This window comes from Glycomyces sp. YM15, assembly GCF_016918015.1.
Lineage (GTDB): Bacteria > Actinomycetota > Actinomycetes > Mycobacteriales > Micromonosporaceae > Glycomyces.
The window spans coordinates 31841-73122 of record NZ_JAERMK010000015.1; the positions used below are offsets into that span (position 1 = coordinate 31841).

At 68.8% G+C, this 41282-nt stretch carries 33 protein-coding genes and 1 pseudogene; 25 read left to right on the forward strand and 9 right to left on the reverse strand.

Features of this window, described 5'->3' with window-relative positions; genetic code table 11:
- Positions 1–232: 232 nt before the first annotated feature.
- Positions 233–3955, forward strand: a complete 3723-nt coding sequence (locus JHY01_RS16790; RefSeq protein ID WP_205326811.1) for a cellulose binding domain-containing protein — start codon at positions 233–235, stop codon at positions 3953–3955.
- A gap of 45 nt (positions 3956–4000) precedes the next feature.
- Here the strand turns inward: JHY01_RS16790 and JHY01_RS16795 are convergent, their stop codons facing one another.
- The 3 genes from JHY01_RS16795 to JHY01_RS16805 all read right to left on the reverse strand — a co-directional run bounded on the left by JHY01_RS16795 (position 4001) and on the right by JHY01_RS16805 (position 6437).
- On the reverse strand, positions 4001–4924 hold the full coding sequence (locus tag JHY01_RS16795; protein ID WP_205326812.1) for a YihY/virulence factor BrkB family protein: 924 nt from the start codon (positions 4922–4924) through the stop codon (positions 4001–4003).
- A gap of 276 nt (positions 4925–5200) precedes the next feature.
- Positions 5201–5659, reverse strand: coding sequence for an Rrf2 family transcriptional regulator (locus JHY01_RS16800; RefSeq protein WP_205326813.1), 459 nt, complete (start codon positions 5657–5659; stop codon positions 5201–5203).
- 109 nt (positions 5660–5768) lie between these two features.
- A complete protein-coding gene (locus JHY01_RS16805; protein ID WP_205326814.1) occupies positions 5769–6437 on the reverse strand; it encodes a FadR/GntR family transcriptional regulator in 669 nt (222 codons plus the stop codon).
- 321 nt (positions 6438–6758) lie between these two features.
- Between JHY01_RS16805 and JHY01_RS16810 the strand changes: the two genes are divergently transcribed.
- From JHY01_RS16810 to JHY01_RS16850, 9 genes are all read left to right on the forward strand, one after another.
- Positions 6759–8045, forward strand: a complete 1287-nt coding sequence (locus JHY01_RS16810) for an MFS transporter (protein ID WP_307814479.1) — start codon at positions 6759–6761, stop codon at positions 8043–8045.
- A 108-nt stretch (positions 8046–8153) separates the two neighbouring features.
- The gene (locus JHY01_RS16815) at positions 8154–10079 is read left to right on the forward strand and encodes an acetoacetate--CoA ligase (protein WP_307814480.1); all 1926 of its coding nucleotides are present in this window, start codon (positions 8154–8156) and stop codon (positions 10077–10079) included.
- 207 nt (positions 10080–10286) lie between these two features.
- Positions 10287–10979, forward strand: coding sequence for an RNA methyltransferase (locus JHY01_RS16820; protein ID WP_307814482.1), 693 nt, complete (start codon positions 10287–10289; stop codon positions 10977–10979).
- Positions 10980–11528: 549 nt separating this feature from the next.
- Complete coding sequence (locus JHY01_RS16825) at positions 11529–11684, forward strand: hypothetical protein (protein ID WP_205326815.1); 156 nt, start codon at positions 11529–11531, stop codon at positions 11682–11684.
- A gap of 13 nt (positions 11685–11697) precedes the next feature.
- Positions 11698–12531 (forward strand): PH domain-containing protein, encoded by an 834-nt coding sequence (locus JHY01_RS16830; RefSeq protein ID WP_205326816.1) that lies wholly within the window; start codon positions 11698–11700, stop codon positions 12529–12531.
- A gap of 246 nt (positions 12532–12777) precedes the next feature.
- A complete protein-coding gene (locus JHY01_RS16835) occupies positions 12778–13323 on the forward strand; it encodes a SigE family RNA polymerase sigma factor (protein ID WP_205326817.1) in 546 nt (181 codons plus the stop codon).
- Entirely contained in the window at positions 13320–14498 is a 1179-nt protein-coding gene (locus JHY01_RS16840) for a hypothetical protein (RefSeq protein ID WP_205326818.1), read from the forward strand. The genes JHY01_RS16835 and JHY01_RS16840 overlap by 4 nt, the downstream gene beginning before the upstream one ends.
- Before the next feature lie 62 nt (positions 14499–14560).
- Positions 14561–15184, forward strand: coding sequence for a MarC family protein (locus tag JHY01_RS16845; RefSeq protein ID WP_374199543.1), 624 nt, complete (start codon positions 14561–14563; stop codon positions 15182–15184).
- 23 nt (positions 15185–15207) lie between these two features.
- Positions 15208–15765 carry a DUF2231 domain-containing protein gene (locus tag JHY01_RS16850; RefSeq protein ID WP_205326819.1) on the forward strand — a complete coding sequence of 186 codons (558 nt, stop codon included), beginning with the start codon at positions 15208–15210 and terminating at the stop codon, positions 15763–15765.
- A 109-nt stretch (positions 15766–15874) separates the two neighbouring features.
- Here JHY01_RS16850 and JHY01_RS16855 read toward each other — a convergent pair whose 3' ends face one another.
- A complete protein-coding gene (locus JHY01_RS16855; RefSeq protein ID WP_205326820.1) occupies positions 15875–16102 on the reverse strand; it encodes a hypothetical protein in 228 nt (75 codons plus the stop codon).
- Between the two features lie 219 nt (positions 16103–16321).
- Entirely contained in the window at positions 16322–18001 is a 1680-nt protein-coding gene (locus JHY01_RS16860; protein ID WP_307814484.1) for a DEAD/DEAH box helicase, read from the reverse strand.
- Positions 18002–18427: 426 nt separating this feature from the next.
- Here JHY01_RS16860 and JHY01_RS16865 point away from each other — a divergent pair, with 426 nt between their 5' ends.
- From JHY01_RS16865 to hpf, 5 genes are all read left to right on the forward strand, one after another.
- The gene (locus JHY01_RS16865) at positions 18428–19120 is read left to right on the forward strand and encodes a ferritin-like fold-containing protein (protein ID WP_205326822.1); all 693 of its coding nucleotides are present in this window, start codon (positions 18428–18430) and stop codon (positions 19118–19120) included.
- Positions 19121–19216: 96 nt separating this feature from the next.
- A complete protein-coding gene (locus JHY01_RS16870) occupies positions 19217–20497 on the forward strand; it encodes a hypothetical protein (RefSeq protein ID WP_205326823.1) in 1281 nt (426 codons plus the stop codon).
- Positions 20497–21855 carry an ABC transporter permease gene (locus JHY01_RS16875; protein WP_205326824.1) on the forward strand — a complete coding sequence of 453 codons (1359 nt, stop codon included), beginning with the start codon at positions 20497–20499 and terminating at the stop codon, positions 21853–21855. The genes JHY01_RS16870 and JHY01_RS16875 overlap by 1 nt, the downstream gene beginning before the upstream one ends.
- 16 nt (positions 21856–21871) lie before the next feature.
- The gene (locus JHY01_RS16880; RefSeq protein ID WP_205326825.1) at positions 21872–22513 is read left to right on the forward strand and encodes a ComF family protein; all 642 of its coding nucleotides are present in this window, start codon (positions 21872–21874) and stop codon (positions 22511–22513) included.
- Between the two features lie 409 nt (positions 22514–22922).
- On the forward strand, positions 22923–23579 hold the full coding sequence (hpf, locus tag JHY01_RS16885) for a ribosome hibernation-promoting factor, HPF/YfiA family (RefSeq protein ID WP_205326826.1): 657 nt from the start codon (positions 22923–22925) through the stop codon (positions 23577–23579).
- Between the two features lie 150 nt (positions 23580–23729).
- On the opposite strand, the gene JHY01_RS16890 is transcribed toward hpf, so the two are convergent.
- From JHY01_RS16890 to JHY01_RS16900, 3 genes are all read right to left on the reverse strand, one after another.
- Entirely contained in the window at positions 23730–24872 is a 1143-nt protein-coding gene (locus JHY01_RS16890; RefSeq protein ID WP_240192911.1) for an Ig-like domain-containing protein, read from the reverse strand.
- Positions 24873–24956: 84 nt separating this feature from the next.
- Positions 24957–25928 carry a GNAT family N-acetyltransferase gene (locus JHY01_RS16895; RefSeq protein WP_205326828.1) on the reverse strand — a complete coding sequence of 324 codons (972 nt, stop codon included), beginning with the start codon at positions 25926–25928 and terminating at the stop codon, positions 24957–24959.
- A gap of 99 nt (positions 25929–26027) precedes the next feature.
- Entirely contained in the window at positions 26028–27149 is a 1122-nt protein-coding gene (locus JHY01_RS16900; RefSeq protein WP_205326829.1) for a GNAT family N-acetyltransferase, read from the reverse strand.
- A gap of 114 nt (positions 27150–27263) precedes the next feature.
- Between JHY01_RS16900 and secA the strand changes: the two genes are divergently transcribed.
- Both secA and JHY01_RS28160 read left to right on the forward strand, forming a co-directional pair.
- On the forward strand, positions 27264–30161 hold the full coding sequence (secA, locus tag JHY01_RS16905; protein WP_205326830.1) for a preprotein translocase subunit SecA: 2898 nt from the start codon (positions 27264–27266) through the stop codon (positions 30159–30161).
- Between the two features lie 40 nt (positions 30162–30201).
- Positions 30202–30546 (forward strand): annotated as a pseudogene (locus JHY01_RS28160) (hypothetical protein); the annotation flags it as partial.
- A 47-nt stretch (positions 30547–30593) separates the two neighbouring features.
- Here the strand turns inward: JHY01_RS28160 and JHY01_RS16910 are convergent.
- Positions 30594–31532, reverse strand: coding sequence for a hypothetical protein (locus JHY01_RS16910; RefSeq protein WP_205326831.1), 939 nt, complete (start codon positions 31530–31532; stop codon positions 30594–30596).
- Positions 31533–31745: 213 nt separating this feature from the next.
- Between JHY01_RS16910 and pruA the strand changes: the two genes are divergently transcribed.
- The 8 genes from pruA (at position 31746) to JHY01_RS16950 (ending at position 41162) form a co-directional block, all read left to right on the forward strand.
- Complete coding sequence (gene pruA, locus JHY01_RS16915) at positions 31746–33371, forward strand: L-glutamate gamma-semialdehyde dehydrogenase (RefSeq protein ID WP_205326832.1); 1626 nt, start codon at positions 31746–31748, stop codon at positions 33369–33371.
- 57 nt (positions 33372–33428) lie between these two features.
- The gene (locus JHY01_RS16920) at positions 33429–33728 is read left to right on the forward strand and encodes a DUF397 domain-containing protein (protein WP_205326833.1); all 300 of its coding nucleotides are present in this window, start codon (positions 33429–33431) and stop codon (positions 33726–33728) included.
- Between the two features lie 368 nt (positions 33729–34096).
- Positions 34097–35644 (forward strand): S8/S53 family peptidase, encoded by a 1548-nt coding sequence (locus tag JHY01_RS16925; protein WP_205326834.1) that lies wholly within the window; start codon positions 34097–34099, stop codon positions 35642–35644.
- Positions 35645–35648: 4 nt separating this feature from the next.
- On the forward strand, positions 35649–36266 hold the full coding sequence (locus JHY01_RS16930) for an RNA polymerase sigma factor (RefSeq protein WP_205326835.1): 618 nt from the start codon (positions 35649–35651) through the stop codon (positions 36264–36266).
- A complete protein-coding gene (locus JHY01_RS16935) occupies positions 36250–36786 on the forward strand; it encodes a hypothetical protein (protein WP_205326836.1) in 537 nt (178 codons plus the stop codon). The genes JHY01_RS16930 and JHY01_RS16935 overlap by 17 nt, the downstream gene beginning before the upstream one ends.
- A gap of 202 nt (positions 36787–36988) precedes the next feature.
- Complete coding sequence (locus tag JHY01_RS16940; RefSeq protein ID WP_240192913.1) at positions 36989–39310, forward strand: CHAT domain-containing tetratricopeptide repeat protein; 2322 nt, start codon at positions 36989–36991, stop codon at positions 39308–39310.
- Positions 39311–39349: 39 nt separating this feature from the next.
- On the forward strand, positions 39350–40609 hold the full coding sequence (locus JHY01_RS16945; protein WP_205326838.1) for an MFS transporter: 1260 nt from the start codon (positions 39350–39352) through the stop codon (positions 40607–40609).
- Between the two features lie 106 nt (positions 40610–40715).
- Positions 40716–41162 carry a protein phosphatase gene (locus tag JHY01_RS16950; protein ID WP_205326839.1) on the forward strand — a complete coding sequence of 149 codons (447 nt, stop codon included), beginning with the start codon at positions 40716–40718 and terminating at the stop codon, positions 41160–41162.
- Positions 41163–41282: the final 120 nt, after the last annotated feature.

Below are 41282 nucleotides of genomic sequence, written 5' to 3' on the forward strand. Positions count from 1 at the left end.
CGGGGGCGCCCGGGCGCCGGGGGGGGGGCTCGGGGCCCCCCCGGGGGGGGGGGGCCCCCCCGGGGGGGGCCCCCGCGCCGGCCTTGCTCTAAGACATCGACATGTATTGACTTTCCGGAATCCACTCGGTACCGTCCCCTTCAAGAAATCGCTTGCCCGGCAGCCGTCCTTGAGATTGAAACGATTCAGTCCCAAATGTCCGGCGAGCCCCCTCCTCACCACGGAAGTGAACATGACTCCTCCTCCACCCCGATGGCGGCGCGCCCTCGCGGTCGTCGCCGCCGGAGCCACTGCGCTCGCGGGCGTCCTCACCGCGGGCGCACCCTCCCAAGCCCAGGACGACGGGATCACCGTCTACCTCGCCTCCGACTCCACCGTCCAGACCTACGACCCCTACTGGGAGCCGCAGGCCGGGTGGGGCCAGGTGATCGACCGCTACTTCGACGAGAACGTCACCGTCGCCAACCACGCGATCGGCGGGCGCTCCTCGCGCTCCTTCGTCGAGCAGGGCCGCCTCGACGCGATCCTGAACGAGATCCAGCCGGGCGACTACCTGTTCGTCCAGTTCGGGCACAACGACGCCACCGCCTCGGTCCCCGAGCGGTACACCCCGCCCGACGACTACAAGATGTACCTGCGCGACCACTACATCGCGGGCGCGATCGAGAAGGGCGCCATCCCGGTGCTCGTCACCCCCGTCTCGCGCCGCAGCTTCAACGCCGAGACCGGCGAGTTCAACGTGTCCTTCGGCGACTACGTGAACAAGGTCTACGAGCTCCACGAGGAGACCGGCGTCGCCATGGTCGACCTCTCCGCTTCCTCGCGCGCCTACCTCAACGAGATCGGCCCCGAAGAAGCGAAGTCGGTGTTCCTGCACGTCCCGGCCGGGGTCTACCCGAACCGGCCGGGCGGCACCGCCGACGACACGCACTTCCAGGAGTACGGCGCCATCCAGATGGCCCGCCTGGTCGCCGAGGAGACCGCCACCCTCGGCCTGCCGCTCTCCGAGCACGTGGTCGACGTCGCGCCTCCCGCGAACGTCCCCGCCGCGCCCACCGGCCTCAAGGCGGCCACCGTCGCGAACGCGAGCGTGACCCTCAACTGGGACACCACCGACGACGCCGACATCTACCGCGTCTTCGTGCGCGAGCCCGGCGGCGACTGGCGCCTCGGCTCCACCGCCACCGTGGGCGTCGGCCGCGTCTCCGGCCTCGCCGAGGACACGACCTACGAGTTCGCCGTCGCGGGTGTCAACGGCAAGGGCGAGGGCGACAAGTCGTCCACCCTCACCGCGACGACCGCCACCGCCGGGTTCAAGTACGACTTCGGCCCCGCCTCGCAGCCCGTCGCCCCCGGATACACCGAGGTCAACCGCGGCACCGCCTACACCGCCGAACGCGGCTACGGCTTCACCACCGACATGTCGACCGCGATCGACCGCGACCGCGGCGGCGACGCCGACCCGGTGGGCCGCGACTTCGTGGCCTGGTTCGGCGGCTCGTACGACTTCGCGGTCGACGTCGCCGACGGCCTGTACACCGCGCGCCTCTTCGTCGGCGATTACTTGGGCTCGGCCCGGACGAACGTGAAGTTCGAGGGCATCGACTACGGCGCGGCCAACGCCGGATCGAAGACGATCGCCACCAAGGACTTCGAGGGCATCACCGTCGAGGACGGCCAGTTCACCGTCACGATCTCGGGCCAGACCGGGCACCTCAACGGCCTGGAGCTCACCCGCATCGGCGACGTCCCCGGCGGCGGCGACCAAGGCCCCGACGAGCCGTGCACCGACTGCGCCGAGCTGATCGAGAGCCTCGACCGGGCGCCGGTCGCGGTGAGCGTCGAGGGCGGGAACTTCCTGTCCTGGCGCAGCCTCGCGCTCGACCCCGAAGGCCTGGCGTTCAACGTCTACCGCGACGGCCGGCTCATCACGCCCGAGCCGACGCAGCTCACCAACCTCACCGACCAGGGCGGCACCGCGAACTCGACCTACTGGGTCGCCACGGTCGCCGAAGGCGTCGAGACCGGTTACACCAAGGCCTTCGCGGTCTGGGGCGACCAGTACATCGACATCGACATGCAGCGCCCCGAAGGCGGCACGACCCCCGACGGCGTCGAGTACACCTACCAGCCGAACGACGCCACCGTGGCGGACCTCGACGGCGACGGCGTCCACGAGATCATCCAGAAGTGGGACCCGACCAACGCGAAGGACAACTCCAGCAACGGCTACACCGGGAACGTCTACGTCGACGCGTACACGCTCAGCGGCGAGCTGCTGTGGCGCATCGACCTGGGCGTGAACATCCGGGCCGGCGCGCACTACACCTCGCTCATCGCCTACGACCTCGACAGCGACGGCAAGGCCGAGGTGGCCCTCAAGACCGCCGACGGCACCGTGGACGGCCTGGGCACCGTGATCGGCGACCCCGACAAGGACTGGCGCAACACCAGCGGCCGGATCCTCGAAGGCCCCGAATTCCTCACCGTCTTCAACGGCCAGACCGGCGCGGCGATGGAGACCACCGACTTCGGTCCCGAGCGCGGCGACATGTGCTCGTGGGGCGACTGCTACGGCAACCGCGGCGACCGCCTGATGGCCTCCGTGGCCTACCTCGACGGCGTGCACCCGTCGCTCATCACCAGCCGCGGCATCTACGCCAAGACCGAGATCACCGCGTGGAACTGGGACGGCGACAACCTGCCGCAGGTGTGGAAGTTCCGCTCCTCGCAGTGGGGCGCGGCCTACCAGGGCCAGGGCAACCACCAGATGTCGATCGCCGATGTGGACGGCGACGAGCGCGACGAGATCGTGTTCGGCTCGATGACGATCAACGACGACGGCACCCCGCTGAACTCGTCGGGCCTGGGCCACGGCGACGCGCTGCACGTCTCGGACTTCGACCCGGGCAACCCGGGCCTGGAGATCTTCATGCCCCACGAGTGCATGAGCTGCTCGGGCAACGTGGCCGCCTCCTTCCGCGACGGGGAGACCAACGAGGTGCTGTGGTCGATGCCGGGCACCCGTGACACCGGCCGCGGCGCGTGCGGCGACGTCGACCCGAACTACCCGGGAGCGGAGTGCTGGGCCGTGAGCACCACGGGAGCATGGAACTCGCGCGAAGGCCGGCTGACCGCCGCCGACGGCACGCTCATCGGGAACACCATCCCGTCCGCGAACTCGATGGTCTGGTGGGACGGGGACCTCGGCCGCGAGATCTTCGACCACGAGTTCAACGAGCCGGACTACGTGCCGGTCTACCCGTACATCGCCGAATGGGACTACGAGACCGGTAAGCAGGAGGAGATCTTCACTCCCGAAGGGGTGCAGACGAACAACGGCACGAAGGGCAACGCGGTCCTGACCGGGGACCTGCTCGGCGACTGGCGCGAGGAGGTGATCCTCCGCAAGGAGTCCAACGACGGCGTGCGGCTGTTCACCACCACGATCGCCACGGAGCACACCCTGCCGACGCTGATGAACGACCCGCAGTACCGCCTGGCGATCGCCTGGCAGAACGAGTCGTACAACCAGCCGCCGTGGCCGAGCTTCTTCCTCGGGTACGACATGGAGGCCCCCGTCTGGGAGACCGTGACGTACGGCCCGGTCCGCGACACGGCCGCCGCGCCGTACGCGGCCGCCTCCTGCGCGATCGACTACCGCGTCGTCGCCGACTGGGGTGACGGCTTCGTCGTCCAGATCAAGGTGACCAACACCGGGGACGCCCCGATCGAGGAGTTCGACCTCGTCTGGAAGTCCGGCGGCGTCGCCACCGTAAAATACGACTGGGGCGGCACCATCGCCATCGACGGCGACGCCATGACCGCCGACCCGGCCTTCTGGAACGTCCCCTTGAAGCCGGGCAGCACCAAGCAGATCGGCTTCCAAGGCACGGGCGACCCGAACGACCCGGGCATGTTCCTCATGAACGGCCAGGTCTGCGCGACCGCATGACCGCGACCGCATGAACGACGGCCCGGGCGCGATGCGCCCGGGCCGTCACTTGTCGTTCTGAGGTTTGTGGAGGCGGCCGGTCTCGTAGGGGATCTTCGCGCGCTCGGCGAGGTCGATCGCCCTGCCGCGCAGGGAGGTGGCGGTCCAGGAGGCCGCCAGGAGCAGCATCACGTTGAAGAGGTAGAGGAAGACGAGGAGACCCACCGCGGTGGTCACCGCCTGGTAGGCGGGGCGGTCGGAGACGTGCAGGACGTAGATGCGGCCGAGGGTCTTGAGCAGCTCCATGCCGATCGAGACGGCCAAAGCCGCCCAGACGACCCGCCGCAGCGGCATGACGACCCGGGGGAGCGCTTGGAGCAGCACGAGCGCGAGCAGCGCGTTGGCGACGAGGCCCACCACGACCGAGACCCCGCGGACCACCAGGGCGAGGTTCCCGGTCGCGTCGTCGAGGTCGAGGGCCGCGAGCACCCATTCCGCGCCGGCGGTCGCGCCGATGGTGATGAGCAGCAGCGTGGAGACGCCGACGAGGATCCCGAGGTCGATGGCCCAGCGCAGGAACGGGTTGCCGGGCTGGGCGTCGAGGCTCCAGATGGTGCGGATCGCGGCCCGCACCGACTGAACCCAGGCGACCCCGGCGACGATGAGGGCGACGGCCGCGAAGATCGTCACCGACTTGCGCGAGCTCTCGAGGACCCCGATGTCGATCACGGGCAGGTTCGTCTCCAGCCAGGCCTCGACGGAGTGGTAGATGTCGGGGATGTCGAGCATGTAGCCGAAGATCGCCAATGCCAGGAGCGACATGGAGAACGCGGCGAAGAACGCGTAGTAGGAGATCGCGGCGGCGAGCTGCCCGCCGTGGACCTCGCCGTAACGCTCGCCCGCGCGCCAGGAGTGGTCCACCAGGTTGGACCGTTTCCGGGCCCCTAGGAGCACGCGGTCCCACCAGGCCCCCAAGTCGGGAAACTTCACGTGCCGATTCTGCCAAAGCTCAGGCATGACCGTAGGACCGAGCGCGCGTTTCAAGCCGATCGGTCGCTAGGAGCGCAGAAGGATCCTGGACGAGGCCTACGAGCGGAGAGCTGATCGCCGGTGATCATCGTCGCTGACACTTCAGCGCTGTTCGCGATGTTCAGCACTCGCGACCCGGACCATTCGCGTTGGAGCTGGACCTCGCCGAGTGCTTCGCGGTCGCGTCGGCACGTGACCGGGACACCGACCAGGTGTGCACCCTCGACGAGAACGACGTCAGTCGCGGATGACCCAGGCGTCGGGGTCTTCGAGGAGCTTGGTGACGGAGGTGGGGAGGTCGTCGTTCGCGACGGCGGCGAGGGAGACCGATTCGAGGATGTTGCGCTCGGAGACGCGCAGGGCGATCCACACGTTGGTCATCGCGGTGGCGGTGCCCGAGTAGGGGACCTGTTCGGGGCGTTCGCCTCGGACGCCGACGAGCGGGCCGTCGACGGCGCGGATGACGTCGGCGAGGCTGATCTTGTCGCCGGGGCGGGCGAGCTGGTGGCCGCCTTCGGAGCCGCGCTTGGAGGTGGCGATGCCGCCGCGGCGCAGTTGCAGCAGGATCGATTCGAGGAACTTGCGGGGGATGCCCTGGTCCTCGGCGATCTGCTCGGCGGAGACCCACCGCTCGCCGTATCCGGCGAGGGCCACGGCGGCCCGCAGTGCGTAGTCGACGCGGGCGGACAGGCGCATGGGGGACTCCTTCGTACTAGAGATCGGCAGTACCGACTCTATCTCCCATAGACGGCTTTCCAAGCGGCTCACGGGCGCTCTGTGAGGCGTCCGCGTCCGCTGCGGTCAGTCAATCGTCGATGAGCAGCCGCAGGTAGGCGGCGGTCTCGGCGGCGGCGAGGTCGGCGTCGCCCGCGATGATCGCCTCGATGGCCCGCGAGTGGTCGATGTGCGGTTCCTCGGCGAGGTTCGGGCCGAGCCCGGCCCGCACGGTCTCGCGCAGGGAGTCGGCGAGTTCGGCGTACAGCTCGGCGAGCAGCTTGTTGTGGCTGGCTTCGGCCACGGCCTGGTGGAGGGCGATGTCGGCCGCTATGAACGACTCGGTGTCATTCACCTCGTGCGTCGCCTCGCGTTCGGAGAGGAGGATGCGCAGGCGGGTGATGTCGGCTTCGTCGCGGCGGTGGGCGGCGAGGCGGGCGGCTTCGACTTCGAGGCCGCGGCGGACCTCCATCGCGTCGGAGGCGGGGCTGGCGGCGATGCGGCGGCGCACGGCCGCGGTCACTTCGCTGCGTCCGACGACGAAGGTGCCGGCGCCTTGGCGGATCTCGAGGAGCCCGGCGTGGGCGAGGGCCCGAACGCCTTCGCGGATGGTGTTGCGGCCGACGCCGAGGAGTTCCGCGAGCTCGCTCTCGGTGGGGATGCGCGAGCCCAGGCCCCATTCGCCGTCGCTGATCTGCTGGCGCAGCTGCTCGATCACCTGATCGACGAGGGCGGACTTGCGTGTCGACTGCAATGCCACTGACGGACCTGACCTCTCCGGAGCGTCCATGGCTAGCGGGGGCCCGCCATGGGGGGTGCGTGTTTCCCAACACTAGAAGGATTAAAGCAGACAGCCGTCGCGATACCGTTGACAGGCCGTTAATTCATCCTATGAATTGACTTCATCCTATCGTAGCTGCTCAGGCCGCACCACGTTGTGCGCCGATCAGCTGGACAGCGCTCATTCACGGCTCGCAAGCGGGCTCGGCGCCGCTTGCGAACCGTGCGTTCGGACAGCCGTGAAGGGTTACCACCCCACCGGACCCCCGACCGCCTCCCGCCCCCGGAAGGAGCCGTCCGCGTGACGACGACCGACGCCACCGCGATCGACGACCCGAGTTCGAACGTCGACGCGGAGCACCCCGCCCCAGCCCCCCGCGCCGAGCTCACCGACCCGCCGAAGTCCACAGTCGCGGTAATGGGGTGGATGCTCGTCGCCGGGGTCGTCCTCGCCGCGTTCAACTTCCGCACGGCCGTCACCAGCGTCGGCGCGATCCTCGCCGAACTGCGCGTCGGCCTCGGCATGACCGAGACCACGGCAGGGCTCCTCACCACCCTCCCGGTCCTCGCCTTCGCCGGCCTCGGCGCGCTCGCCCCGAGACTCGCCCGCCGCTTCGGCCCCCGATTCCTCCTCACCGGAGCGCTCCTGCTCATGAGCATCGGCATGGTCGCCCGCGCCTGGGCCCCGAACGCCGCGCTCTTCCTCCTCTTCAGCCTCCTGGCGCTCGCCGCCGGAGCCGTCGGCAACGTCGCGGTGCCGGTGATCGTGAAGCGCTACTTCCCGAATCGCATCGGGCCCATGACCACCGCCTACTCGACGATGATGGCGTTCGGCGCCACCGTCGGCGCCGCGCTCACGGCCCCGCTGGAACACCTGGCCGGCGACTGGCGGATCGCCATGGCGGCGTGGGTCCTCCCGGCGCTCCTGGCGGTCGTGCCGTGGCTGCTGTGGCGCCCGGCCCCGGCCTCCGCCCGATCCGAGCCGATCGGTCGCCTGCGAGGGGTGACGCGCTCGCGCATGGCCTGGATGATGCTGCTGGTCTTCGGCGCTCAGTCGGCGATCGCGTACATCCTCATAGGCTGGCTGACCACGATGCTCGTCTCGGACGGCGAATCGGCGGCGACCGCCGGGTCCATGCTGGGGCTGCTCCTGCTCGTGCAGATCCCCATCACCGCGATCGTCCCGATCCTCACCGTCCGCTGGGGCCCTCGTCCGGTCTTCCTCATCCTCATGTCCACCTATCCTCCGGCGATCGCCGGCCTCTGGATCGACGGCGGCGGCGCGCTGACCTGGCTGTGGATGGCGCTCTTCGGTATGGGCACGTCCGTGTTCCCGCTGGTGCTCACGCTGTTCGGGCTTCGCGCCCGCACCCCGGCCGGGACGAGCGCGCTGTCCTCGTTCGCCCAGTCCGGCGGCTACCTCATCGCCGGGGTCGGGCCGCTGGCCGTCGGCTGGGTCTACGGCCTCACCGGCTCCTGGTCGGTCCCGTTCGGGCTCCTCGCCGCGCTCACGCTCGTGCTGTTCTGCGCCGGGCTCTACGTGATCCGCGAGCGCTACATCGAAGACGAGCTCGCTCCCATTCAATGAATAGGGGACGAAAGCGCCGAAACGGTCGGCCCCGCAAGGCAGGCCGAGGCTTCCTCGTGACACGATAGTGCCGTGGACCACAATGACGTGGAAATTCGGGGAGGGAACGTGACCAACGAGGTGCTGTGGCTGCCGCGGCCTGACGCGGTGGAGACGACGAACATCGGGCGGTTCGGCCAGTGGCTGTCCCGCCGGGAGGAGCGCGACCTCACCGGCTATCCGGCCCTGTGGCAGTACTCCGTCGAGCATCTGCGCCCGTTCTGGGGCGCGGTCTGGGAGTACTTCGGCCTCGGCAAGACGGTGCCCGAGCACCGGGTGCTCGCCGACGAGAACATGCCGGACACCGTCTGGTTCCCCGACGAGACCTTCAACTACGCGCGCGCCGTGCTCACGGCCCCGGGCGTGGACGAGGACGACGTGCTCGTGCGCGCCTACTCCGACACCCGCGAACCGGTCGAGTGGACCCTCGGCGAGCTGCGCGAGGCCGTCGCCCGCGCCCGCGCGGGGCTCATCGCCCGCGGCGTCCAGCGCGGCGACCGCGTCGCGGCCTGGATGCCGAACATCCCCGAGACCTTCGCGCTCATGCTCGCCACCGCGAGCATCGGCGCGGTCTTCTCCAGCTGCGCTCCCGAGTTCGGCGCCAAGGCCGTGCTCGACCGCTTCGCGCAGATTGAGCCGAAGGTCCTCGTGGCCGTCGACGGCTACAAGTACGGCCCCAAGACCGTCGACCGCAGCGCCGACCTGCGTCGCGTGGTGCGCGGCCTCGAGGGCCTCGGCTCGGTCGTCACCCTCCCGTACATCGGCGCGGGCGCGGTCGAGGGGGAGACCTGGGACAGCTTCTGCGCGTACGACGAGGGCATCGCCTTCGAACCGCTCACCTTCGACCACCCGCTGTACATCCTGTACTCCTCGGGCACCACCGGCCTGCCGAAGGCGATCGTCCACTCGCACGGCGGCATGGCGATCGAGCACGCGAAGATGCACTCGCTGCACCACGACCTCGGCGTGGGCGACCGCTTCTTCTGGTACTCCACGACCGGTTGGATGATGTGGAACTACCTGATGTCGGCGCCGATCGTGGGCGCGGGCATCGTCATGTTCGACGGCGCGCCCGACCCGGCCGGGATGTGGCGCCTCGCCGAGGAGTCCGGCACCACCTACTTCGGCACGAGCGCGCCGTTCCTCATGGCCTGCCGCTCGAGGGGCGTCAAGCCCAAGGAGGAGGCCGACCTCTCGCTGATCCGCGGCATCGGCTCGACCGGCGCGCCGCTCCCGGAGGTCGGCTTCGACTACGTGTACGAACAGATCAGCGAGACCGCGCAGCTCCAGTCCCTTTCCGGCGGCACCGACCTGTGCACGGGCTTCATCGGCGGCGCGCCCACCGTCCCGGTCTGGCGCGGCGAGCTCTCGTGCCGGTGCCTCGGCGCCGACGTGCAGTCGTTCGACCCCGAAGGCCGCCCAGGGATCGGACGCGAAGGCGAGCTCGTGATCTGCTCGCCGATGCCCTCGATGCCGGTGGGGCTGTGGGGCGACCCGCTCAAGCACCGCTACCGCGACACCTATCTCACGGACTTCCCGGGAATCTGGCGCCATGGCGACTGGATCACCATCACCGACCGCGGGTCGGCGGTGATCTCGGGCCGCAGCGACGCCACCTTGAACCGCGGCGGCGTGCGCATGGGCACCGCCGAGTTCTACGCGGTGGTCGAGGCGATCGAGGGCGTGGCCGACTCTCTGGTCATACACCTGGACGACCCGGGCCAGGACCGCCTGCTGCTCTTCGTCTCCTGCACCGAGGGCACCGAGCTCGACGACGACCTGCGGCGGCGCATCACCGCCACCTTGCGCGAGCAGCTCTCGCCGCGGCACCTCCCCGACGAGGTGCGGCAGGTGCCGTCGATCCCGCGCACCCTGAGCGGCAAGAAGGTCGAGGTGCCGGTCAAGAAGATCCTCAAGGGCGTGCCGGCAGAGGAGGCCATCGCCCGGGACGCCCTCGCCAACCCGGACGCGCTCAAGGCCTTCGTGCGCGTATGACGAGACCTGAGTGACAAGGGACGTTCAATAACCCGATTTCCTTACGCGGCAAGGGAATTCAGTGAGGTGTGTGCCCGATCGCAGGCGTCCGGAAGATACTATGCAACGCGTCGCCCCGGTCGGTTTCCCCCGTAGCCGCCGGGGCGGCGCCATGTCCTGAAGACGGTTGCGGCCGCACCGGCGGGCGCCTGTGCTCCAATAAGCGGCGTGACTGACCCGACCGGCCCCGCCGAACCCGAGCCCCAGCAGGACGAATCCTCCGCGCCTCCGCAGGACGAAGCCCTGGACGCCGTCGGCGTCGGCCCCTGGGAGGGCCCGCTCCCCGAGGGCGGGCACTACGACCCCGACCTGCTGCGCCTGGGCGACCGCCGCAACGTCCTCGACCGGTACCGGTACTGGAGCCGCGAGGCGATCGTGGCCGACCTCGACGAGCGCCGCCACGACTTCCACGTGGCGATCGAGAACTGGCAGCACGATTTCAACATCGGCACCGTCGTGCGCAATGCCAACGCGTTCCTCGCCAAGACCGTCCACATCGTCGGCAAACGCCGTTGGAACCGCCGCGGCGCGATGGTCACGGACCGCTACCAGCACGTCGAGCACCACGCCACCGTCGAGGACTTCCTCGCCTGGGCCGAGGCCGAGGGCCTCGCGATCGTCGGCATCGACAACCTGCCCGGCTCGGTCCCGATCGAGACGACCGCGCTGCCGCGCAACGCGGTGCTCGTCTTCGGCCAGGAGGGCCCCGGCCTCTCCGAGCCGGTGCGCGAGGTCTGCTCGATGGTCTGCTCGATCACCCAGTTCGGATCGACCCGCTCCATCAACGCCGGCGTCGCCAGCGGGATCGCCATGCACGCCTGGGTGAGGGAACACGTGTTCGGGCAGCGCCCGACCGGGTAGCCCTGCCGGGCAGCGCCCGACCGGGTAGCCCTGCCGGGCGGCGCCCGACCGGATAGCGCGGCCGGGCGGCGCCCGACCGGCTGAAGCCGGAACGTCAGGAATCCGACCGCTCCGAGGCCACCGAATGTCGCACCCGGGTGGCACTCTGGAATGGAGCACCCGTGTGCTCGCGGCGTCGATGGCGACGCCGCCGGGGGACGCTGCGTCGCCCCACCGCTCCCCATCGGGCCCTAGGCGAACGGCCGCTGTCGGATACCTGACGCTTCCATGGGGTAACGGGGGTCGATACGCCTACATTGAGCCAATGGCGGGTTACTTGGGGTAAGCTCCCCGTGGTACAAGCGAATAGGTTGAATCCGCTGGTAGATAGGCGGAGTCGGGCAAAAGTGGAACCACCGCGTTACGCTGGTCCCGGCATCGGGCCGCACGGTTCACACCGTTGGGGCCCTGAACAAAACTGAAAGCCGAGTCATGCTCGTACGGTAGACTCGTGCCAGCCTGCGCCAGACGAACGATCGGCCAGGACCCTTGACGGGAGGGGTGAGGAAGTTGAAGAAGTTTCTGACTTGGGGCGGACTTGCGTTCCTGGTGTTCTTTGTGGCCTTCAGGCCAGGTGAAGCCAGTGACGTGGTCGGGAACCTCGCTGGCGGAATCCTCGATGCCGCAAACGGTTTCGCGGCGTTCTTCACGAACCTCGTGACCTGATAGCGACGGCACTATGACCGAATCCGGTGCAGGCGGCTCGGGGGACAACAAGGACACCGAGCCGCTGGAACCCCCCAGTCCCCGCGCCCCCTCGGACAGTCCCGCCCCGGGCGCGGAATCCCCCACGCGCGAATTCGGCTTCCCTCCGGGAACCGCCGGATCCGCGCCCGCGACCGCCGCGAGCGACATCGACGGCGTCCGCTTCGACGACGGCCTGAACAGCGGACTGAGCGGCGGCCTCCTCGGCGGCATGCGCGCCCCGTCCGTGCCCGACGTCCCCTCCCCGATCTCCGCCCGCTACCTCTTCCCGACCGAGAAGTACCGCGGCGAATGGCGTCGGCACTGGGTGCACCTCATGCCCTGGTACGTCGTCGGCACTCTCGCGACCTTCATCATGGGCCTCATCTCGGGGATGCTCACCAAGTCGGGTGTCGACAACACCGCGCTCACGGTCACCGTGCTCGTCTGGCTGCTCATCCTCGGCTTCGTGGGCTGGAAGATCCTCGACTGGTACATGGACCGCTTCATCCTGACCAACAAGCGGATCATGCTCATCCAAGGGGTCATCACCCGCTCGGTCGCCATGATGCCGCTCGGGCGCGTCACCGACATGAAGTACTCCCAGACGCCCATGGGCCGGATGCTCAACTACGGCGAGTTCATCATCGAGTCCGCCGGTCAGGACCAGGCGCTGCGGAACGTCCCGCACCTGCCGAACCCGAACGAGCTCTACCTCCAGATGTGCGAGGAGATGTACGAGCCCGAGGCCGTCGACGAACGCGAGGCCGAGCCCGAAGAGGACCTGATCCCCGAAGGGGAACCCGCGCCGAAGTCCGCAGACGCCTGAGGCGCCGGGACGCCCCTTCACCCTCCGCACACCCGCCGACACCGTCGGCGGGTGTTCTTCGTCCAGGTCATGACCCAAATCGCCGCAACCCGTGCCCGAACCCACCGGGTGGCACCTACTTCGTATACTCATCTCCTACCGACCCTCGGTTGCCAATGACACCCATCCTTTGGCAGAATTCCGCCCGGCGGCGCAACCGCCCGCCGGGGGAATGTCGTCTGTTCTTCGACCCCCCCAGGGAGACTCGTGAGCGAGGTCAAATCGTCCCAGGACGAGGAGTTCCGCGAGTACGTGGCGGCTCGCTCCGCCGCGCTGCACCGTGCGGCGTATCTCCTCACAGGGAACTGGGCGACAGCGGAGGACCTGGTGCAGACGACCTTGACGAAGACCTACCTGGCATGGAGCCGGATCAGGACTACTGATTCGGTCGACGCCTATGCCCGCCGCATCCTCTACAACACCAACGCCTCCTGGTGGCGCAAGCGGTCCAACCGCGAGAAGCCCACCGAAGTCTTCGAGGACAAGCCCGACCACTCCCGCGACTTCACCGAGCACGCCGCGGTGCGCGACGCCATGTGGCGCCACATCGCCATCCTGCCCAAGCGCCAGCGCGCGGTCCTCGTCCTCCGCTACTACGAGAACCGCACCGACCAGCAGATCGCCGAGATCCTCGGCATCTCCGTCGGCACGGTCAAGAGCCAGGCCTCGCGCGCGCTCGCGGGCATGCGCAAGCGTCTCGGCACGCCCTCCGCCGCACTGGGCCTGAGCGTGGAGCAGGGGAAGGCGGCATGAGCGACGACATAGAGGCCCTCCTGCGCAGCGGGTTGGCCGAACGGGCCGACGCCGCGCCTTCCTTCGACGACCACGGTCTGGCCGATCTGGCCATCTCCGGGGCGGGCCGCATCCGCCGCCGCAGGCGCGTCGCCGCCGCCGCGGGCGGGGCGAGCCTGCTCGTGCTCGGCGCCGCGACCTTCGCGTGGAACCCGCTGACCAGGCCCGACGAGGGCCGCGGTGATTTGGCCGCCGCCGACACGAGCACCGTCGAGGCGCAGGACGAGTTCGCGATGGAGTTCCTCATCCAGGACGAGAACGGCTCGTACAGCGTGCTCAACCAGGACGGGAACACGATCGCCTTCGAGGTCGAGGAGCCGGTCAACAACGTCTACAAGCTCGAATCCTCGTACCTGTCCGAGTCCCGGTCGGCGATGTGGACGGTCAGCTTCGACGGCGACGCCGCCGCCATCGAGAAGCCCTCGGCGGCGGAGACCTACACCAGGATCAACAGCGCCGGCGAACGCTTCGCCATGATCACGCCGAACTCCGATTACACCGAAGAGGAGTACGAGCTGGTCGACGTGTCCCTCCACGAGGAGACGAAGTCGATCGGGTTCACGACGAGCTTCGCGGTCACGCTGGAGGACTGGGACGACACCACGGCCGTGTTCACGACCGACTTGAACTCGACGACCGGTGGGGACGCCGGTGGGTTCTGGTTCAACGACAATCTCAAATTCGGCTTGGAGACGGTGAGCGCCGCCGGGTTCGAGGCCGCGGTCCTGGTCGACACGACCGACCCGAACAACGTCTGCGTCTCCGACCTCGACGCCGCCGGCACCGCCAGCGTCCAGGAGCAGTGCGGGCCCGTCGACAGCGACGAGATCCAGGCGCAGCTCGTCTCCGCCGCGGGCGAGGACGCCGCCGACCCGGTGCCGCTCGTCGACACCGTGATCGCGGACGCCCAGGCCGAGTTCGAGTTCGGTCCGTCGGAGGACCTCGACTTCGGCGAGTACCAGGACCGCTACAACAACGCCGGTGAGTTCTGGACCGACCCGGGAGGGACCTGGCAGATCGTCGGGAACCGCGGCGAGGACACCTGGCTGCTCATCGACGCGTCCGGCGACGAACCGGTGGTGTCCGAACTCGAGCCGCCCGAAGGCGCCGTGATGCCCATCCTGAGCTACACGTAACACACGCGCTCGAACCAGAGGCTGTGACCGAGCGGACTTGACATACTCGCAGCGTGGGTGGAATCGAATACTTGCTGACGGTCATGGTGACCCTCTTCGTCATCATGGACCCTCCGGGGATCGTGCCGATCTATCTGGCCCTGACCGGGACGATGGATCGGCGCGAACGCAACCGGGCCGCGCTCCAGGCGACGCTCCTGTCCCTGGGTGTGATCTCGCTGTTCGCGCTGCTCGGCCAGCAGATCATCAACTACCTCCACATCGACCTCGAGGCGCTCCAGGGCGCGGGCGGGCTGCTGCTGCTCCTCGTCAGCCTCCAGCTGCTCACCGGCCAGGCCGACGAGCCCTCGGGCACGGCCACTTCGAACATCGCGCTCGTGCCGCTGGGCACGCCGCTGCTGGCCGGGCCCGGCGCGATCGTCGCGGTCATCCTGTTCGTGCAGCAGGCACCGTCCCATGCGGACTACCTGTGGATCGCGCTGGCGATCCTCGTCATCCACATTTCGATCTACCTGGTCATGCGCTACTCGGGGTTCCTGGTGAAGGTCTTGCGGCGCGGCGGCATCGAGGTGCTGACGCGGATCGCGGGCGTGCTGCTGGCCGCGATCGCGGTGCAGCTCATAGCAGATGCCGTGATGGGCTACGTCGAACTCTTCGAAAGTTCTGCGGGAGCTTCCGGTTGGTGACGCTTTAGGGTTCAATTAAACCCATGCCTACGATTCTTGATCTGCCGATCCACCCGCTCGCGGTGCACGCCCCGATCATCCTGGTCGCACTGCTCGTATTGGGCGGCATCGCCTACCTCCTGGTTCCGCCGCTGCGTCGGCGCATCGGCTGGGCCGTCGCGGCGCTGGTGCTGGTGTCGCCGGCCGCCGTCTACGGTTCCATCTGGAGCGGCGAGATGTTCGCCGATTTCACCTTCGGTGCCGGCAATTGGTCCGAAGCCGTGCAGCAGCACCAGGACTACGGCTGGTGGCTCTTGTGGACACTGGTCGCCCTGGTCCCGATCTGGCTCCTGTTCGCCGCGCTCGACCGGGGACGGCGGGCCGCGCTGCAGCGGGACGCCGGAGCCCCGGCACCGGCCGCGGACGGGGACGACGAGACCGCCTCGACCGGTTCGAGCGACCCGGCCGCCACAGGCCGCAAGGTCGTCATGTTCATCGTCGGCGTCATCGCCCTCGCCCTGCTCGTGCTGGCGGCCTACTGGCTGTTCAGGTCCGGGCACTCCGGCGCGACGATGGTCTGGGAGTCGAGCGTGCCGCAGTAGCCGCATGGCATAGACGAGAACGGCCCCGGCCGGGCGGATGCCCGGCCGGGGCCGCACGCGTCTGCGGATGGCGCAAGGTCGATGGGCGCGATGCGGATCCCCGCGGAGCTCAGCCCTGGAGGAGTCCGACGATGAGGACGGTGAACATGAGCGCCACGCTGACGAGGGTGATCCAGTGCGTGACGAGCCGGGCGCGCTGCTCGGCAGCGTTGATCGCGGCGTGGTCCTGGGGCGGCAGCGTGCGGGGCTCGCTCGGCAGCGCCACGGCCTCGACCCGCCAGCCGGGCGGAGGCGGCACGTTGAGGGGCGGGCCGTCGTACTCGTTGCGGTCGCTCATCGGGAAAGCGTAGCGCCGGAGTGCCGCGGCGGCTCCGGGGTCGCCGTGGCGGCCGGGGCAGGGGGGTTCGCAGCGGCGGTCACGAGCGGGATCCGCCCTCCTGGGGGCGGCGCGGCGCGACCCGTGCTCAACAACGGCGCTGGGGCACGACGAGACGGCACGGGCCGGTGTCCCTCGATCGAGGGACACCGGCCCGAGCCGTGCTGCTTTGGCTGTCGCCTATTCGGCGCCGCCTTGGCGGTCGTTGTCGCCCGTGGGGCGGCGGCGACGGCGTCGCCGCCGGGCCGGGGCGTCGCCTTCGGCGTCGGCGCCGGGAGTGCTGTCGACTTCGGGCTTGGCCTGGCGCGGGGCCTTCGCCTCGGTCCCTGCGCCTTCGGTGCGGATGCGGCGGCGCTGGCGGCTGCGGGGGGCCGGAGCCTCGCCGCCGTCCGCTGAACCGCCCACGACCGAGCCGTTGTCGTCGACCGTGAGTCGTTCGCGCGAAGCCGCGGAGCGCTCGCCCGAGCCCTCGCCGCGCCCGCCTGAGCGGCCACTGCGGCGGTCGTTCCCGCCGCGACCGCGGTCGCGGTCACCGCGGCCACGGCTTCGGCCGCGACCGGACTTGCGGGTGTCGCCCTCGACGTTCTCCTCGCGCTCGGCGCTGAGGCCGTCGCGCTTGCGGAGCTCGCTCGGGAGCGACGACGGCGCCCCTTCGGGGATGTCCAGGTCGGTGTACAGGTGGTCGGACGTGTGGTACGTCTCCACCGGCTCGCCGATGTCGAGGTTGTTGGCCTTGACGATGATCTTCCAGCGCGGCAGGTCCTCCCAGGTGAGGAAGGTGACCGCGATGCCGGTGGCGCCCGCGCGGCCGGTGCGGCCGATGCGGTGCACGTACGTGTCGGCGTCTTCGGGGGCGTCGTAGTTGATCACGTGCGTGATGTCGGGGACGTCGATGCCGCGGGCGGCCACGTCGGTCGCCACGAGCACGTCGATCTTCCCGGCGCGGAAGGCCCGCAGGGCCCGCTCGCGCGCGTTCTGCCCCAGGTCGCCGTGGACCGAGCCGACCGCGAAGCCGCGGAAGTCGAGCTCGTCCGCGACCTTCTGCGCGGCGCGCTTGGTGCGGCAGAACAGGATCGTCAGGCCGCGCTCGCGGGCCTGGAGGATCCGGGCCGTGACCTCGACCTTGTTGAGGGCGTGGGTCATGTAGACCAGCTGGCGGGTGTTATTGGCCGCCTCCTGGTCCGGGCCGGTCACGTCGGCGGCGACGGTCATGGGCCGGTGCATGTGGCGGCGCGACAGCGACATGATCGTGTCAGGCATCGTCGCCGAGAACAGCATCGTCTGGCGTTCCTCGGGGAGGAGCTTGAGGATCTTCTCGACGTCCTCGGAGAACCCGAGGTCGAGCATGCGGTCGGCCTCGTCGAGCACGCAGTGCGCGATCGCGTCCAGCTTGATGTGCTTGGACTTGTACAGGTCCAGGAGCCGTCCGGGGGTGCCGACGATGATGTCGACGCCCGTCCTGAGCGCCTCGACCTGGGGCTCGTAGGCCCGGCCGCCGTAGATCGGGAGGACCCGGATGCCGCGGGTCTTGCCGGCGTCCTCGAGGTCGCGGGCGACCTGGAGGCCCAGTTCGCGGGTGGGGACCAGGATCAGCGCCTGCGGCTTGCCGCTCGCGCCCTCCTCGGCGGAGACGATCCGGTCGATGATCGGCAGGCCGAACCCGAAGGTCTTGCCGGTGCCGGTGGGGGCGCGGCCGATGATGTCCGAGCCGCGGAGGGCGATGGGGATCGCGTACTCCTGGATGGCGAAGGCCCGCTCGATCCCGAGCGCCGCAAGCGCTTCGACGGTCTCTTCTCTGACGCCCAGCTGGGCGAAGGTCGGCCCCTCGTTCTTGGGCCGGTCGTTGTTCACTTCGTTCACTCTGTTCACCTCGTGGCGGAGGACGTCACCAGATCCGGGGAACTCGGCGCCACATTCAGTCTCGTCATACAGCGGCGACGACCGCCGGATTCGGGAAGTCGCCGCTTCGCAGGAGCGGTCCGGCGCCTGGCGCCGATACCGCGTTCGAGGACCGCTCTCGCATCGCCGCGCTCGCATCGCCGAATCGGATTCGCGAGCTTCGTCGAGGGGACTGCCACCAGATGGCCGCGGTCGCTCCCGTCCATCGTACGCCCCGGACGCTCCTCCGTCTCGGAGCGACGCTGCGAGCCGGGCGTTCGCTAGCGCCCACGTGGGCGGACTCACCCGTTCGGGGCCCCGCCGACCTGCGAAGACACGTGCAACGGTCCAGTTCGCGACAGGCCCGCGAAGGCGAAGGCCGCTCCGGGCCAGTGGTAACCTGCCCCCGTGTCCGAGACAACTGATCCCGCCGCGCAGTCCGACGACCCGGTCCCCGCCGCAGCGGCCCCCAGCCGCGAGGCCGTCATCGATCTCCTTGGGCTGCTTGCCCTCGGCGAACTGCTCGCGTTCGAACGGATGGTCTACGACGCGCGGCTCGCGCCCGACCTCGGCCGCCGGGCCGCCCTCTCGGAGGCGGCCGTGGGTGAGATTCGCAACTACCGGCTCCTCGCCGACCGCCTGCAGGAGCTCGGCGCCGACCCCGGCGCGGCGATGGCCCCGTTCAAGGAGGCCTTCCGCTCCTTCGACGCCTCCACCTCGCCGCGCGACTGGCTCGAGGCGCTGGTGAAGGTCTACCTCGGCGACGCCGTCGCCGACGACTTCTTCCGCGTCGTCTCCGCCGGACTCGACCACAAGGACCGCCTCCTCATCGAGACCGTCCTCGCCGAGACCGGGGCCTCCGACCTGGCCGCCGACGAGATCCGCGCCGCCGTCGAGGCCGACCCCGCCGTCACCGGCCGCCTCTCCCTGTGGGCCCGCCGCCTCGTCGGCGAGGGCATCAACCGCGCCCAGGGCGTGGCCGCCGCCAACGAGCGCCTCACCGCGATCATCGTGGGCGACGGCGGCACCCTCGACGCCCTGCTGCGCAGGCTGACCCGCGCGCACCAGGACCGCATGAAGTCCGTCGGGTTGAACAACTGACCCGTTCCCCCGCAAGGGGCGTTACCGAATCGAGATGAATCGGCCGCAACTGGACCCTTCCTTCCACGCGTCTTGGCGGTGGAGGAGGACACAAACATGCGGCTCAAGAAAAGCCATGTCGTCAGCGGGGTGCTCGCCCTGGCGCTGCTCGGCGCCACCGGCACCGCCTGGTACTTCGCGCTACAGGCGCGCACCCCGGCGCAGCGCGCCGAGGAGACGGCCGAACCCGAGGACAGTGTGATCACCGTCCGGGTCGACCAGGACCAGCTGATCGACACACTCGAATTCGACGCGGAACTCAACCGCACCGGAGACTTCGAAGTACCCGCCCCGGCAAACCCGCCCGAAGGGATCGAGACCGCGCTGGCCTCGAAGCTCCCGCTCGAAGTCGGCGACGAGGTGAAGGCCGGCACCGTCCTCTTGGAGGTCTCCGGCCGCCCGATGATCGCGCTCGAAGGCGACGTGCCGGCCTATCGCGACCTCAAGGAGGGCGACACCGGGCCCGACGTGAAGCAGCTGCAGCTCGCGCTCCAGCAGATCTACGGCACCCCGAAGACCGGCACGTTCGACGCCCGCACCATCGCCGACGTCAAGAAGCTCTACGACCACGCCGGCTACGACCACGCCACGACCTCCGAGGAGGTCCCCGACGAGACCTCCGAGGGCGACGACGACGCGCCCCCCGCGGGCGAAGGCGACGAGGGCGAGAACACCGGCGGCGGCCAGGCCACCACTGTGGAACGAGTGATCGTGCCCGCCTCGGAAGTCGTGTTCCTGCCCGACCTGCCCATGCAGGTCAGCAAGATCAACGCCAAGCAGTCCGCGCCCGTCGGCACCGACGCGCCCGTCATGGTGCTCGCCTCCGGCGACTGGAAGCTCGAGGCCGAACTCGACGAGAAGGCCGCCTCGGAGCTCTCGAAGCTCGGCGGCGACGCCGAACTCGAATTCGGCGACGGCCCGATGGAGGGCCAGGAAGTCGGCGCGTTCGAGCTCGAGACCCGCGAGGAGGAGGGCGAACCGGACGAGTGGTCCGGTGAAGAAGGCCAACCGGTCGAAGTCACCTACGCCGTCTTCGAGTTCGACGCCGAGAAGATCGAGGGCATCGACGACCTCGCCCCCGGCGAGGAGCAGGAGGTCACGCTCATCCTCGCCCGCTCCGCCGAGGACGCGCTCATCGTCCCGCTCTCCGCGCTGTGGACCGACGCCGAGGACCGCACCATGCTCACCGTCGTCGAAGGCGACGACGAGAAGGAGCGACACGTCGAGGTCGAGGTGACCCTGCGCCACGAGGGCCGCGGCGTCGTCCAGCCCGTCGAAGGGGAGCTCGCCAAAGACGACGAGGTCGTGATCGCCTGGCGCGACCGGGAAAACGCCTGATGGCCCGTAAACGCCGCGAACCCGAGACCGACACCGAGCTCCTGGAGTACGTCTCCACGGAGGACGGCGAGACGGTCGAGGCCGAACCGCGCGGCCGCAAGGCCCGCCGAGCCGCCGAGCGGGCGGCCAAGGCGGAACGGAAGGCCGCCAAGGCCGCAGTGCCGAAACGGCAGGGCCGCTTCGGAGTCCGCAGCATGGGCATCGCCTACGAGGCGTTCCAGTCCCTCCGCGGACGCTCCATGCGCACCTGGATGACCGCGATCGGCATCGCCCTCGGCATCGCCGCCACCGTCGCCACCGTGGGCCTCTCGTCCACCTCGGCCGCGGCCATCGCCGAGCGCTTCAACGCCACCGAGGCCACCCAGGTCACCGTCTCCTTCTCCAACAACATGCGCGACGCCGGATTCGCACCCACATTGGAGTCGAGCGAGCGGGTGCGGGAGATCATCGGCGTCGAGAACGCCGGCATCTTCTGCGCCTCAGGCGAAGAACGCCAGGCCTCCCGCACCGAGTCCCAGGACTACGTGCGCGACGTGCCGGTCTTCGGCATGGAACCCGGCGCGATGGACGCGTTCGGCTTCACGTTCGTGGAAGGCGCGCCCTTCGACACCGGGCACGTCTCCCGCGACGACAAGGTCGCCGTCATCGACGAGTCCGCCGCCCGCGACCTCGGCTACGCCTCGCTCGCGGGCGGCCCGATGATCTACCTCAACGGCGACGAGTACGCCCTCGTCGGCATCTACACCGCGCCCGAAGGCGAAGCCAAGCTCACCGGCGCCGCCATCATCCCGCCCACCCCGTGCACCGCCGCCGACCCCGAGTACGGGGCCGCGGAGGTCTTCATCCGCACCGACCTCGGCGCCGCCGACAAGGTCGCCAAGACCGCCCCGACCGCCGTCTTCCCCGAAGGCGCCGAGAACCTCTCGGTCACCAAGCCCTCGGACCTGCGGAACTTCCGCAAAGGCGTGGAGAACGAGATGCAGGCCCTCCTGCTCGGCCTCGCCGGCGTCTCGCTCGTCATCGGCGCCGTCTCGGTCTCCAACACCGCGCTCGTCAGCGTCATGGAGCGCCGCAGCGAAATCGGCCTGCGACGCGCCGTCGGCGCCGCCAGGCGGGCGGTCGCCATGCAGTTCGTGTGGGAATCCACCCTCATCGGACTCATCGGCGGCCTCTTCGGCACCGTCCTCGGCGTCAACGTCACCGCGATCGTCTCGCTCTACCGCGACTGGCAGATCGTGTTCGACCCGATGCTGTTCGCCGCCGGGCCGATCATCGGCGCGGTCGTCGGCGTCGTCGCCGGCGTCTACCCCGCCTGGCGCGCCAGCCGCATCCCGCCCGCGGTGACCCTCCGGGCCTGACCCTCGTTAGTCCCCGGTGAGACTCACCGAGGACGCACGAGACCTGTTCCTGCCCGCCGCCTGCGCCTCCTGCCGGAGCGCGCCGGCGGCGGGCGGCGGTCTGTGCGCCGACTGCACCGCCGACCTGCTCGCCCTCCGCCCCCTCCTCGCCACCCCTGCCGTGCGCACCGCGCCGCCCGTCGTCGCGGGCGGACCCTACACGGGGGCGCTCGCCGAAGCGCTCAACGAATACAAGGAACGCGCCCGCCGCGAACTCGCCCCCGCGCTCGGCTCCCTCCTGGGCCGCGCGCTGGCGGTCGTGGCGGCCGAAGTCCCCAACGCCGTGCTCGTCCCCGTCCCGCCCACCCGCGCCGCCCGCCGCGCCCGCGGTTTCGACCACGTGGCCCACGCCTGTGCGGGCCTCGGGGACCTCCGCCCGGTGCTCCGGGCGCGGCCCCGGCCCGACTCGGTGGGCCTCACCCCGCAGCAGCGCGCCGCCCATGCTCGAGCGAGCCTGCACGCCGTCCCGCGCCGCCTCGCGACCCTCGCCGCGCTGCGGCGCCCCGCGATCCTGGTGGACGACATCGTCACCACCGGCGCCACGTTCGACGCCGCTGCCGCCATCCTGCGCGGCGCGGGCATCGGCGTGCCCGCGGCGATCGCGGTCGCCGCCGCATGAGTGCGGCGGAATTGGTTCATGAGGCGATACCGGCGGGTACCCCTCCCGGTGTCGCCAAGACGACAAGCCGTTAGTCACCGCTTCGGCCGGGAATGCGAAGAGTCATCTCCGGTCCGCCGAAATCGGCGCGCTCGTGCCCGTTCCCATTGGAGAATTCCGGTAGCCGAAGGGTCGACTTTCGGTGAACGAAGGGATAGTCTCGAAATCTCAGATCGGTAACGAGACGACAGAGGCCAGATGGCCCAAAGGTGAACGCCCCCAATTACTGAGGCGCGGAACCCCAGGTCGTACCACCCGTGAGAGGAGGTCGCTCCTTCCGCCGTACCGGACCATCGGCTCCGGACCCAGCACGCACAACTTCGTTCGCATCACCGCCGCCAGACGCGGGATGCACCTGGGAGGTTCAGAGGTGGACATCGTCGTCAAGGGTCGCAACGTGGAGGTTCCCGACCACTACCGCGAGCTCGTCGAGGAGAAGATCGAATCGAAGATCGCCAAGTACCTCGCCCGTTACGACGGGGAGGCGATCGATATCGACGTCGAGCTCTATCATGAGCCCAATCCGCGCCAGGCCGACCACGCCCAGCGAGTGGAGATCACCTGCCGTCCCAAGGGGACGGTCATGCGTGCCGAGGCCTGCGCGGGGGACTTCAGGTCCGCGTTCGAGCTCGCCGTCACCAAGCTCGGCCACCAGCTCCGCAAGAACACCGATCGCAAGCGCATCCACCGTGGAGGGACGAAGGCCCCGATGTCGGTGGCGCAGGCGACCTCCAACGGCAACAACGGCACCCTGCTCGCCGAGCCCGAAACGAAGGACGCGGCCTCGGCCCACTTCATCTCCGAGGACGTCGACCATTTCGACGGCCTCGTCGAGGACCACCTGCCCGGCCGGATCGTCCGCGAGAAGATCCACCCGGGCGAGCCGATGACCGTCGACGACGCCCTACAGAACATGGAGCTCGTCGGGCACGACTTCTACCTGTTCCACGACAAGGAGAGCGGCCGCCCGACGGTCGTCTACCGCCGCAGGGCCTTCGACTACGGCCTGCTGCGGCTCGACCTCTAGCCGGAACCGCGCCAGCGCCAGTGCAGAGGGGGACTTCACCTCTTCGGTCCGGATGTTGTTGAGGGGTGGCATCCGGACCGGACGAGGCCCCGGGCTCGCGCCCGGGGCCTCGTCCATGTTCATTTCGCTTGTCGGCGGTGCAGGCCGGACCTAGAGGGCCGAGCCTTCCTTCCAGTCGTCGTAGGACATCACCCAGTAGCCCCAGCCGTTGTCCCAGGGCATCTCGCGCGGGGAGCCGGTCACTTCGACGGGGTCGCCGCGCTGCGCCATGTGGTAGAACCACTCGGCGTCGGCGAGGCTGGCGTTCAGGCACCCGTGCGAGAGGTTCGCCGAGCCCAGGCTGCCGTTCCACGGCGCGCCGTGCACGAACTCGCCGGTCGCGTTGATGCGGGTGGCCCACTTGACGTCCGTCGAGTAATAGCCCTCGTCGCCTTCTTCACGTCCGGGGGAGACCATCGTCTTGTCGGCGAACTTCTCCATCACGAGGTGCGTGCCGGTGGCGGTGTAGTACTCCCATTCCTCGCCGGAGCCGCCGCTGATCGGGATCTCCCTGGCGACCTCGCCGTCGACCTCGACGGTCATGGTGTGGGACTCGAGGTCCGCGTACGAGATCTGCGACTCGCCGACGACCATCTGGGCGGTGTAGTCCTCGCCGCCCCACGTGTCGTCGCCGAGGAACTCGCCCTCGAAGTTCGCGGTGAACGTGATGGTCTGGTGGCCTTCCCAGTAGTCCTTCGTGCGGTAGATCACCGTGTCGTCGTCGATCCAGCGCCAGGCGCCCTCGTGGCCCTTCTCGGACTCGACGGTCAGGAGCTGCTCCACGGCGGCCCGGTCGGGGGCGTCCTCGGTGAAGGTCACGATGATCGGCGCGCCGACGCCGACCTCCTCGCCCTCGGCCACCGGGGTGACGTCGGCGACCTCGAAGCCCGAGCTCTCACGGGCCTCGGTCTTGAACTGCTGCTCGAACTCCGTGACGGTGCCGTCCGAGCTGACGGCCTTCGCGCTCACGGTGTGGGTGGACCCGGCATTGAGGATGCCTTCGGAGGTCCAGGTGGTGAGGTCTGCAGAGAACGAGCCGTCGATGGTCTCGGAACGGTCGGACGTGACATTGACCTCTTCGAGGATGCCGTCCACCACGGACAGGGTGAACGGCGCGGTCGGGTCCTGGTCCTCGACGGCGTCCATGGACACGACCGGGACGATCGGCGCCGGCGTGAACGTCCCCGTCTGGGGCGCAGCGCAGGCGCCTGCCAGGAGCACCAGGGACAGCACCGCCAAGGCGCGCGCGGGCATGAGCTTCAAAGGGGGTTCCTCCACAAAGCGAAGTGACTAGATCACTATAGCTTCGACGCTCGACGCCACCTGTTGGGTTGCACGTCAATCACTACTAAGTGAGGCCCACAACAGCGTGTCCCGCCGCCGCCCCGAGAGCGTCGGCAGACCGCCCCTCTCGACGCCTTCGAGCCGGAACCCCGCGCGCCGCAGGACCGCCTGCGACGCGGTGTTGTGGAGGTCGGTCCCCGCCCATACCCGGTCGAGCCCGACCTCCTTGAACGCCCACCGCCGCACCAGCCGCACCGCGCGCGTCGCGTACCCGCGCCCGCGCGTCTCGGGGCGCAGGTCGTAGCCGATCATGCCGGTGCCGACCACGCGCGCCACGTCGTAGAGCCCGATCGTGCCCTGGTAGCCCGCGCCGTCGTCGATGACCATGAGGGCGCTGCGTCCGCACAGCCATTCGACCGCCGCCCGCCACTCGCAGACCTCCCGGGCCTCCGCCGCGCTCGGCGGGAGCGGCAGGACCGCGCCGGAGTAGACCTCCGGGCTCGACCGGTGCCGCAGATGCGCTTCGAAGTCGTCCGGTGACAGAGGTCGCAGTGTGATCAGGTCGTCCCCGAGCGCCCCTCCCGGCAGGTCCGGCAGCACCCGCGGCGTCGGACCCGGCCCGTCACCCGGCAGCAGACCGAGCATCAGGGCCGCGGTGCCGTCCCAGGACGCGCCTCGGGCCACGCCGCCGTCGGGTCGGAACCCGGCCCGCATGGCCGCCCGGATCGCGGCCTGGTCGCGCACCGGCGGCCGCACTTCGAGGCGCGACGCGCCGGCGGCGAACACGCCCGGGACGACCGCCCGCAGCATCGCCGCCGCCAGGTGCTTGCCGCGCCGCTCGGGTGCGACCCAGAACCGCACGCCGACGGTGCCGCCGACGTCGTCGAAGCCGAGCGCGCCCCAGACCGCCTCGCCCTCGGAGCCGACCGCGAGGGCGTCGGGCGCGAACCCGCAGTCGACCTTCACGTCCTCGGGCGCGGAGCGCAGCGAGAACGCCGCGCACTCGACGGGCTCGAAGACATACACGCCCTCAGCCAAGCAGGGGCGGGACCGTCCCGTCAACCATTCGGCGAACGGAATTCACCCATTGTGCGGGTCTTCGGGCTCAACCGAGGTCGTCGGCGCTCAGCTCAATGCTTCGGGGAAGAGGCTCGCGGTCCACGAGTCGACCCGCCCGTCGCCGCCGCGCCGCGTCCGCCTGCGCGTGCCCTCGATCGTGAACCCGGCCTTCTCCGCGACGCGTTTCGAGGCCTCGTTCCCGACCACCGCGCGCCACTCGATCCGCTCCAGGCCCAGGTCCTCGAAGCCGAGCCGGCACAGCCGCCGGACCGCCGCGGTCATCCAGCCCTGTCCGCGCGCCCACGGCGAGCAGAAGTAGCCGATCTCGGCCTCGCCCGGCGCCTTGAGGACCAGATCGACCGAACCGCAGTACCGGTCGTCGGCGTCCGCGAGCGCGAACAGGACGCGCTCGCCCCGGTCCCACGCGCCCCGTGTGAACGCGAACCAGCGGTCGGCCATCGCCCTGGAGTAGTCACCGGGCAGGTCCACCCACCGCTGCACTTCCGCGTCCGCGCAGGTCGCGGCGAGGTCGTCCAGGTCCGTCTCGCGCAGCGGCCGCAGTCGCAGCCCGACCGCGCCGGTCTCCAGCTCGCCGCGTTCGGCCATGAAGTACCCGGCCTGGCGCTTCAGGACCGCGTAGTCCGCGGGCGGGTCGTCCGGCCCGCGCACCTCCCCGGGCAGCACGCCGCCGACCCAGCAGTCCTTCGAGACGCCCCGCTGGTGCACCCCGTTGCGGGCGATGCCCTCGACGGTGAACCCGGTGCGGATCGCCGCGAGGCGGGAGGCATGGTTCCCCACGATCGCGTCCCAGGCGATGCGCTTGGCGCCGAGGTTCTCGAACCCGAACTCGACGGCGGCGCGGATCGCGCGCTGCGCCACGCCGCGCCCCCGCGCCCAGGGGGCGGTCACGTACGTGATCGTCAACTCGTACGGGAACGACTTGGTGAGCGCCATCGAGCCGACCAGGTTCCCGACCTCGTCGACCACGGCCCAGCGAGGGTTCCCGCTCTGCCAGTGCCGCTCCTGCAGCCACACGAAGCGCTCGCGGGCGGTGCCCGCCCACGGCAGCGGCATGACGAGGAACCGCTCGATGAGCGGGTCGGCGTAGATCTTCGCGAGATCGGCCATGTGCCGCTGCTCCCACGTGACGAGTCGCAGGCCGTCGGCGGTGAGGGTGACGGGTTCCATAGCGTCCGATTGTGCCGCACCGGCTGCCATCGGGGCCAGCCGCTGACGACGCGTACTATTGACCGGGAAATCCACCCGATTTGGCCGAGACGTTGCTGTGGGAGCTGATCTTCCGTGTCGTTGTTCGAGAAGGTACTGCGAGCCGGCGAGGGCCGTGCGCTCAAGCGACTCAACGCGATCGCCGACGCGGTCGACTCCTTGGAGGACGAGTACGAGGCGATGACCGACGCGGAGCTCCGCGCGCTCACCGACGAGTACAAAGAGCGTCTGAACGACGGCGAGACCACTGACGACCTCATGCCCGAGGCGTTCGCCACCGTGCGCGAGGCCGCCAAGCGCGTCCGCGGGATGCGGCACTACCACGTGCAGCTCATGGGCGGCGCGGCCCTGCACCAGGGCAACATCGCCGAGATGAAGACCGGTGAGGGCAAGACCCTCGTGTCGACGCTCCCGGTCTACCTCAACGGCCTCACCGGCAAAGGCGTGCACCAGGTCACCGTCAACGACTACCTGGTGCGACGCGACGCGGAGTGGATGGGCGAGATCCACCGCTTCCTCGGCCTCACGGTCGGTGTGGTCCTCCCGGGCGAGGGCGCTGCGATGCACCGCGAGGCCTACAACTGCGACATCACGTACTCGACGAACAACGAGCTGGCGTTCGACTACCTGCGCGACAACATGACCAGCTCGGCCGACGGCCTCGTGCAGCGCGGCCACCACTTCGCGCTCGTCGACGAGGTCGACTCGATCCTCGTCGACGAGGCCCGCACCCCGATCATCATCTCCGGCCCCGCCGAGCACACGCCGCGCTGGTACAAGGAGTTCGCGGAGATCGTGCGCACGATGAAGCGCGACGAGCACTACGAGGTCGACGAGGGCAAGCGCACCATCGCGATCACCGAGCGCGGTGTCGCCCGCGTGGAGGACCGCCTCGGCATCGAGAACCTCTACGACTCGGTGAACACCCCGCTCGTCGGCTACCTCAACAACGCCATCAAGGCGCACGAGCTGTTCGAGCGCAACCGCGAGTACATCGTCTCCGAGGACAAGGAAGTCCTCATCGTCGACGAGTTCACCGGCCGCGTGCTGCCGGGGCGCCGCTTCAACGAGGGCATCCACCAGGCCATCGAGGCCAAGGAGAAGGTGGACATCAAGCAGGAGAACCAGACGTTCGCCACCACCACCCTGCAGAACTACTTCCGCATGTACGACAAGATCGGCGGCATCACCGGTACGGCGCAGACCGAGGCCGCCGAGTTCAACAACGTCTACGGCATGGGCGTCATCCCGATCCCCACCAACAAGCCGATGATCCGCAAGGACCAGTCCGACGTCATCTACAAGACCGAGGAAGCCAAGTTCCAGGCGGTCGTCGACGACATCGCCGAGCGCCACGAGACCGGTCAGCCGATCCTCGTCGGCACCACCTCGGTCGAGAAGTCCGAGATGCTCGGCCAGTTCCTGAAGAAGCGCGGCATCCCGCACAACGTGCTCAACGCGAAGAACCACGCGAAGGAAGCCGACATCATCGCCCAGGCGGGCCAGCGCGGCGCCGTCACCGTGGCCACCAACATGGCCGGTCGCGGTACCGACATCATGCTCGGCGGCAACCCCGAGTACCTCGCGGCCGCCGACCTGCGCGCGCGCGGGATCGACGAGGCCGACGAGGAGACCTACGCGGCCGCTTGGGAAGAGGCCCTCGCGAAGTTCGAGGAGACCACCAAGGCCGAGGCCGAGGAAGTGAAGGACGCCGGCGGCCTGTACGTGCTGGGCACCGAGCGCCACGAGTCGCGGCGCATCGACAACCAGCTGCGCGGCCGCGCCGGACGCCAGGGCGACCCGGGCGAGTCGCGGTTCTACCTCTCGCTCTCCGACGACCTGATGAAGCGCTTCAACGCGGATGCGGTGCGCGCCATGATGAACCGGCTGCGCGTCCCGGACGACGTGCCGATCATCTCCAAGATGGTGTCGCGCCAGATCGAGTCGGCGCAGTCGCAGATCGAGGGCCACAACGCCGAGATCCGCAAGAACGTCCTCAAGTACGACGAGGTCATGAACAACCAGCGCACCGTCATCTACGACGAGCGGCGCAAGGTGCTGGGCGGCGAGGACGTCTCCGAGCAGATCGGGCACTTCATCGACGACACGCTCGAGGCCTACGTCGCGGGCGCGACGAGCGAGGGCTACGCCGAGGACTGGGACCTGGATGAACTGTGGAGAGCGTTCAAGCAGCTCTACCCGATCCAGATCTCGCACAAGGACCTCGTGAACAAGGCCGGGGGCCTCTCGGAGCTCGACGCCGAGACGTTGCTGTCCGCCGTGAAGGAGGACGCGCACGCCTACTACGCCTCGCGCGAGGAGGAGTTCGGCGAGGAGATCCTCCGCAAGCTCGAGCGCCGCGTGCTGCTGCAGACGATCGACCGGAAGTGGCGCGAGCACCTGTACGAGGTGGACTACCTCAAGCAGGGCATCAGCCTGCGGGCGTACGCGCAGCGCGACCCGGTGATCGAGTACCAGCGCGAGGCCTTCGACATGTTCCAGACGATGCTCGACGGCATCAAGGAGGAGTCGGTCCGGTTCCTCATGAACGCCGAGCTCAAGCAGAAGACCGAGGGCGCGGCCGAACCCGAGGCGCAGATCCGCGGCCTCGAGCCGCTGAAGAAGCCCGAGATGCTGGTGCAGTCGGCGCCGTCGATGGACACCGCGAGCGGTGTCGAGCAGCAGACCACGACCGAGGACGGCGCGGTGTTCAAGCGCCCGCCGAAGCCGGTCCCCGGTCAGAAGCGCGCCGTGAAGCGCACTCCGGGCGCGGGTACGAAGGGCGCGGCGAAGGTCGCCCCGAAGTCCGCCCGTTCGGCCGGTCCGCGCAAGGCCTCGACCGCGCCTCCGGCGAAGCAGGCGAACCCGCAGCAGCGCCAGTCCGAGAAGGTGGGGCCGAACGAGCCGTGCCCGTGCGGTTCGGGCAAGAAGTACAAGCGCTGCCACGGGGCGCCCGGCGGGGCCGCAAACTAGGGGCATGACCCGTCGTATCTATGTGCCCGCGAACGCGGAGATGCTGGCTCACCTCGCCGCCCGCGGTGAGGTGACGCCGAGCACGGTCCACACGGTGACGGCCTGGCTCAGGCGCGAGGCGCCGCAGGCCGATGTGGAGGACTTGGAGTACACGGCGTTCGCGGACGCCGCGCTGGCCTCGGTCGCGTTGCTGCCGGGCCAGCCGCCGCGGCGGGTGGTGATCTCCGCTGACGTCCCCGACGAGCTCGTCGCGGATCAGCCGGGGAGTACGGCCGCCGCGTTCGACGGCAGTGTGAAGCTGAAGAAGGTGGCGGCGATCCACATGGACGACGCCGCCGCGGCCGAGGAGATCGCGGCCGAGCTCGCCTCGGATGAGCCCGACCTGGAGTCGATCGAGTCGAACGTGCTCGACTGGTATGCCCCGTCGGAGCTTCAGGACCTGTTGGCGGCCTTGGGCTTAGCGGTCTTCGGCAGCAGCAGCCCGAAGGCGAGCACGGCGCAGAACGCGCCGGCGAACATGGCCGTCATCGAGCCGTTGTACTGCCACTGGAAGCTGAGCGCGAGGAACGCGTTGTCGAGCGGCGAGACCTCGTCGAGTCCGACGCCGAGGAGCACTTCGACGCCGATCTGGGCGATCACGGTGGACACCAGCCAGATCGCGCCGGGGATCGCCCCGGCGAGCAGGTGCCCGAGGAGCTTCACGCCTGCTTTCTTCTTGCGCAGGTAGAGGAACGCGCAGACGCCGCAGGCGAGTCCGGCGATGAACGGCAGGGTGCGGCCGAGCGCGCCGTACTGGTCGAGCGGGTCGGAGAAGAGGCTCACCGATGTGGCCGATTCGAACAGGCCGCGGGCGAACATGAGGCCCAGGAGCAGCAGGGTCGCGCTGAGTCCGGCGACGACGGTGACGCTGCGCCTCGGCAGCGCGAACAGGCCGCCGACGACCGCAGAGCCGAGCAGCACGAGTGCCAGGACCAGGGCGATCGAAGCGTCGACGGCGAAGCTCGTGTAGGCGACGGCCCCGGCGGCGAGTCCGATCACGGTGAATCCGAGCGCGGTCATGGCCCGCTGCGGGCCCCTCAAGAGCCGGGGCGTGACGACGCCGGCGACGGCGCCCGCGAACGCGGCGACGATGATGGGGCTGAACAGGCTGTTCGCCAGGAGCATCACGCCGGTGTCGTCGAGGCCGTCGGCCATGCCGGTGAGTCGGTAGAGCGAGAAGACGACCCCGGCGAGTGAGAGCACCGCGGAGGCGCTGAGCACCCACAGCGCGACCAGGCCCGGCTGGGGAGAAGCGTGCTCGGTTCCGGTCGTGGCGCTTTCGGCCGCCGCTGACTCCTTGATCGGGTCCTGAGCTTCCTGCGTTTCCGTCACCAGCCCAGAGTACGGACCGGGCACTCGGGGCATTCCTGCGGAGGCCCGAGTGTGGGCTGGGCGGATCAATCCCGGGGCGCACCGCTCCTTGTTCACATCGCAGCAGGTCACGGGCCTTGAACTGTGCGAGGATGGCGACAGGGCAGCCGATCTTGTAGCCTACTGATCAAAGACATAAATCTGCAGTAGCCATTGATTCGACGGGAGGGCGCGATGGACGCCTTGTTTACGGTTCCCACTCCGGAGAACGAACCGGTCAATTCGTACGCGCCGGGCACTCCGGAGCGCGAAAGCCTCCAGAAGACGCTCGCCGAACTCTCGAGCACCCAGCTCGACCTTGACCTCAACGTCTCCGGCGAATGGCGCCGCGGCGCCGGCGCCGAGATCAAGGTCGTGCAGCCCCACCGCCGCGCCCACGTCCTCGGCGTCACCCATGAGGCCACCGCCGCCGAATGGGCCGACGCGGTCGCCGCCGCCAAAGCCGCACGGCACGACTGGATCCGCACCGACTTCGCCGACCGCGCCGCGATCTTCCTGCGCGCCGCCGAACTCATCGCGGGGCCCTACCGCGACATCCTCAACGGCGCGACCATGCTGGGCCAGTCCAAGACCGCCACGCAGGCCGAGATCGACGCCGCGTGCGAACTCATCGACTTCCTGCGCTTCAACGTCAGCTTCGCCGAAGGCATCTACCGGCACCAGCCGAACTCCTCCAAGGGTCTGTGGAACCGCACCGACCACCGGCCGCTCGACGGGTTCGTCCTCGCGATCACCCCGTTCAACTTCACCGCCATCGCAGGGAACCTCCCCACGGCCCCGGCGATCATGGGCAACACCGTCGTGTGGAAGCCCTCGCCCACCCAGCAGTTCGCGGCGCACTTCGTGATGCGGGTGCTCCTCGAGGCGGGCCTGCCGCCGGGCGTCATCAACATGGTCACCGGCTACGGCGAGCACAGCGAAGTCGCCCTGCTCGACCCCGACCTCGGCGGCATCCACTTCACCGGCTCCACCAAGACCTTCCAGCACCTGTGGAAGACCGTGGGGCAGCACATCGCCGGGTACCGCTCGTATCCGCGGATCGTCGGCGAGACCGGCGGCAAGGACTTCATCGTCGCCCACCCGAGCGCCGAGCCCCAGTCGCTCGCCGTGGCGATGGTGCGCGGCGCGTACGAGTACCAGGGCCAGAAGTGCTCGGCGCTCTCGCGGACGTACGTCCCGGCCTCGCTGTGGAAGAGCGGCCTGCGGGACATCGTGGTCGGCATGACCGAGGACCTCACCTACGGCGACGTCACCGACTTCGCGAACTTCGGCGGCGCCGTCATCGACGACCGCTCCTTCGCCAAGCACACCGCGCTCTTCGAACGCCTGCAAGGCGACCCGAAGGCCACCGTGCTCACCGGCGGTTCGGCCGACGACTCCCAGGGCTACTTCGTGCAGCCCACCCTCATCGAGTCCACCGACCCGACGCACGAGCTCTTCACCGACGAGTACTTCGGGCCGATCAACGGCGTCTACGTCTACGACGACGACGACTTCGACACCGTCGTCCGCCAGGCCGCCGACATCGCCCCGTACGCGCTCACCGGCGCGGTCTTCGCCACCGACCGGGCCGCGATCGCCCGTGCGAGTGAAGCACTGCGCTTCGCGGCCGGCAACTACTACATCAACGACAAGCCCACCGGCGCCGTCGTCGGCCAGCAGCCCTTCGGCGGCTCCCGCGGCTCGGGCACCAACGACAAGGCCGGCTCCTGGCAGAACCTCGTCCGCTGGGTCAGCCCGCGCTCCATCAAGGAGAACTTCCTGCCGCCCATCGACTACCGCTACCCGCACCAGGGTTAGCCAGCCTCGAACGAGGGGGCCCGGACTGCGAAGTCCGGGCCCTTTTATGCTTGGCCCATGACGAAGCGTGAGCATCCGCTCAAGGGCGAGTTCGACACTGCCACCGCCCGTTGGGAACGCACCACCCACGAGGACGGCACGCCCGCCGCGCTCGAGATCGGCTACGCCGACAACGGCCTGGTGGCCCTCCGCATGGCCGAGGACCCCGAGGGCGACATCCTCATCTACACCCCGTCCGAATGGGAGGCCTTCGTCGAAGGCGTCCGCGACGGCGAGTTCGACATCGAGACCTGGGACGACGAGCCCATCGTCGAGATCATCGAAGACGACGAGGAAGACGCGCCCGCGAGCAAGTAACCCGCAGGGCCACAACCGAATCCGAGACCGCACGACCGCGCCGGCGCATCGATCGCCGACGCGGTCGCTCCGTTTTCGCACCTGTTCCGGATGTGCCATCTTCAGAATCCCCGTGCGTCCGTGTATCCGAACGGACTCGACGGTCTCTTCCCTGGTGAATGACGTGATTTCCGTCCAGCCCGTGGCGTTCGCGGCATTCCGGGCTTGAGTGCCTCCCGACCTATCGGCGCCTTGCGACTGAGCACATTTACGGCTCGCAAGCTTCGCCGTACCCCACGCATGGCGGCAGGCGAGGAGAATGGATCGCGAAGGATCCCCCTCCTCACCGGACAACCGCATAGACCCCCGAGACCAGCAGAGGAGCTCCCATGCGATTGGTGTTCGCCGATCACGAACCCCATCTGAAGCCCAACCCCCGCCGCGACCACATGAGCGGCGTGCCCGAACTCTCCTACTCGACGCTGGACCGCCACGGCGGCCGCGTCCTGGCCCCGGGCCAGGTCGTCCGCACCGCGGGTCAGTCCGCCCCGGTCGGGACCATTTACCGTTACGACCGCCTGCTGGTGGACGAGTCGGTCATCAACGACGCGGAGACCCGCGAAAAGCTCGAGAACGCGATAAGTCCCACCGGATTGTGGCTCGAGAGCCAGGCCGCGAGTTCGATCGTCGCGGGGCAGGGTTCCTACCGGGTTCCCGTTGTCAGTGCCCACGGTGACCAGTCCGCCGTCGATGCTTGGTCACTGCTTCAGCGCCTGCGCACCGACACCAGCGAAGACAGCCTTTCCGAGGACCTCCTCGAAAAGGTTCGTCTTGAACACTTGATGATCTGTTCCAAGGGAACGCCGGGCGTGAGCGGTGGTGAGCCTCCCCTCGGAGATCCGCGGGCATTCTCCCTGGGACGCATCCCTGTCGACATGGTCAACCCAATGCCCGTGCGCAGCCGCTTGGATGGCCGACTCCGTGTCGCGATTCTCGACACGGGGGTTCCGACCAAGCACCCCGCCTTCGACGTTTCCGACCGCACTGAAGGCGAAGACTCCTTCGTCGTGGTCGATCATGCCTTCCAGGCGAAGCTCGGTGAACATTCCGACTCACCCGCGATCCCGCTTGACGACCCTTGGGAGGGTCCGGTTCACGAGCCGACCCTCATCGGCGAGGTCGCCAGCCACTTCGGCCATGGGACCTTCATGACCGGCCTGCTCCGACAGATGTCTCCCGATGTCCAGGTCTACTCACTCCGAGTGGTCCACAACGATGGTCTTGCTTACGAGCACGAGGTCATCGCGGCACTGCACCACGTCGCCGATCAGGTCGAGGCCGTCCGAAACGGTGACAGGGAGGCCTTCGGCGTCGATGTCGTAGTGCTGGCCATGGGTTATGTGGACGAGAACCCGCACGACGAACCCGGTGGCTGGATCGGTGATGCTGTGCAGCGCCTGGCCCGGCTGGGAATTCCGGTCGTGGCCGCTGCCGGCAACCAGTCCTCGGACCGGCCGTTCTACCCGGCGGCGTTCGCGGCTTACCCGCAGACGGAGAACGCTGCGCCGATTCTGAGCGTGGGAGCCCTCAACCCCAATCGCCACATCGCGATGTTCTCGAACGAGGGCCCCTGGGTCTCGTGCTACGCCACCGGGGCCGGGTTGGTGAGCACGTTCCCCTGTGAGGCCAAGGGTTCGCGAATGCCGGACCGCCGAGCGAAGTCGACGATCCTCAACCGTCACCGTGAGAGCCACGATCCTGACGACTTCTCGTCCGGATTCGCGGTCTGGAGCGGCACTTCGTTCGCCGCGCCGTTGGCGGCGGCGTTCCTTGTGAACGCCATGTCGGAGGCAGAGATTGGAGCGGTGGACGGCGCTGCACAAGCGTCAGCGCGCGCACACGAGGCGTTGAAGCGGTTGAAGAAGCAGCTAGCCTGATGCCATGAACGCGACTTCGGCTCACTCGGTGGCCGCTGTGGATTACGACCGGCGCGCGCGGCTCTATCTCGCTGCGCGCGCCGGGGACAACACGGCGCAGAGAACTCTCGTCGGGGAGCTCAACGAGCTCCTGTGGCGAGCTGCCCGCAGGACCGGCCTGGACCGCGAAAGCGCCTCGGACGTCGTGCAGACGGCCTGGCTTCGCCTGTGGCACATCGAGAAAGAGCTGGAACAACCTCGTGCGCTCACCAAGTGGCTGCTCACCACGGTCAGCCGCGAGGCCTGGAAGCAGATCGGTCATATGCGGCGCGAGGTCGTCGCCGATCCGATTGATATCCCGGAGGGAGCGGCCATCGAAGGCATCGAGGACGGCCTCGTCCGCGACGTCGAGCGAGAGGCCGTCCGACGCGCCTTCCTTGCCCAATCAGAGCGGTGCCGGCGATTGCTCGCCTTCGTGGCGACAACAGCCCGGCCCGACTACGACGTGATAGCCGAAGCGTTGGGAATGAAGAGGGGGAGCATCGGCCCGACCCGTGGCCGGTGCTTGGACAAACTGAGAAGGGCGCTCCAGGACGATCCGTCCTGGGACGGAGGTGAGGAGCGGGATGAAAATGCAGCCTGAATACGAGAGTCAGGGTGAATTCGAGCCGTTGGACTCCTGCGACGAACGGATTCTCGCAGTGATCAACGAGCTTCATCATCGAGACGATCCGATTCCGACCGATCTCAATGAACGTGTGCAGTTCGTGCTCGAACTCGAAGCCGAACTCGATGCACGGGTCGCCGACGTTTATCGGCCCACGGAATTGACGTTGGTTCGCGGAGACGCCGAGCTGACTGTGAATCAAGGAGATCCAGCATCGATCACCTTTGACTGCGAATCGGTCGCGGTCATGGTGACCCCTCGCCCTTCCGCACTGGGGGAACTCCGCCTCGACGGCTGGATAGCACCTGAGGGATCCTATGAGGTCGAGTTGCGGAGCCCCAGCGGCGCTCGGCGCGTGTCCACCGACGAGTCCGGTCGGTTCGTCGTCGAGGGCCTGCCCAACGATCAGATGTTCCAGCTCGTGGTCCGGCCTGAGGAAGATCTGCAGAGAGTCGGCTTGCCAGCTGTGGTCGTGACGCCTGCAGTCCGGCTGTAGCATATGAAGAATGCTCTCCCGCGTATGGCGGTTGTACTCCCGCGGCCGTCGCCTGCAGGCACGCGGACAGATTGTCGAAGCCGCAGAGGCCCTTGAGACCGCGCTGGCTCTGCTTGAGTGGGACCCCCGGCATCCCCCTCCCGTCGGCACCTCGCGTGCACGATTGACTGCCAGGGTCCTCACCACTCGCTCGGTGACCTTGATGCACCTCGGCGATTCTCCGGCAGGAATGAAGCTCCTGGATCAGGCGGAGAAGTTCGTCCACGAATCCGATCTCGGGATCCTGCTCCATCAGCGCGCCTTCATACTCTGGCAGAACGGCCGGCTGACCGATGCGTTGCGCTGGTTCGAAGCGGCGGAACCTCATCTCGAGGCCAATGGCCCCGACTGGCTGTACGCGGGGCTGTTCCTTAACCGGGCCGCGGTGTGGCGCGATCTCGGTGAGCTGCAGCGCGGCCTGGCGAGCATTGAACGGGCAATCCGGCTGTACGAAGCGATCGGCAGCCCTCTGCTTCAGGCGAAAGCGCGCCACGCCGAGGCGTTGATCTTGCTGGACCTCGGCGAAATGGCAAAAGCGCTGCAGGCGTTCGATCTGCTTCGAGTGCAGTACCGCCAATACGCTCCGGAACTCGAATCCTTCCTGGAAGGGTCCTACGCCGATGCGCTCCTGTACGTCGGAATGTATCGCCAGGCGGCAGAGCACTGGGCCGATGCGATAGCCGCTCTGCGCCTGGCTGGAGACCACCGAAGTGCGGCCATCTTCGAATTCTGGAGAGCTGTTGCGGCCTTCGAAGACAATCAGTTCGAGCTGGCGACCGTCTGGGCGAAGCGGGCAATGGACTCGCTCTACGAACAGCGCAACGAGCCGATGGCGTTCCTGGCGCGATTGCTGATCCTTCAGGGGCAGTTCGATTCGCGAACCGAAGGATTCGATTTCGCAGACAAGGTTTCGCGGCTTTGCGTCGCGCTGGAGCAGCGCGGGTGGACGATGCGGCTCAATCAAGCCAAGATTCTTGCAGCTCGCGCGCGGATCAGGGCAGGCGACCTTGAAGGGATCGAAACCGCCCTGGACGAGAACCAGGCGGGGCCTGGCTATGAGGCGCTGGCGGAAGGACTTGCGCGGCACCTTGCCCGCGCAGAGCTCGCCGAAGCACGGGGACTCGATCCGATGCCGGAGCTGCAGGCGGGCCTCGACCTCCTCGACGAGTACCGAATGACCTTCGGCTCGGTCGAGTTTCAGGCTGGTGTCTCGGCGCTTGGTGTCCAGCTGGCAAGTAGGGGGTTGACGCACACTACGAACCACGGCACCCCGTCGGACATGTTCCGATGGGCCGAGCGTTGTCGGGCGCAGGCGCTGAGGATTCCACCGGTCAAGTCTTCGGCCGAATCCGATGCCAGAGAGGCTCTTGGCCGACTGCGTCAAGCGCGCCAACTGCTCTGGGACATTCAAGTCGAAGGCGGAGACGCGACCGAAGCGCTCGGGCGCGTGCAAAGCCTGGAAGAGGAGATCCGCGCCTACGATCGTGCAAAGCCAGGACCGGGGCAGCAAGCGGACCGTGTCGTGCCCGAGGATCTCCACGAACTTGCGGAATCTCGGGGCACCGTCGTGATCAGTCTTTACGAGGTCGGCGGCTTTCTCCGAGCGGTCCTGGCCGGCGGTGCTGGGCTCAAGCATGTCCGCCTGCTTCCGCTCGCCGATGCTTCCGAGCTTGAACGCCGCCTCGGTGCAGACCTTGATGCCCTTGGCAAGCCTTTCAAGCTGCCTCCGCGCCTCCAGTCGAGCGTAGAGGGTTCGCTGCGTCGCAACGCTGCGGCTCTCGCTGCGGGAATCTGGGGCCCGATCGCCGATTACGTGGGCGACAGCCAGGTGGTCATCGTCCCGCACAGCCGACTCGCCTGGGTCCCTTGGCCTTTGCTGCCGCAGCTTCGTGGTCGTCCAATGACGGTCTCGCCCTCTGCCGAGGCCTGGTGGCGGGCGGTGCATCGCACCCGTGCGACCGGTCCTGCCCTGGTGGCGGCGGGCCCCGGGCTCTCGCGCGCTGGCGGTGAGATTGAAACGGTTGCCGGCCTCTACCCGGCCGCGAATCTGATAACCGCCGAACATTCCGACCCCGAGCTGGTTCTGAAGGCGCTCGACGGCGCCTCTGTAGCCCACATTGCGGCGCATGGGCATCACGAGCCCGACAACGTCCTCTTCTCCCGCCTCGACTTCGGCCTCGGCCCGCTCAACGCGTACGAACTCCTTGGCCTCGACCAACCGCCCGGCCACGTCGTGCTGTCCTCCTGCGACCTCGGCCGGTCAACCGTCGCGGTCGGCAACGAGACACTCGGCTTCACCGCGGCGCTCCTGCACGCCGGAACCTCCACAGTGGTATCAAGCCTCGGTCGCGTACCCGACGACATGGCCGCCGAGATGATGATCGAATACCACCGCCGCTGCGCTGCGGGTGCGACCCCCGCCGAAGCCCTTGCGGCAGTGGGGGAGCACCGACCATGGCATCCGTTCGTCGCGTTCGGTGCCTAGCGTTCCAGAAACCACCCCCGACACAAAGGTCCACCCCTGATGACCGAACCCGAGACGAAGCCCAAGTCCATGTTCCGCAACCCCGACTACCGGCGGATCTTCGTCTCCGTCGGGGCGAGCCAGATCGGTCTGCAGGTCGCGTACTTCTCGATCTCGATCATCGCGGTCGTCGTGCTCGACCTCAGCGAGTCGCAGATCGGGATCCTGTACGCGATGGACCAGATCGCGTTGGTGCTCTTCGGTCTGCTGGTCGGCGTCTGGGTGGACCGGTTGCGGGACAAGCCGATCATCGTCGTGAGCGAGATCCTCAGAGGCGTGGTGATGCTCAGCGTCCCCGTCGCGTGGGCGTTCGACGCCATGACCGTCTGGCACGTCTTCGCAGCGATGTTCCTGCTGGGCTTGACCTCGGTCTTCTTCGATGTCGCGCAGACGAGTTACGTTCCCCGACTGATCGACAACAAATTCCTCGCGAGCGGCAACTCGCGCATCCAGGGGATCAGGTCGGCCTCCGACACGGGCGGTCCGCTGGCCGCCGGCCCGCTCGTCTCGCTACTGACAGCGCCGGTGGCGATCGTCGTGGCGGTGGTGTCGTTCGCGGTGTCGGCGTTCGCCGTCGCGACGATCAAGTACCGCGAGGAAGAACCCGAGAAGCCGGAGAAACCGCACCTGTGGACCGAGATCGTTCAGGGCGTCAAGTTCATCTTCCACGACAAGCTCCTGCGGAGCATCCTGCTGGTGAGCACCTGGTGCAACCTGTCGATCGGGGCGTTCCAGGCCATGCTCATGGTGTTCCTCATCCGCGAGGCGGACCAGTCGAGCGAGGTCGCCGGGTTCGTGCTCGCGGGTTCCGGCGTCGGCGGGGTGCTCGGGGCGATGCTGGTCGGCCGGATCTCGAAGAAAGCGGGCGTCGGCCCGACTGCGATTGCGGCGCTGGCGGTTTCGGGTCCGGGCATGGCGATCGTCGCCGCGTCGGGCGCCGGCTGGGGCGCGGCGGTGGCGTTCGCGGGGCAGGTGGTGTTCGTGGCCGCGATCGTCGTGTTCAACGTGAACGTCATCAGCTACCGCCAGGCGGTCACCCCTGACGACATGCAGGGCCGTGTCGGCGCGACGCAGCGGGTGATCTGCTGGGCGGGGCTCGCCGTCGGTTCGATCGTCGGTGGTTTCACCGGTGACGTGCTCAGCGCTCGTGCCGCGCTGCTGATCGCGGCCGCGATGCTCTTCGTCGGATTCGTGCCGCTGCTGCGCACGCCGCTGCGCAACCTCAGGGAGATCCCCGAGGAAAGCGCGCTGCAGTCCTGAACGATCCCGGCATGGGTTCCGGCACGGTGCCGCCGGTGAACGCACCCGCGCGTGTTCCGCAATTCGGCCGATACCCGAGTCGTTGGCGCGCAGTAGATTCCGATGGATGAAGGCAACCTGGAACCCGGACGCTCCCGGCGTCCTGCGACTGCCCTCCGGCCGCCTCGTGCGCGGCCGCGGTCTCGCCCGGCCGCTCCCGGAAGGACCGACGCCGGACTTCGCGCTGTACCTGCTCGGCAAAGAACCGCCCGCCGCTGCTTGGGAATCCGAGTGGATCCGCTGGCCGGACTTCCGCCTCCCGAACGACAAGCCCGCGTTCGCGGCCGCGCTCCGCACCGCCTGGGTCCGTGCCGAGTCCGAGCGGGTCGAGTTCGCCTGCCATGGCGGCCACGGCCGCACCGGCACCGCCCTCGCCTGCCTCGCGATCCTCGACGGCGTCCCGGCCGCCGAAGCGGTCGCCTACGTTCGCGAGCACTACGCCGAGAAGGCGGTAGAAGCCCCGTGGCAACGCCGCTTCGTCACCCGTTTCACCGCGAATGATCGGTTCGATTGATCCGGTGCCCGCGAACATTCGCGCACTGCAGCACTCTGCGCAGCCGCAGACACGGGCGGGGGGGGGGGGGGGGGGGCCGGGCCCCCCCCCCCCCCCCCCGGGGGGCCCCCCCCCAACCAG

Coding starts and splice junctions, on each gene's coding strand:
- JHY01_RS16790 (WP_205326811.1), top strand. CDS start 233: ATGACTCCTCCTCCACCCCGATGGCGGCGCGCCCTCGCGGTCGTCGCC.
- JHY01_RS16800 (WP_205326813.1), bottom strand. CDS start 5,659: ATGCGCCTGTCCGCCCGCGTCGACTACGCACTGCGGGCCGCCGTGGCC.
- JHY01_RS16830 (WP_205326816.1), top strand. CDS start 11,698: ATGACCGAATCCGGTGCAGGCGGCTCGGGGGACAACAAGGACACCGAG.
- JHY01_RS16840 (WP_205326818.1), top strand. CDS start 13,320: ATGAGCGACGACATAGAGGCCCTCCTGCGCAGCGGGTTGGCCGAACGG.
- JHY01_RS16850 (WP_205326819.1), top strand. CDS start 15,208: ATGCCTACGATTCTTGATCTGCCGATCCACCCGCTCGCGGTGCACGCC.
- JHY01_RS16855 (WP_205326820.1), bottom strand. CDS start 16,102: ATGAGCGACCGCAACGAGTACGACGGCCCGCCCCTCAACGTGCCGCCT.
- JHY01_RS16870 (WP_205326823.1), top strand. CDS start 19,217: ATGCGGCTCAAGAAAAGCCATGTCGTCAGCGGGGTGCTCGCCCTGGCG.
- JHY01_RS16875 (WP_205326824.1), top strand. CDS start 20,497: ATGGCCCGTAAACGCCGCGAACCCGAGACCGACACCGAGCTCCTGGAG.
- JHY01_RS16890 (WP_240192911.1), bottom strand. CDS start 24,872: ATGCCCGCGCGCGCCTTGGCGGTGCTGTCCCTGGTGCTCCTGGCAGGC.
- JHY01_RS16900 (WP_205326829.1), bottom strand. CDS start 27,149: ATGGAACCCGTCACCCTCACCGCCGACGGCCTGCGACTCGTCACGTGG.
- pruA (WP_205326832.1), top strand. CDS start 31,746: ATGGACGCCTTGTTTACGGTTCCCACTCCGGAGAACGAACCGGTCAAT.
- JHY01_RS16920 (WP_205326833.1), top strand. CDS start 33,429: ATGACGAAGCGTGAGCATCCGCTCAAGGGCGAGTTCGACACTGCCACC.
- JHY01_RS16925 (WP_205326834.1), top strand. CDS start 34,097: ATGCGATTGGTGTTCGCCGATCACGAACCCCATCTGAAGCCCAACCCC.
- JHY01_RS16930 (WP_205326835.1), top strand. CDS start 35,649: ATGAACGCGACTTCGGCTCACTCGGTGGCCGCTGTGGATTACGACCGG.
- JHY01_RS16935 (WP_205326836.1), top strand. CDS start 36,250: ATGAAAATGCAGCCTGAATACGAGAGTCAGGGTGAATTCGAGCCGTTG.
- JHY01_RS16940 (WP_240192913.1), top strand. CDS start 36,989: ATGCACCTCGGCGATTCTCCGGCAGGAATGAAGCTCCTGGATCAGGCG.
- JHY01_RS16945 (WP_205326838.1), top strand. CDS start 39,350: ATGACCGAACCCGAGACGAAGCCCAAGTCCATGTTCCGCAACCCCGAC.
- JHY01_RS16950 (WP_205326839.1), top strand. CDS start 40,716: ATGAAGGCAACCTGGAACCCGGACGCTCCCGGCGTCCTGCGACTGCCC.